The organism is Bilifractor sp. LCP19S3_H10 (assembly GCF_052119185.1).
In the GTDB taxonomy this organism is placed as follows: domain Bacteria; phylum Bacillota; class Clostridia; order Lachnospirales; family Lachnospiraceae; genus Bilifractor.
The window spans coordinates 1-52,628 of record NZ_JBQKFT010000019.1; the positions used below are offsets into that span (position 1 = coordinate 1).

Below are 52,628 nucleotides of genomic sequence, written 5' to 3' on the forward strand. Positions count from 1 at the left end.
GCGGTTCTTTGCAGCAGCCGCATTTTTTCCGCATTGTTGTGGACCGCTTCTTTCCCTTCCCTGTGGTGTTTCAGGCAAAGTCGTACGGTCAGGCCATTTGCTTCACTGATTATTCTATTTGGTCCGTCGAATATGTGATGAAGTTCGGTGTATTTCTGTGAATAATCTCCTTCCAGCTCACACAAATAGCATGTCCCCGGAGCCTGAATAAATATGCTCTTTGTGTGCCGCTGCCGTCGTTTTTTCTTTGGGCGCTTCGGATAGATCATGCCTCTGCCTCCACCACCGTAATCTCTTTGGCTTTGATTTTTAATTTTCCGGTTGTTGTCCTGCGGATTGCAAAAACGACACCGTCCTCCGTTGTGATCTGGATGCTCCGGAAGGAGTTGCGCTGGATGTTCTCCACCTGATCAATCAGGACCTCCCTCACCGTTTCATTTGCGCAGCATTCTTTTATTTTTGCTTCTGCGAATGCCTTCTGATCCTGCATTTCCTGCCATTCCCTCGCTCCTTCACACTCGCATTTATCCGTGGCAAGGTTATTCAGTTCCTGTTCGGTCGCGTCTTCCTCTGCCTTTACCATAATCACCTGTCCGCAAAACCTGCAGATTCCGAAATTTTCTTTTAGCTTTCCTTCCTGCTCGCCCATTCTATTGCCTCCCTTCTGATTTTTTCTTTTACGGCTTCCATCATCTCTTCCATGATTTTCAGGGCGCCTTCCCACCTCTTGTCACAAATTGCATTCGTCAGCCTGCTATCCAGCTCGAGGATGTCGGTTATTTCTTCGTTGTCTGACAGCTTTCCCCCTTCTTCTCGAGAGGCCTCCGGATACAGTAAGTTCCTGTATCCCGCGGGTTTTTGCGCCGGCGCAATTGCCGGATTGCTGGTGGTTTCCGCTTCCTCTTGGTATTTTCCCGTGTTTTCCGGTACTTTTTCCTCGATTTTCTCCAGATTTTCATCCTCTTCAGAGCCTTCCGGATACAGTAAGTTCCTGTATCCCGCGGGTTTTTGTGTCTGTTCATCTGGATCCGCTGCCGTTTCGGGCTCTTTTGTGGTCTTCGGAATAGCTTCATCCTCTGAAATATCCGCTTTTTCAGTCCTTTTTTCGTTGTCTGCCTGCTTTTCTTCCTCTTCCTCAGAGCCCTCCGTATACAGTAAGTTATTGTATCCCGCGGGCTTTTGCGCCGGCGCAACTGCCTCTTCTTCGGATTTTTCCGTATCCTCCGGATTTTCCTGGTATTTCCCCGCATTTTCCGGCACCTTTTCTTCCGTATTCTGCGGTTCTTCAGAGCCCTCCGGATACAGTGAGTTCCTGTATCCCGCGGGTTTTTGCGCCGGCGCAACGGTCTTCTCTTCTGGTCCTCCTGTTGTCTCTTCTTTCTGCACTTCTTTGATGTCTTCGAGGTGCTGTTGGATCCAGGCAGACAGCTGGTCCCAGGTCAACGTCTCCGGATCCTGGCCGAATTTCTTGATCTTTACGTCGTAATCGTAGAAAGCCATGAAGAACTTTCCTTTCCGGTATACCCGGCTCCCGGAAGGATTCAGCGCCTCTTTCAGTTTATCTGTGTCCAAATCTGTGTATATCCACTCTTCGCTGCATCCGGCCAGGAATTCCATCAGGAATCTGTCTCGGTCTGCAGTGCCTTCTTCTTCCGTTTTGTTGAAATCCTTCAGCTCCCGAATGGCTTCTCTCGGTGTCTCCGGTTTGATCATGGATAGATCGGAATCCGGCAAGGCAAGCATTTCGGAAAGTTTGCTGCTGCCAATGCCTGCAAACTCCGACCGGAGTTTTTCGGAATATCCATCGATGGAATATCTTCGGTTGATTGCCATAAACCGCGAAACCGTGGATGAGGACAAGCCATATTCATTTTTTGCAAACTCTGTAACGGAAGAATATCCGTCTCTTTCGTATAGTTTTTCGTCTTCGATCTTCCGGAGCGTGTATCCGATCCGCACAAATGATGCGGCCACTCCGTTCAAATCATTCTCTAATTTCTTTTTCAGGCTCAACCAGTCGTCGAGCGTCATCTGTGTGTACTCCATTTGTTCTCCTTATCCGACCGCTGCCCGCAGTTCCAGTCTTGCTCTTCGTTTCCTTACTTCCCTAATCCATTCCTGCAGAAGTTTATTTACCATAGTCCAGTCCGGTTTGCGGTCGTATGCGCCGTATGCCTGGATAATCCTCGTTCCATCTGTCTCTATTGTGTAATAGGGCACCTCCGGTTCCTCCTGTTTCCGCAGGAAGATGATGAAGCTTTCCCGGTTGTCCATTTTCTCGATGTAGCCTGCGCGGCCTACGCAGTGATGCTGAAGCCTTCCCTCGTTCCGGATGTCCGAAGCGCGCCGGGGAACCAGAAAAACATATCCTTCCGCTGCCGCCTGGAACTCCCGGCAATTCTCTTCGTAATCCTTGCTGATGTTCTGATATTTCCGATCGATCTCCTTGTCTTCCTCTGCGTCTTTTTCCTCTATATACTTTGCGTGGAAGGTTCTCCACTTCTTATTCCGGTAAACAATTTCGTCCGAGATATTCATTCCTCTTGCCCTGGCCATGTTCAAATAATCCCGGTATTCCCTTATTTCTTCTTCCTTCAGGGATCCCGTCTTTCTGAGCAGCGTCAAGACATGATTCAAGTTCAATCCTTCCGCTGCCCGGATGATCAGGTCTTTCTTGTTCCGGTTCCTGATCGAAGTTAAAATCTTCAGCGTTTCGTTGGTAACCTCCGGATGATTCAACATGATTTCTGCTTCGCTTATCCCTCCATTGATTGCGGCGATTCTTCTGCGCTGCTGGACAGACAATGCTGTGATTGTTTTCATGTTGTCGCCAAAGGTCTTTCCGTTTTCGTTCATCGCGATGTCGCAGGTCAGATGTTCTAATCCGTTCTTGATCATCCGCTCTGTCTCCGGATACTTCCGTGCCATACCTGCAAGGAATGCGTAATTCATGGGCGCATCCATCGCCTGCAGGGTCTTTGTGATATATTCCGGCAGTTTCAGTTCCCGCAGATTCTTTTTGTACAGGACCATTCTGATCGGGCATGTGTTTACCTGCGTTCCGCCTTTTCTGTCCCACCATAACTGCTCGCGTCCGATTTTCCCCCGAATCACTCCGTAATACCAATTTTCCCACCTTCCCATCGGGGCAGAGCTGAAGGCGCGGATTATTTCTGTGAGGTTGTAGGAGGTTCGCTCTTTTGTGACCTCGTATTCGATTCGGAAATTCCTCTCGATATACCAGACGTCCGCACACGATTGGAACATCTGGATGTATTTTCTTCCGTGCAGGTGTCTTTGTCTTTTCCCCAGTGTTGGAATTTGCTTCCTGCACCATTCCCTAAAGTCTTTGGGAAGTGGCGGCGCTTCTCGTGCTTCTTTTGTGATTCTCTCTACCCGGCGGACTTGTGCCTTTTTCCACTTTTTATAATCGATTGCCTCTTCGTAATTCTTGATATCGGTATCTACGTCTATGCATTCTGTTCCTGTGAACCGTGAAACTTCTTCTCTGTCGTGTTCTTTGAATCCGTATCTCTGAAGCCAGGCCCCAATATTCCGATATGCCTGTCGTGTCCATAGATTTATCCCCGGATAGTACGTCAGATATCCGGTGCGCCACATAAAATGCACGACGCTATGCACGTCTTGGTATCCAACCGTCAATCTGTGTTCCGGCAGGAGAATTACCAGAGCCTTACCGTCTGTGGTTTTGATGGCCTTTGCGGTGTTCTCATCCGGCATTTCATCGGGAAGCGCCGCAAGAAGTTCTTTCTTTTTCATCTTTTTTCTCCCATGTAGTACTTTCTTATGGCTTCTTTTGCCTCCCGCATATTGGGTACGTAGAATTCCACACGCGAAGGTTTCGGTTTTAAATTCACCATCTCAAGAATGTCTTTGTCTACTGGCTCTCGGTTTCTGAAGGACAGCTCCATCAGGGAAGCGATGCACCCCTTCAGGCTCTTTCCTTTCTTCCTTACTGCTTTTGCCACTCCTTCGTCTTCGAACGTCTCGGCCTCGATGTAGGAAAGCCAGTCCTGCATAATTCCTTTCGGTTTCAGGGCTTCTCCTTCGATAAACAGCTTTCCTTCCGCTGCCATTGTGGCATCTACGAAGATTTCACTGTCACCATTTGCAAAATCGAGAGCATATTCTTCTTCGATTCCGTTTTCTTCCGCTAATTTCTTTAACGAATCAATATCTCCTTCGTTTACCAGATTCTCCGCCAGAGTATTCAGTTCTTCCGCGGATCCCATCTCTCCGAAAATGTCATACATGTTTATCCCTCCATCCGCTCTTTCATCCATTCAGTGAACTTATGTGTCCCGGTCTCTGTGTTCAGGTCATGTTCCTTCGATGTCAGCCAGATCTGCATCCACTCCTGCTGCAGATGCATCGGTTTCCCCTTTTTGTCCCGGAATCCGTTCTTTGCCCATGCCGGCATCTGTGTGGTGATCATATTCATTGTCCAGGAATCCTCCGCGTAGATCGTGACCCGGCACGGCCCGGTGATCCGCTTCAGCGCACGGCTCACGGCTATAACCGTGGCACCGTGATAGGTTTCGGTCACTTCTTCCGGCTCTCCTCCGCGGGTTTCTTCTTTTCCGTCTTTTTCGCAGGACAGAAGATAGCAGATCTTCCGCTGCGACTTCTTCGGGCTTTTGGTCGATACCCCTATGTAAATTCTTATATCCACTTAAATCCTCCTCGTTCGCAATACCGTATAGCTCCGGTATTCGTAACCCATCCGGTTTATCCCTTCTTCGATGCTGTCCTTGTCGATGTAGAACCCTTTCGGGCACCACATCTTTGACGGCCAGGTCTTCCTCTTGCAGTCTCTTTTCTTTGGCGCTGGCGTGGGCAGATTCCTCGAGGTTGAATAACTGGCGTCTTTTAATCTCGGGTCCGATTTTTCATCTTTCGTCACATATTCGGCCAGCTCCCGGAACTCTCCCCGGTCGTGAAGCAACTCGTGCCATACCCTTCCGTGTGTCCAGCACTTCGCAAGGATGATGTCCGTGTCTGGGATCCGGTTCATGATCAGGTGCGTGTGCCAGGCTCCCCGGCTTCCCACCTCTATGTTCCGGATCCATTTCAGATCCTCTCCCCGTTTTTTATATTCTCTCCTGACTTTGGTTATGAACCGCTGCCAGTCTTTCTTTGCCTGCTCCATACTCTCCGGTCTTTCTTCTACCCGGTATGACAAGCAGACAAAATAATCGTTGATATCAAAATTCTGTCTCAGTTTATGCCGGCAGGTCTTTACCTTCAGCCGGTGGTTTATCTTTTCCATCTGTTCCGGAGTCGGTTTCTCTTTCGGGCTTCTCCCTCCGGGAGGTCCGTACCTCTGCGAATGGTACTGCTCCACCTCAATCGCATTCCGGAACTCATATTTCCGTTGTCTGTATGCCACTGCCCTGTACCTATCTTTAATAACCTAATCGAGTTTGAAAGGGCCTTTCGGGCCCCTGTTTTTATTGACTTTTTGAGTGATGTGGCATACAATTAAATTGCAGATAAATTGATACCACCCACACACAGGACGCCGCTTTCGCAGCGTCCTTTTTTTACCAGTCTGTCGGTCTCTTTCCCCATCTAACCGTTTCCGGTTTTACTGTTCCGCGGATCCCGTTCTTGTATGTCAGGTAGGTATCCCCGTTGAAAAAGATCTCATACGAATACTCTCCGACCGCTGCCGTTGCAGAGACTTCGCCGTCTTTTCCGATGCAGGTTTTTATTTCGACCTTTTCGTCGATCCTCCCACTCAGGTCCCTGACCTTAGCGGTGATTTTTTCCAATTCTTCTACCAGTTTCACATCCGGATTAATCACTTTCATCCTCCCGGTTTCCGTCCGCAACTGAGCAGGTGATCAAATAAAAAAATGACACCGCCCCGACCACGATAATAGCCTTTGACGGCCGCTCGAGCCCGATCATCGATATCGGCAGCAGGAACAAATAAGCGGCCAGAATCCTGCTCATGATCTTCAAATACAGCATTTTCATTTTCCCCCTCTATACAGATCAGTTCTGTCATGCCGCTGCCTCTGTAAATCTCTTTGATCATGCCAACCGCTCCCAGATAACTCTTGTTTCTTTGTCCTGGAATGGCGGAGCTACGCCACAGTCTATAGCGTCTCCCCATGCCAGAAGATCATCAAACACGTCCGACCGGATCCGCACGATTCTTCCGCAGTGCGTCACCGCGTCCCTGGGATACCTGACCCCGATCAGATCCCTGATCCGGCTGAGCAGACCGTTCACGGTCGATACCGATATGCCGTATCTTGCGGCAAGCTGTCTCTTGCTTTCGTATGTTTTCATATTCTTCCCCTTCCTGGCTTTTCCTCTTTTGTGTATAATCACATTAGGAGGACAGTGCCATGTTACTTAATAAGGAATGTGTTCAACTTCTTGAAATTATGTACGATCACCCTGAGAATGTTCTGGATGAATCTCATTACGAGGACTGCATGCATACGCTCTCTGAACTCGGCTTCGTATCTTCTCATCTTCACTATGAAGACGATGACTCCTACTGGGGAGTTTCTGCCGTTCGTTCCCCTTACAAAATTACGAACAGTGGCAAAGCATATGTTGAAAACGTCCGTAATATCCGTATAGAAAACGCAGAGGCAAAGAAACAAGCCCGCGAAGCAAAGATTATCTCAATCGTTGCACTTGTAATTAGTGCATCTGGCATAATAGCTTCAATCGTTCTGCACTTCCTTTAGAAGAAGCGGGCTCCGATCGCGAGACCTATTCCGAATGCGTCTATCGCTATGGCGATAATTGCGCAGATATAGGCTATGTTTATATCGTCCCAAATACTGTCTTTGTCGTCTTTGTCATCTCTCTTTTTCACTTCTTATTGCCCCCTACGCGGATTAAAAATCAGCGATACGATGATCGCCGCTACAGCTGAACTAATAATTGGATATACCCAATCTCTCCAATCCATGTATTTATTCCCTCCCTATCTTGTTTTGATGGTATAATTTGAATAATTTCAATTTTTGAAAAGGACATTTCGTATGAAGCTAAACTTGGATACAATACGCACACTCCTTCTCTATCTCGAGGAAAACCTGGCTGTTTCCGAAAATGGATTCGAGGAAATCGACTATACTCAAATTTCTGAAGATACTAAAATCTCTATTCCGGAAACAATAAACACACTTAAAGTTCTTGACGAAGCCGGATTTATTCAAACGATCGGTAATTATGGTGATGATTCTATTGATGAACTCTGCGTTTTTCGTATTACGTATGATGGATATCAGTTCATTGATAGTATTCGCCCTGTGCCTCGATGGAAAAAGGTATTAAAAATTCTTGCAATTATTGGATCCTCTTCCTTGAATCTAGTTTCCCCTATCGCCTCGCAGTTAATTGCCTCCGAACTTTCAGAAGTTTTTGAAAGCTTTTCCAAAAACAGCAGAAGCTAAATCGTTGTTATCGATAGAGGCAATGCATTCGTCAATTTCTTCCTTTGACGGAATATCGTAATTGTGCCGGTCAATGTATGCTTTAAAAACCATAATTGCCTTATGCATTGCTACTTTGTAAATAAATGCTCGTATCGCAAAAATAACTGTTAATGCTGCGAATAAAACTGCCGCTATTGTCGAAAGCATCTCTACTCTTTCACCTCCCAACATCCCTCAAACCGCTCCGCGCCGAACTCCTCGCGGAGCTTCGCCTTTACGGTTTCGTCCGGCACCTTCTCGCCAGTCTCGATCTTCCGTAGAGCCGGGATGCTGATGCCCAGGTAATGAGCCAGTGTGTTCTGGCTCATGTGCCGTTTACATCTCTCGTAAATTATGAGAGAGCCTGACATTGCCGCATTCACCGTGATCGCCTCCTTTCGTCTAACATGTTAGACATCATTCTCAAAAAAAATATCACTTACCGCAACTCCAAGCGCGTGCGCAATAAGGATAAGGGTTTTTGTTGTAGTCGTCTTTGATGTGCCATTTTCAAGCCCTGAAATTATTGCTCTTGAGACTCCGGAAGCCTTAGATAATTCTTCTTGAGTCATGCCTTTCCGTTCTCTCAGTTCCTTGATTTTGTAAGACAAAATTATTCCTCCTTTCGTCTAATTTGTTGTACATGCGAAGTCTAACATGTTATACGCAAATTGTCAATAGCTTTTGTTTAATTTATTTGACGTTTCTTTTATAATAGTGTACAGTATATTGTACATATGTAAATGTGAGGTGATGAAATGTCATTAGGAGATATTATTAAAAAATATAGGAGTGAAAACGATTTAAGTATGTCTGAATTTTCAAAAAAGTCAGGTATCAGCAAAGCATATATAGCTCTTCTCGAAAAGAACAAGCATCCCAAAACTGGTAAGCCCATCATTCCTTCTATAACAATTATTAAGCAGGCGTCAGATGCAATGGGAATGGATTTCAATAAGCTTTTCGAAATGATAGACGGCAGTGTTCAAATTAACACAGATAATGCGCCCGACGCTTTCCGCACTGATATCCCGATCGGTCATTACCGCATCCCTGTCCTGACTACTGTGGCTGCAGGAAAGCCGATCTTTGCTGAAGAGGATGTCCTGCAATGGATTGATTACGACAAGGAGCCCGGAGATCACGTCCGCGCCTGCCGGATCGAGGGCAACAGCATGATTCCGCGGATCCAAAACGGGGACACCGTGATATTCGATAGTGAACTTGGGTGGGAAGATGGGGATGTGGTGATCGCCACCGTAAACGGGGATCACGCCACCTGCAAGAGGATTAAGAGATATGCCGATGGAATCGCCCTCCTGTCGGACAATGCCAACATTGCACCTATGTATTTCTCTAAAAAGGAAGTCGAGGAGCTGCCGGTGAAGGTTATTGGAAGGGTTACGGAGGTGAGGGGAAAGCTGTAAAGGAAAATGTCAAATTTTAACAATTGACAAGGCCTATTTTTGTGATACAATGAGTTCAATTAGCGAATGGCTGCTGAGCGGCCGCTAGAGGTCTTGAGACGTAAAGTTTCAAGGCCTCTTTGCTTTATAGGGAGCTGTTATGGGTGACACGATTAATTATTCAACCATCGAATACCAAATTAAAAAATTAAAAAGTCAAAACCTGATTATATCGGATGATGTGTCTTTGTCGCACGCGTTATCCTTGTACGGATATTCGAATCTTATAAAGAGCTATAGGGATCCATATATTATAAGATCCGATCACGGGATTCGTTACCGTGATGGCATCGATTCTAAGCAAATAGTTTCTTTATATCTCCTCGATAAAAACCTCAGGAATGCAGTTATAGCCGCTATGCTCGATCTGGAAGAACATATTAAAGAAGCTACCGCGGATGTCATTGCAAACAAATACGGAACAGATCCTAACAATTATTTACAATTTAAGAATTATGCAAACAAAAGAAAGAGAAAACCAAGGTTCTCTTTAGCATCCATTCTAAACACTTTAAACAAAACTTTATGCAGCGACAAAGATCCGATCAAGTATTGCCGCGAAAATCATGGTAGCGTTCCTCCTTGGATTCTTTTTAAGGGAATTTATCTCAGCACGATAGTCAATCTAATTGACCAGTTGAAACCCGTTGATCAACTCGCGTTAGCTCACAAAATATATCCTGATAATTTATGGGAAATCGGAGACGCGATTCTTCGGCAGTTTATGCGCGATACATTGTTTTTATCTCTGGATTATAGAAACCTATCCGCTCATGGCGGACGCATTTACAATTATTCGTCCGACACGGAACTTAGAAACAAAGAAATAATAGCGCCTAACGCCTATATAGATACCGGTTTTAGCCAATTACTTTTCGCTTTGAGCAAATTATCATATCGTTCGCCAGAAAGAATATTGTCCACCGCTCTTAATCAGGAATTGAGCCGGCACTGTTCTTTGTATCCTCAAGATGTAACGTATTTGGGACAAATCTTAAACGTTAACATTGAGCCTTGCGATGACGTATATGTTACAACCTCAAGCAAAATCTATCATACAATCCCGCATTGTAGTGGAATGCAAAAGTTCACAAGGATCTCAAAAAAAGATGCACAGGATGCAGGATACAGACCTTGCAAAAGATGCTGCAAGCGTCAATAAAACGTGATATAATTAATCCGAATTTAAGGACTGGTCGATGTGTCGACCTACCTAAAGGGTTCGGAGCTTTGGTTCCGGGCCCTTTAGTGTTTTAGGGGGTAATAATAGTTAAAGAAATCCCTCGGGGCACTGGCATACCCCGAGGGAAGCATGAAAGACAAGGGATCATGCACCCGCAACTCAATTATAGCATTGATCCCGGAAGGGAGAAAGCATGTGGAGTCAGAAATTAAAATCGGGAAGCATCTGTTACTTCGAACGGTACAAGGACCCGCTGACAGGGAAGACGAAGACAGCTACAGTGACGTTGAAACCGACCGGACGGAAGTCGGATGCAAGAGTGGCCGAGGATGTCCTTCGGGAGAAATTACAAAAAATTATGGCGTCCGGAGACCCGGTTATCAACAGCATCACATTTAAGGATCTGTGTGAAAAGTATGTGGAGTATCAGCATAAGGAATTGAAGCTGCAGAGCGCAGAAGCCACGAGGAGACGTGTTTCTACTCTTATTCGATTAATTGGCCACGATACCATTGCAAGCCATCTGAGCGCGCCTGTAGTGGCTGACAGGCTGTATACCGGAGATGATATTACGTTTAATGAGAGGCTTACTCGTTATAAGGCTCTCATGCGCTGGGCTTATCGTGCCGGCTATGTGGATGATGTGGCCTATCTGGACCGGATCCAGAAGAAGCGCGTGCCATCTACCCGCGTTCGGGATGCGGAAAAATATCTGGAGCACAACGAGATAGACAGGCTGTTGTCAGGCATGAAAATCGAACGCTGGAAGCTCTTCACGGAATTTTTGATTCTTTCCGGCCTGCGGATCGGCGAAGCTATCGCCCTGAATGATTCGGACGTTAACCTGAATACCAGGGAAATATCTGTTACCAAAACCTTTTCCAGGGAAATTCGGCAGATCAGCACGACAAAAACCGAAATGTCGGAACGGACCGTGTTTATTCAGGACGAGCTTTTGGACGTATGCCGTCGAATCAAAAAATTCGAGAGGGAACGGCAGCTGATGTATGTATATCGGACAGATCTATTCGTATCCGACGATTATGGAAAATATGTCAATTATGATGCATATGCAAAATATTTTCGGGAAAACACGGAGCACCTTCTTGGACGGAGGCTCACTCCTCACAGCTTGCGGCATACGCATACCGCTCTTCTGGCAGAGGCAGGGGTCCCTCTCGAAACGATCAGCCGCAGACTTGGCCACGCAAACAGCGGCGTGACCCGCGATGTATACATGCATGTAACAAACCGGATGAGAAATAGTGATGCCGAAAAGCTGAAATCCGTGAAAATGCTAGATATTTGCTAGATGAAAAGAGAAAAGATCCCAGGGAACCCTTATAAATAAAGGGTTTCCGGGGATTACTATACTGCCGGTGGTGGGACTCGAACCCACACGCCATTGCTGACAACAGATTTTGAGTCTGTCTCGTCTACCGATTCCGACACACCGGCGTTTGTCAGAAAATAAAACAGAGTGCCTTTTTCGGACACTCTGTTAGTGTAGCATATCGGGTATTTAAAATCAATGCAAAGTTCACAGCTCGTCGCCAACACACAATGCCTGCCTGCGAGGCATGACGGTTTACTGCTCTCCGAACATTTTACGGTATTCCGGGGTGAAATCGAGAGTTGCAAAATAATCCTTTGGCGTTTCAGGACGACGAATCATCTCGTAGCTGCCATCAGCCTTCAGAAGGATTTCCGCAGACCAGAGCTTTCCGTTGTAGTTGTATCCCATGGAGAAACCATGTGCTCCTGTGTCGTGTATATACAGAATGTCGCCCTTCTTGATTTCCGGGAGCATGCGGTCGATTGCAAATTTGTCGTTATTCTCGCAGAGCGAACCCACGATATCGTATTTGTGATCGCATTCCGCGTTTTCCTTGCCCATTACTGTGATGTGATGGTACGCGCCGTACATGGCAGGACGCATCAGGTTGACCGCGCAGGCATCCACACCGATATATTCCTTGTAGATATGCTTTTCGTGAATCGCGCGGGTGACAAGGGCTCCGTAGGGGCCCATCATGAAACGGCCCATTTCGGTGAAGATCTTGACGTCGCCCATTCCTGCCGGTACGAGGATCTTGTCGTAGACTTTGTGCACACCTTCGCCGATGACGTGGATGTCGTTCGGCTCTTCCCATGGCTTGTAAGGGATGCCGACACCGCCGGACAGATTAATGAATCCGATGTGCGCGCCGGTTACGTTCTGAAGCTTTACGGCGAGATTGAACAGGACTTCGGCAAGCTTCGGATAATACTCGTTTGTGACTGTATTGCTTGCGAGAAAAGCATGGATGCCGAATTCCTCGACGCCCTTCTCCTTCAGAATACGGAATGCCTGAAAGAGCTGGTCTGTCGTCATACCATACTTGGAATCCCCGGGATTGTCCATGATTCCATTGGAAAGCTCGAACAGCCCGCCGGGATTGTAGCGGCAGCAGATCCGTTTCGGGACATATCCCAGTGCTTCCTCGATATCCGCAATGCTGGTGAAGTCGTCCAGGTTGATGATGGCATGGATGTCATTCGCCTTCTTGTATTCCGTAAGCGGAGTGTCGTTTGAGGAGAACATGATATGGTCTCCGTCAAACCCCATTGCCTCGGAAAGCATCAGTTCAGTCATAGAGGAACAGTCACAGCCACAGTCGTACTCTTTCAAAATTTTGATGAGTGCGGGTGTCGGGGTTGCTTTAACGGCAAAATATTCTCGGAAGCCGGGATTCCAGGCAAATGCTTCCTTCACCGCCTGTGCGTTTTTACGGATTCCTTTTTCGTCGTAAATATGAAAAGGAGTCGGTACATCGCGAATGATCTCTTCAAGTTTCTCCTTTGTGACAAAAGGCGTTTTCTTCATGGGTAGATCTCCTTATAATGACTCCGGCAAACAGATCGGAGGTGAACTTATACAGTATGTGGAGCCCCATTCACGGGACACCGGGTTTCCTGTACCATTAAAACATACTCTGATTAAAATGTAAAACACTTTGTGACTTTACAAGACTAAAATGTACTGTATAAGCTCTTCGAAAACGCATACAGGATCGTCACGCGCGAAGCGTGTGAAAGAGACTGTATGCGATTTCGAAGGCAACAGGTATGAGCACGAAGTGACGCAGGAGCGGCACGGAAGTGCGAATACCTGTAGGATTGCGGGAGTGCGAAGCACGGAGCAATCCGTAGCTTATACATTTTGTGGCACGATTTATCGTATAAGGGTTTATTGGATATGCTTATGATTATAAAGGTGATCCTGACAGTATTCGTAGTTTCCGTTGCATTTGGAACAGAACCGGAATTCGAGATTCGGGTCATCGAGTTCTGTTCGTCCGCACACGGCACAGCGGTGAATCGGCCGTCGGCCGCTGTTCGGATTGCCCTGGCCGGCGCCGAAGGTGCTGCGATCAATTTTATCTCCTCTGTTTGCGCTGTTTCCGTAAGGGGAGCTGTTCTGCCCGCTATTGTAGGGAGAACTGTTCCGGCCGGTGTTGTAGCCGTTCATGTAGCGGCGGAAATTTCTCCGCGTCTGCCGCTGGCTTTTGCTCATCCCCTGCGTGCCATGTGTGAGGAAGAAGAAAATAATCGTGCCGGCGAGTGAGCAGACAATCATGATGATCCTCGGAAGACGCATTGACGCGGGGGAACTGATGACGTCATAGATCAGATAAATGATGTCAACGATGGCCAGGTATTTGATCCGGATCGGTATGATGAACATAAACAGCATTTTCTGATCGGGAAAGGTCAGGGCGAATCCGAGGAAGATGGACAGACTGACATAGTACGTGGAGAACATCATTCCATAATCCACACCGGTGAAGGCGTACAGGACGAATGCGCCGATGACAGTCATGATCAGGCCGAAGAAAATGTATACGTCATAGAGAAAATCGCCCCAGGTCCGTTCCAGGAGTGTTCCGAGCTGATAGTAACAGATCAGCATGATGATGGTCCAGATATTCAGAGATGACGGGGGAATCAGCCACCAGGATACGAGACGCCACACCTGTCCCTTCAGAATAAGAGATGGTGAAAGCGTCAGATAGTTAAAGACCGTTCCATATTCCGGATTCATGAGGGCCATGAAGTAGAGGATATATCCTGCTACATAGGTCATAATGATGTAAATGGTCAGATGATGGATTGCATACTTTCCGATTTTCCGTTCCAGTTTGTGTAAAAAATCCATGGATCCTGTCCTTTCTTTCCCGTATTAAGACGGATGTCAGGTGAAACAGAATATCCTGTCATCCGGTGATACGATATTGCCGGCTCTCTTGTTAATTTCTACAATTATAAGGGGCAGCCGAAGGGTTGTCAACGTCGCACAATGCCGCAGCCCTGGCGTCGTACAATGCCTCAGCCCTGGCGTTGGCTGTCTGCAATATTTGACGCATCTTTCTCGTATTCTTCGTTGATAACAATTTAACAAAATGACATAATATGGAATTGTAATCCCGGTTGGATGAAGGCGGATATTAGGACTTTTCAGGCCGGGGTTAGGACAGAACATCGGAATCACAGAGGATTCCGGAACGGTCTCAGAGAATTATACAAGACAGATTCCATAAAGGAGGATACTATGGCTAGATTACGTTTAATGAGAGCACCGCTAAAGTATGTTCAGGGAAAGGATTCGCTGCTTCATTTCTGTGAGCAGCTGCAGGATCTCGGATCAAAATGGCTTTTTATCTGTTCACACAGCGGATATAAGAATTGCCATGATAAAATCGAGAAGAGTTTTGAGGGAACAGATAACGTCCGTCATTATGAAGTATTCAGCGGCATCTCCAGTATCGGCGAGATTGAAAAGATGCGGAAGATTGTCCGTGAGGAAGGCATCGATACGGTAGTAGGCGTAGGCGGAGGATCGGCGATTGATACCGCCAAGGCAACCGCATACTATGAGAAGATCCATGATGTCTCCTGCCCCACTGTCTGCGCGACAGATGCTCCCTGCACAGGACTTTCTGTTATTTACAACGATGATCATTCGTTTAACAGCTATCTCTTCTATCCGAAAAACCCGGATGCCGTAATAGTGGACAGCGCGGTTATCGCAAACGCGCCGACCCGTTTTCTGATTGCGGGCATTGGTGATGCGCTCGGAACATATTTCGAGGGAAGAGCCTGCGTTCGTACCGATGCGCCGAGCCTTGAAAATGGTGGAATTACCCGTTCTGCCATGGCGCTCTGTGAGCTTTGCTACAAGACACTGCGTGACTACAGCGCGGCAGCAATTCGCGCTTGTGAGAATCATGTGGTAACACCCGCCCTGGATGCGATCATTGAGGCAAATACCTATCTCTCGGGTGTAGGTGCGGACAATGCCGGGCTGGCAGCTGCGCACTCCTTCTACAACGGGTATACCGGTCTCGAGAACCATCCGGCACAGCACGGATTATGTGTTGCATTCGGTACGCTGGTTCAGCTGCAGCTTGAGGGCGCTCCCCGTGAAGAGTTCGTTGAAGTGCAGAACTTTTGCCGTGAGACGGGGCTTCCGGTTACGCTTGCAGAGCTCGGTGTAACTACTGATGAACAGGTCAGAAAGATTGCAGAGCTGGCTTGCGTTGAAGGGGAATCCATTCACAACATGGTTGCGGATGTTACGGCGGAGCAGCTGTATGACGCAATCCTGGCTGCAGATGCACTTGGAAAAGAACTGCAATAAGGAATAAAGCGGTTCGTTTCCGGTTCGTGTGTGAAGCGGTGAAGGAGGTGCGGGGGATTGAAAGGACAGCTCCCCTGTGCTAAAGTGATTTATATTGGAGGCGGATGGACTGTTTCGCGGCCATCCGCCTCATATTTTTACCATTCAGTCAGGAGAAAAAAGCATGGCGGGATCAACTTTTGGAACAATCTTTCGCGTCACTACCTGGGGAGAGTCGCACGGCAAGGGAGTCGGCGTTGTCGTGGACGGATGTCCGGCGGGGCTTCCTCTTAAAGAGGAGGATATACAGCCCTTTATGGACCGGAGGAAACCCGGCCAGAGCCGGTATACAACGAAGCGTGCGGAATCCGACAAAATTGAAATTTTATCCGGCACTTTTGAGGGGATGACCACAGGAACGCCGATTTCGATGATGGTACATAACACCGATCAACACTCGGGGGATTACAGCAGCATCATGGATAAATACCGCCCCGGACATGCGGATTACGGATTTGACAGCAAGTATGGCATACGGGACTACAGGGGCGGCGGGCGGTCCTCAGGCCGGGAAACCATCGGAAGGGTTGCCGCGGGAGCAATCGCTTCTCTTCTGCTCAAACAGCTGGGAATCACGATCACTACCTATGTCAGACAAATCGGGCCGATACCGATCCGGAGTTTTGATGAGAAGGAGATCATGAACAACAAGCTGTATATGCCGGATGCTTCCGCGGCCGCAATGGCTTCCGCATACCTGGAAAAATGTATGTCGGAGAAGAATTCGTCCGGTGCGATGATAGAATGCGTTGTGAAGGGAATGCCGGCGGGAGTCGGGGAACCGGTCTTTGACAAGCTGGATGCGGATCTGGCGAAGGCGATCATGTCGATCGGAACGATAAAGGGAGTGGAAATCGGCGACGGCTTTGGTGTTGTAGAGGCAACCGGTGCGGAGAACAATGATGACTTTACCATCGATGAGAACGGCAGAATCACGAAACAGACCAATCATGCCGGCGGAATCCTGGGAGGCATCAGCGACGGATCGGATATTGTGATCCGATGCGCGAGCAAACCCACTCCGTCTATCGCAAGGCCGCAGCAGACGGTCAGCCGGGACGGGAAAAAGGTTGAGATTGAGATACACGGCAGACATGATCCGATTGTGGCACCGAGAGCGGTTGTGGTTGTCGAAGCGATGACGGCCATTACGATTGCGGACAAGCTTCTTGTTGGAATGAGCAGCCGGATGGAAAATGTGCGCCGGATATGGATGCCTGAGCGCTGAGAAAATTTCCCTGGTTTTTAGCCGTGTTCTCGTTCTCGCGTTATTTCCACGGTACCATGTTCGTTCATATCTGTCGCCGCCACAAATGTTCTTGCCCACTGGTGAGCAGGCAGGTCATGTGCCAGGAACAGCGTGGCTGGAATTATTTGGCAGATATAGCAGAACCCCGGCTGGTTTCCAGCCGGGGTTCTGCTATACAATATATGATTGCCGTGTCCCCTCTTCTCTGGGACGGCATGTGACGGCTGCGAAAGCTGAAAAGCAACTCTGGCAGCTGTCTTCATACATATTCATACATATTGTAACGCCCCGTCTGCGGGGCATGATGGTTTACTGAGCGCTCTTTGCAAGCTCGGCGAGCTTGGTGAAGCCTTCCTTATCGGTAACCGCCATGTCAGCCAGTACCTTGCGGTTCAGATCTACGCCTGATTTCTTCAGTCCGTACATGAACTTGCTGTAGGAAAGTCCGTTCAGTCTTGCTGCGGCATTGATACGCGCGATCCACAGCTGACGGAACTGACGCTTTCTCTGCTTGCGTCCCGCATAGGAAGAGGTCAGTGCGCGCATAACGGACTGCTTTGCGACACGATACTGTTTGCTTCTGGCTCCTCTGTAGCCCTTAGCCAGCTTTAATACTCTGTTATGTTTTTTCTTAGCGTTTAAACCGCCTTTAATTCTTGCCATTTTCGATTATCCTCCTTAACCAAATGAACCAAAATGAATCAGATTCGATGAAATCTGTCGTATATCGGCAGAATGCACTGTCTGCCTCTCGTCTGCCCTCCGAAACTTTAGATCTCGGAAAATTTCTGCGATGGAAACCCCATTACATGTAAGGCAGGCATCTCTTCATCTGACGAACGTTTGTCGCATCCAGAACGGCTGCTTTTCTCAGATTTCTTTTTCTCTTTGTGGTCTTCTTGGTCAGGATGTGGCTCTTGTAAGCCTTATGTCTTACAATCTTTCCGGTTCCTGTAACTTCAAAACGTTTTGCCGCTGCACGGCGTGTTTTCATCTTTGGCATTTTTAAAATCCTCCTTGTGTGTTATTTCCTTTTCTGTCCCAGCACGATGCTCATGTTGCGGCCTTCGATCTTGGCCGGCTTCTCGAGAACAGCAATATCCTCCACCTGTTTTGCAAAGTTGTCCAGAACAGGTCTGCTTGCGTTCATGTGAGCCATCTCACGGCCTCTGAAACGGATGGTGACCTTTACCTTGTCGCCTTTTGTAAGGAACTTGCGGGCTGCACCAACCTTGGTGTTCAGATCGTTTGCGTCGATATTCGGGGACATACGAATCTCCTTGATATCTACGATATGCTGTTTTTTGCGGGCTTCCTTCTCGCGGCGTGCCTGCTCATAACGGTATTTGCCGTAATCTACAATCTTACATACCGGCGGCTTTGCCATTGGGGCTACCTTTACCAGATCCAGTCCTGCGTCCTGAGCTTTCTGAAAAGCCTCTCTAGAGGACATGATGCCTAACTGCTCCCCGTTTTCACCGATCAGACGAACCTCGCGGTCGCGGATCTGCTCGTTGATCATCGCTTCGTTATTAATTTCCTTACCCTCCTTCATGAGATCCTACCGTTCAACTCCGGAAAAGAAAAAAGTGAATAACCAGACGGCTATCCACTCTATACGCTGAGAAAAACATTGGACTGCTCACAATCCTGCTTTCTCGTACGATATAAACCTGAGACACGCCTCCGTGATCAGGTGAGAGTGGAAGCTCTTCTTTCTTTTCAACTTCACTAACATACCATGATCATGAGGCGCTGTCAATATTTATTTGCAGAATTCTTCAAAGCTATTTATTTTCATGACGGTTTCCTGTCCATGCAGCATGTATGAATGCCGGGCCTTTGAAACCGGCTGTCATCGGTAACACAGTCGATGGGTATCTGTTACTGTGCCTCGGAGGCAGACGCGACCGCGTTGCTGTCAGCGCTTTCTGCGGAGGTCTGTGACTTCAGGTAGCCGAGACTGTTCAGCTTGTCGTAAATCGCCTGCGCGATCTCCTGGTGACCGGCGTCATCAAAGGCAGGCTGATCAAGGATGTCTGAGGTGAGCGCAAGGTAATGATCGCCGAAAGCGTCCGTCATGGCCTGATCGTAGGAGGCAGTGTCAACTTCGTTGTACGGATACATGCCGACAACGACGTAGTCGTTTTTCTGTGTGTACGTATCAAGGATCTTCTGAATCTGCTCGGCAAGCTCGTTCGGATCATTGTTCCATCCGCCGTAATAACCCATGCAGATCACCGGAATGGCGTCAAGATCATCGCGGTCCTTCTTATACTGGCTGAGATCATCGCGCACGATGTATTCGGTCGCGTCCAGTTCCGCTCCATTCGCGTTGTTCTGATGCGCGGTGATGTAGGTATTGATGTCATTGTCGCTTACGCCGGCAAGTGCCATCTGTGAAAGGGTTCCGGAGTTGTCCCAGGTGTTGTTTTCTACCGTGTAATTGGTGTAACCGTTCTTCTCAAGCAGCTGTGACAGATAATCCGGATAGCTGGTATCTGTGGAGCCGTCTTCATCCAGAATATCTCCGCGGATACTGATCATGGTCTTTGCCGCAGGCGTCGGTGTCGGCGTCGCGGTTGCTTTCGCGACGACACTAGATCCCGTGCTGGATGACGATACGGAGGATTCTCTGACCGATTCAGCCGGAGCCACAGAAGAATCCGATTTCACGGCTTCTGCCGAGGCATCTGCCTGTGATGCGCGATACGTGGATGCCTCCTGCTGGACCCGTACGATCCGGAATCCGATGTAGCCGGCTACACCGATTGTGAGCAGAAGGCTGATTACAAATAATACGAAACGTCCCTTTTTACCCAATTTTTTCACACTCCCTTATTAAATTCTGAAACGGATATCGGTTCCGCTGCAATTCAAGGCGCAGAAGAACAAGCCTATGATAACACAATCATTCCGGATTTTTCAATATATACCCGTCAGGAAAGCGCATGTCTTTGACCCGGTGCCCTGCTGTTCCCGCACAGCGGAAAATAGTCCGGGATCATGGTTTTTACTGCGCGGGAGAAACGCAGATGATCAGCGCATATCCAGAGAGCGCCAGAAGGTCTCGACCTTTTCTCCGGCGGTCTTTAGTGTAACTCTCTGCACATCGCTCCATTCACGCGGAAAAAGTCTGCGGTACTCTTCCGTGAGAAAGCGGTCATCGAGAAGCGCGATGATCCCGCAGTCGCGTGTGGTCCGGATCACGCGCCCGGCAGCCTGGAGGACCTTGTTCATTCCGGGATACCGGTAAGCAATATCAAAGCCGTTTTCCTTCTGCGTGCCGTCATGCTTCCGGTCATAATATTGCCGGAGCAGCTCTTTTTCTGTTCCGATCTGAGGAAGTCCGGTTCCGACAATTATCACCCCGATCAGCTGCTCTCCTGCGAGGTCAATTCCTTCCGAGAAGATTCCGCCCAGAACGCAGAACCCGAGCAGCGTTCCGCTACGCTGTTCCGTGAATTTTCTCAGAAATTCCTCGCGCTCCTGTTCGGACATCTGCGGGGTCTGGCTGACACAGGAGGCAACGTTTCCATCTGCACCGGAATTGGTTTTGTCCGTTTCGTCACAACCGGTCGAAGCAGGTTCGCCGCCGATGTCCGCAAATGCTGTCATATAGATCTCGCGGACATCGTTCATCATTTGATAGGATGGGAAAAAGATCATATAATTGCCGGCCCTTTTTTCGGTGATGATCCGGATGTAGGAGGCGATGCGGACATACTCATCGTGACCTCTTCGCCGGTACCGGCTGCTGACATCGGACCCTGCGAGGATCAGGCGCTTTCGGCGGTCAAAAGGAGAAGGTATGTATATGGCATAGGTGTCATCTCTTGTGGTCAGAAGATTGCGGTAATAATTGACCGGGATCATCGTCGCAGAAAAAAAGACGGCTGAGCGGCCTCTGTCCAGGCAACGCTGCAGGTTTGAAGCCGGATTCACGCACAGGAGCTTCAGATGCAGATCCTTCGGGGCAGTGACCTCGTCATAGATCAGATAATTTTCATCTGCCAGATCCGCGATATTGAGAAAGGAGTATATCTGAAAATAAAATTCCAGAGTATCCTTTCTTGGGCCGTCTTCGCGAAGATCCTCCAGGAGGTCCTCGAGTCTTCCGCTCAGATTCATCAGCTGATTGAGAAAATCCCCCGGAAGGGAGAGAATCTCCAGATTTTCACAGGATTTTTGATATTTGAGAAGTGTTCTGATACAGGCGGACAGGCTGCGGACAGACTGCTTCAGCTTTAACGGGAGATCCTCGGAGACGCCCTTCCCGGCGGGCATTGAGGGAAGGGTATCCGCGAAATCCTTCAATTTCTTTCGCATTCCCCGGAAATCGCTCAGAAAAAGACCGGCGCTGAACATTTCTCTTCCGCGTTCTACCAGGTTGTGAGCTTCATCAATCAGAAACAGATATTCGCCTCTCCGGCTTCCGTCGCCAAAGAAGCGTTTCAGTCTGGCATTGGGATCAAAGACGTAGTTGTAGTCACAGATCACAGCATCTGCAAAAAGCGCCAGATCCAGCTGAAATTCGTGTGGACAGACCGACCATTTTTCTGCCTGCTTCTCTATGTCGGAGCGGCTGTATTCCGTTTCTCTGGTCAGCATCTCAAAAATCGCGTCATTGACGCGGTCAAAGTGTCCTCTGGCGCGGGGACAAATCTCGGGTCTGCAGTCCGGCTCGTCAAGGACACAGATTTTTTCCTTCGCCGTAAGCGTCAGGGATTTGATGCGGAGACCACCGGCCTTCAGCCGCGAAAATGCATCTTCTGCGACAGTCCGGGTGATGGTCTTGGCTGTCAGATAGAAGATTTTGTCGGCGAGATGCTCTCCCAGCGCATGGACCGCGGGAAAAACTGAGGAAATAGTTTTGCCGATCCCGGTTGGGGCCTGAACAAAGAGTTCCTTCTTGCGGAGAATGGTGCGGTAGATATCTACAGCAAGCTCACGCTGGCCAGGGCGGTATGTGTAAGGAAATTCGAGACCGTGGATGGAACCATTCCGTTCCCTTTCCCATGAGACCTGAAAATCTGCCCATCTGTAATATCGTGAGAGAAGATCCTGAAACCAGTCCGCAAGATCCTGGATGGTGTATGCAAAAAGAAACTGCCGGAGCTTTTCCGTTTCCAGCCGGACATAAGACATGCACACGTAGAGAACAGGCTGGGTGGAGATATCGCGGGACTCTGGAAATAATTCCGGATGATGAAGCGCATACAGAAAGGCATAGCATTTTGCCTGTGCCAGGTGTACCGGCACAGGCTGGTTCAGATGTGCGGGATCCTGCGAGATCCCCTTGATTTCTTCAACGATGGTGATCGCCTTGGCACCAGTTCTGGGCTTGCGCCTGTGTCGGGGAGCGGCCGTCTGGACAGTGCCACCCTGCGTTGTCTCCGTCCCGATCTCCCTGCTTTGCGCTGTGTCAGCCGAAATGCTGCCGTTTTGCGGTGCCCCGGATGCCTGAACTGTCGTATCGCTTTCCCTGCCGCAGAACTCAGCTCCTGAGAAATCTGCCCATCCGGAACCGTGATAAATACCGTCTGCGCGGCCCTCCACGATGAGTGTGAATTTTTCGTACTCCTTCTCATAGGACAGAGGGACCTCCGCCTGATAACCGGCTCGGCGCTGCTTCTGCAGTCTGCGGTGAATCCTGCTTCCCTCCTGCATGGCCTCACGGTCAGCAAATCCCTCCCGCGCACCCTGAAGGTCTCCGCTTCGCAGAAGAAATTCCACGAGATTACGCACGGAAATCCGAAGAACTTTTTTCTTCGGGACATTTTTCTCTTTCTGTTCGGTTGTGCTGTTTTCCCTGCTTTTCTGTTTCATCTGCCGCGGATTCCATTCACAAACTTCAGCAATTCTGTTCAAAGACGGGTTTCATTACTCATCGTTTAAGGGTACGCCCAGAAACTTGCGCTTGACCCGGGATATTTCGCAGTCAATTTTCGTTTCTCATGATTTACGCGAACAGTGAGCCGCAGCCGAATGCGAAGTATTCGTGTGCGGCGAGCGTCGCGATAGCGAGATAAAACTCGCGTAGCGTGTTTTATCTCGTTTAAGGTACGTCCGGTTAAGGTACGTACGGAAGGCTCCTGCTCAGGCCTTCTTCCCTGCGCTGCGCAGAGCAACGGCAGCTTCATCGATGCTGGTATTGTTCACAGCGGCAAAATCGCCTGCGTCTGATGCCTTTGCGTATTCCGGGTTCATCGGTATCTTTCCGAGAACCGGTACGCCGAGCTCCTTAGCAATTTCATCGATGTGGCTTTCGCCGAACGGGTAGATCTTTTCTCCGCAGTGCGGGCAGTTCATATAGCTGTAGTTCTCGACAATACCAAGAACCGGTATGTTCATCATTTTGGCCATGTTGTATGCCTTTGTGACGATCATGCGCACGAGATCCTGGGGAGAGGTCACGATGATGACGCCGTCAACGGGAAGTGACTGGAATACGGTGAGCGGCACATCGCCGGTCCCCGGAGGCATATCCACGAACAGGTAGTCGAGCTGGCCCCAGATCACGTCGGTATAGAATTGTTTTACAACTCCCGCGATGACCGGACCTCTCCAGATCACCGGATCCTCCTCATTGGGAAGAAGAAGGTTTGTGGACATGATTTCGATGCCGTTCGCGGCCATCTTCGGATAGATGCCGTTGCCGTCTGATTCGGCACTTCCCTTGATTCCATACATTTTCGGGATGGAGGGGCCTGTGATGTCTGCGTCGAGAATTCCTGTGCTGAATCCCTGCAGCGTCATCGCGTTTGCGAGGGATGCGGTAACCATAGATTTTCCGACACCGCCCTTTCCGCTGACAACGCCGATGATGTGGTCGATGTTGGAAAATGCGTTTTCCTCAATGCGGAAATCCGGCTTCTGCTCATCCCCGGAGGACTGGGCGGATTCTGTGGATTTTACGTTTTCTTCTGCCATACTAATCTCCTTTTTTTATATTGTTTCGGTTACTATCGGGACTCCGATGCAGCTATTATATACCATGATACGCGAACGACAAAGCACACAGGTTACGGATTGCTGTGCGATATGTGAACCGCAAAATCACGCGGGCTGCGGATTGCTTCGCACCACACATTCCCGCAGTGCTGCCGGTTTTCAAATTTCTGTAAAAGCTGTAGTATCTATCACAATTACGCATCCATTGCTTACAGCATGCTGTCGGTTTTCAGATCTCCGTAAAGCTGTAGCGCTGCCGTATGCCGGAGGTGACGATGTCAAAGATGATGGTACCGTCTTCCTGCACGGTTTTCTCATAGGTAAAGACCTTATCCTTAAATTTGTTGCGTATGAATTCCTCCGGGTCGTCGGTCCGCACTTCATCGATGAAAACATCCCTCATCTGGTTGTTCGGGCATTTATTGAAAATTTCCCAAACGGTCTCATACTCTTTCATAAATTATATCCTTTCGGCTGTTGTGGGCGGAAACCCACCTGCCCCTGGGCGGTGGGAGGAGCCTAGTAAATTCGTAGCCATTAACCCTGGTTCTTGATTTGCTTAACATCGCTGCTGTCGTTTAGAGGGGATACAGGTAATCCGCGAAAGCCCGGTCGGTCCTGGTCTGCGCGGCATCCGGCTGTGTCCGTATCGTTATGTTTTTGTATAATGATCAGCTAATAATCAGGTCATACATCCTTCAGAATCTGCCATGCGTCAATCAGCCGGGGTAACGACCACGCTGCATTTGCCGGGCTGGTTGAAGGCATTTTCAAAGCTTCTCTTCCCGTCTTCGGGTAGATGTATTTCATATACAGGTTATAGGAGGTGGTCCCGTTGCAGAAGATTTTGCGGATTGGTGCAGCCTTCAGGATGCGGTCGAGATCATTCGGGACAACATCACGAATACTGCTGTCGCTGGATCCGGTAATCGTGCAGGATTGAATCGTGTCCCACATAGCGATGTGATTTTTCCGGAGAAACTTCTTTTTTTCTTCTATGGTTGTCAAAGGATCTGAGCCGAAGATAGCGGCAACGACCATCCAGTAGCGGTTTCTGGGATGGCCGTAGAAAAAACCGGCTTCGCGGGATTTCACGGACGGAAAACTACCGAGGACCAGCACAGTGGATTTTTCGTCAAAAAATGGCGGGATCGGATGCACCTGCATCTGCGGCTGCTGCCGTCTGGTCTGCGGCTTCTGTTTTCCGGTCTGGGGCTGCTGGCGCCTGGTCTGGGGCTGCTGTCGTCCGGTCTGCATTTCCTTCCGAGGATTTACAGAATGGCCGGATTTTTCTGCACTCATGAGACTTCGCCTGTCTTGCCGTCTGCCTGTTCGGCCGGTACACCGGCTGTCGATTTGTTATCTTCTCTGTCTCTCGCGAGCATCTTCTGAAAGTCCTCCTCGGTCTCGCCTTCGATGCCCTCCTCATCAAAGGCGGTCACGACGTAGAAGCCGCGCGGGGTATCGCGGATGTCAACGACTCTTCCGCTTCTGGAATGAATCCGCTCATAGGGAGCATAGTTTCTGCTCATCGCGATCGCCGGGATGATTGTGTAGTAATACGAGGATGGAAGCTGACTCTCGGTGATGGTTACTTCATCTCCAACCCGGACGAGATTTTCCCGCTCCATTTTAAATTCTGAATAACGCATGTGTATGACCTTCCCTGAATAAGTCCTGTTTCAAAGAAATCCAGTTTCCTGCACGGACAGACTCCCGGAATTACGGGGGAACAAGATAAAACACGCTGCGCGAGTTTTATCTCGCTATCGCGACGCTCGCCGCACACGAATACTTCGCATTCGGCTGCGGCTCACTGTTCGCGTAAATACAGAACGTCTCCCGGAACTGCGCAGATGTTCCGGGAGACGTTTTTCAGAGAATCCGGAAACAGTCCCGGATATCAGTGATGGAAGAGGCGGATTCCGGTGAATGCCATCACCATATTGTACTTGTCGCAGCACTCGATGACAGCGTCGTCGCGGATGGAACCGCCTGGCTCGGCGATGTACTGAACACCGGATTTCTTCGCTCTCTCGATGTTGTCGGAGAACGGGAAGAAGGCGTCCGAACCGAGGGTTACGCCCTCCATTTTGTCAAGCCATGCTCTCTTCTCTTCTGCGGTGAATACCGGCGGCTTCTCTGTGAATACCTTCTGCCACTCACCGTCCCGGAGTACGTCCATGTATTCGTCGCCGATATAGACGTCGATGGCATTGTCCCGGTCTGCCCGGCGGATGCCATCTTTGAACGGGAGGCTGAGAACCTGCGGGCTCTGCCGTTTCCACCAGTTGTCCGCCTTCTGACCGGCCAGACGGACGCAATGTACACGGGACTGCTGTCCGGCACCGACGCCGATGGCCTGTCCGTCCTTTACGAAGCAGACGGAATTGGACTGTGTGTATTTCAGCGTAATCAGTGAAATTTTCAGATCGCGGAGTGCAGATTCCGGAAGATCCTTGTTCTTTGTCACGATGTTCGAGAGAAGTTCATCGTTGATATCCAGCTCCTGACGGCCCTGCTCAAAGGTAACGCCGAAGATCTGGCGTTTCTCCAGGGGCGCCGGCACGTATTCAGGATCGATCTGAATGACAACATAATTCCCCTTCTTCTTCTGATGAAGAATCTCAAGCGCTTCATCCGTGTAGCCCGGAGCGATGACGCCGTCGGAAACCTCACGCTTGATGACAGAGGCGGTGCTTGCGTCGCAAACATCCGACAGGGAAATGAAATCACCGAAGGATGACATGCGGTCTGCTCCTCTTGCGCGGACATAGGCACAGGCAAGCGGAGAAAGCTCCGGCATATCATCGACAAAATAGATCTTCTTCAGCGTGTCGGAAAGCGGGAGGCCTACCGCGGCGCCGGCAGGAGATACATGCTTGAAGGAGGCTGCTGCCGGAAGACCGGTGTTCTTCTTCAGATCACGAACGAGCTGGTAGCCGTTGAAGGCATCCATGAAGTTAATGTATCCGGGTCTGCCGGAAATTACCTTGATCGGGAGCTCACTGCCGTCTTCCATATAGATGCGGGAAGGCTTCTGATTCGGGTTGCATCCGTATTTTAACTGTAATTCTTTCATCTGCTTCACCTCGTATTAATATTTGAAGATCGTAAATATGTTTCGGAAAACATCAATTCCTGCGGAAACATGTATGCGGCCTTCTGTACCGGCCGCATATGCGGTGCTCCTGTATGTTTTCTAAAGAACGTACACGGTTACTGATTTTTGTTTACAATCCGGGTCTCGAAGCTTCCGCTCTGAATATCAATGTAGCGCACAAAGAGAGATACCTTATTGTCCTCGTTCAGGCTGCTCCAGATCATGCTGGTCCAGGCATCGATATCGTCCGGGACATCGACAGGCTTCGGCTCGCCCTCAAAGCTTGGAAGCGGATTACCGTCCGTTATATAGGTGGATATAAAGTGGCCTTCTCCTGCCGGCGCATTCGGATAATCGAAGGTAAATCTCAGACATTGATCCGGATTTCCGCTGTCGCTTTTCAGAATAGACATCGTGTAGCCAAAGACACCGTTCTCCACGGTCAGAAGTCCTGAGATCCGCGGGGTGTAGTTCGGTCCGTCAGGCTCAAATTCACGGGAACGAAGGCTCTGCTCGAAGGTAAGTCCCTTTGTCATACCGTCGAAAATGGTGTCGGTCTGGTCACCGTTGGTAACAATGGTGTGTGCTTTGTCGAGCACGCGGACCGGCGCATAGATGATCAGACTCGGGTCCTCCATTTTGGAAGGATCAAATGCCTGAGTACGGATGCCGTCCCCCTCTTTGACAAATACTCGGTTACGGCTATTTGCGCTTCTGCCCATGATAAAATAAGCCGTGGCTGCATATCTTCCGTTGGCTGAACGTCCGATTACAATTCCACGGCCGGGGTAGGCGTTGCTTTTCAATTCGTCTGACAGATTGATCTTCTGCATCAATAGCTTCCTCCTGTGATTCCTGGACACGACATGAATCCGCGGGATTCCGGAGGATAGCCGGGGAGCGTCTGGATAACATGATGTGCCGCCTGCGTCATTTCTGACCACTATATATAGTTTTCAAGAGTCACTTTTTATATTACGTAGCAGAAAGAGAATTGTCAAGCCTTTCCGTATAAGTGCCTGACGCCTTTCCGTATAAGCGCCTGACAGCCCTTCCGTATGAATGCCTGACAGCCTTTTCCGCATTTGTGACACTGACACCTGCGGCACGTCTTCACGATATCAGAGCTCAATCAGTTCTCTCGGGGAATGCGAGAGATCATCAATGCCGTCCTTTTTGATGACAACCAGATCTTCAATCCGCACGCCGCCGAATCCCGGAACATAGATGCCGGGCTCCACGGAAATCACCATGTTCTCCTGGATGACGGAGCTGTCAAGCGGAGAAAAGCGGGGCTCCTCGTGGATGTAGAGGCCGACACCGTGACCCAGTCCGTGTCCGAAATTGTCTCCGTAACCGGCATTCCGGATCACGCTTCTGGCAAGCTCGTCACACTGCTGTCCGGTAAGTCCTGCGTGGATTCCGTTGAGGGCGGCGTTCTGCGCCTCAAGAACCGTTGTATAGATTTCCTTCTGCTTTTCATTTGCCTTTCCGACAACAACGGTACGTGTCATGTCTGAGCAGTAACCTTCGTAGGTGCAGCCGAAGTCCATGGTTACAAAATCTCCGCTTTCGATCTTCTTCGAAGAAGGAACTGCATGCGGCATGGAGGAGTTGATTCCGGATGCCGTGATGGTATTGAAGGAGAAGCCCTGTGCGCCGTGACGCTTCATCTGATACTCCAGCTCTGCCGCGGTTTCCAGTTCGGTGACGCCGGGCTTCAGGAACTTCAGAATTTCGGTAAAGGCAGCGTCTCCGATGGATTCTGCGCGGGCAATCAGACGGAGCTCCTCGGGAGTTTTGATCTGCCGGATCAGATCGATGCTTTCATCGAGCGGAAGCCACTGCTGAATTTCCGGGAGAGCGTTCGTGAGACGGCTGAATTCATAGCAGCGCATGAATTTATCTTCGTACCCGACAATTTCAGCACCATCAACCGCCAGCAGCTCACGCAGAATCTGGGTTCTCTTGTGTGTGCGGTTCTCCTCGATGATGGTGAAGCTGCTCTCCTTTCCTGCCGCTTCGGTATATCTGGAATCGGTGATCACCACCTGCTGTTTCGGAGATATGTAGACCATACCCTCGCCCCCGCGGAATCCGGATATATACATCATATTGTGAGGATCCGTGATGAAAAGAGCCTGCGCTCCGGTTTTCTTGAAAATGTCCTGTATCATTTCTCTGCTCATGTCAGAGCCTCCTTTGGATGAAATACTGTTATAGTTTTCCGTAGATTTCCTGCGGAACATATGCTTCGATGCGGATCCCCTCTGGAAGATATTTTTCTTCCAGAAGTGTTCCGGACTGGCGAATCAGCGCAATTTTTCCGGCATCGCCATAAGAAAAAGTTCTCTCTATGTGAATCTGGTCCTCCCTGATGATTTTTTCCAGAATCTGTCTGAGGGAATCCAGTCCGTCCCCGAACTTAGCGGAGACCGGTATGACATAATCGGCGTGGTGATCATGCATGTGGACGCCGGGAGAGACCATGTCCTGCTTGTTGAAGAGGGTGATGATCTTTTTCCGGTCCGCGTCCAACTCATGCAGGGTCTGGTAGACGACCTGCATCTGCTGTTCCAGATGTGGACTGGAAGCATCTGCCACATGGATGATGTAGTCGGCAAGAGCGGCCTCCTCCAATGTGCTGTGGAAGGCGTCAATAAGGGTATGCGGGAGCTTTCGGATAAATCCTACCGTATCGGTCAGGAGAATCTGTCCGCCCTCGGGCAGGCTCAGAAGTCTTGTTGTGGGGTCGAGGGTTGCGAACAGCGCGTCTTCCTCCAGAACACCCGCATTCGTGAGGGTATTGAGCAGGGTGGATTTTCCTGCGTTGGTATAGCCTACGATCGCCGCGGTTTTAATATTTGTCTTTTTTCTTCCCTGACGGAGCACCTCCCGATGCTCTTCGACCTTCTTCAGCTCCGCTCTCAGGGCGCTGATTCGTTCCGCAATCAGCCGTCTGTCAATTTCCAGCTTCTTCTCGCCGGGTCCACGGGTTCCGATACCGCCGCCAAGGCGGGAAAGGTAGGAACGCATTCCTACCAGATGCTGCTGACGGTAGCGGAGCTGTGCCAGCTCGACCTGAATTTTTCCTTCGCTTGTCCGGGCTCTTTGGGCAAAAATGTCCAGAATGAGCATTGTGCGGTCGTATACTCTGCAGTTTAATTCTTCTGCCAGGTTGTTCATCTGTGCTGGGGAAAGCTCGTCGTCTGTAATAATGGCGTCTGCCTGAAGCATTTCCAGCATGCCGGCGATTTCCTCGATTTTTCCCTTCCCGATGTAGGTCCCGGGATCCGGGTTCTCCCGGTTCTGGAGAACCATAGTCACCGTTTCGACGCCCGCCGTCTCTGCAAGTGCCTTAAGTTCGTTCAGGGAATCACGGGTCTCTGCCTCATTGCCGGTGTTGACGGCGACCAGGATGACCCGTTCCCTTGTCTCTGCATTGTCAAACATATCTGCTGTCCATCCATCTGTTCATTCAGGCTGCCGTTTAATACCCGGTGCTTCCGTCGTAGTAGCCGGCAGAATCGTAATTGCCATAGGCGCTGGTATCTGTGCCGTAGACAGTACCATAGTAGACGCCGGTATTATCGTCGTAACCATCGTTGTCCGCATCGACAGTTCCCTGGTATGAACCGGAATCATCGCCGCTGCTCTGACCTTCACCTGCGGAATTGTATGACGCATTGGACTGATCCGTATCGGCGGTATCTGTCGTTTCGGATTGTGTGCTGCCGGATGCTTCGCTCTGTGTATCGCTGACGTCGGACGGGGAGGAAGAACTGCCGGAGGAACTTGTAACGTTCTCAGATGCCGTTGCCTCTGTCTCCGTTACGCGGCTCTGCAGGAACAGATTCTCCTGTACAGCTTTCTGGTTCGTCGGATAGGATTTGAGAAAACTTTCCATCTTCGAGGCCGCGGTTTTGAAATCAAGCTTCTTCTCATAGGCGATGATTTCGTTATAGAGCAGCTCTTCCTTGTACTCCGCCTCATCGGTGTCGAGCCCTGCCTGAATCTTCTGAAGTGCATCGTCATAATTGCCTTTCATGATGGCAATCAGAGCCAGGCCGTTGTATCCCAGAGAAACGGAGGTGTCATTGTCAATACAGCTTTGATACAAATCTTCTGCGCTGTCGTAGTCTCCGGTGTCGGAGTAGACTCTTCCGAGCAGCATGACGGCACCGGGGATATTTTTTTCTATGGCTTTCTTGAGATATTTTTCTGCCTTGCCGTAATCCTTGAGTTCATAGCAGATCCGTCCGAGCTGATAGTAATCATCAGATTCCGACGGCTTCTGATTTAAGGCATCCTTTAAAAATGCGGCTCCGTCTGCCTGCCGGTTATTCTGCACATAAATGTCATAGATTTCCAGATAAATCTCATAAGAGTTATCCAGCTCCAATGCCTTCTGAAAATCCTGGCCGGCCTGGCCGAATTTGTTCTCGAGGGCGTAAAGCTTTCCCCGCAGCAGAAAGGCCTGTCCGGCGTGTTCCTCTGACTTGATCAATTCATTGTAAATCGTCATGGCATTGTCGTACTGCTGCTCTTCTACATAAGCCTGCGCCTGGTAAAAGAGAACATCTTCGCGGAAGGACTTATTCTGACGCGGATATTTTATTGCCGCCAGTGATTTGGAGAAGGCATCCACGGCATTTTCATAGTCTCCGAGATTGAGATAAGCGATGCCCAGCCCGCGGTATCCTTCTGCCTCTCTCCCCTCGGAATCAACAGCCGACTGAAAATTCGTAATAGCAGTGTTGTAATCTTCGGATTTCAGAGCTGACATTCCGCTGGCATAGGCACTGTCAGAGGCGTTCCCGCAGCCCGGAAACAGCAGCGTGGCGCCAAGCAGCAGCACAGGCAATGAAATCCGGGCTTTTCTGAAAGATTTTTCTGATTTTTTATCCTTTATCATGATGTGGTTACCTCTGATTATATGGTCCCCTCCGGGTTGTGCAGGCGCACTCAGATAAGCTTTCCGTAAACACCCCTGCTGCAAAGGTCGGAGAAAGCCTTGCGGACGCTGTCCTTGTCTTCCTGATATGTAACGCCAAACCAGGTGTCGTCTGTGTCCAGAACCTTTACGACAGCCTTGCCCTTGTGAAGCAGCTGATCAATATAGGTTGGAAGAAGGAATTCCTTCTTCAGATCACCATCGGGAATCTGCGCAAGGAATTCACGGAACGCGCTGTCCAGAAGATCGATGAAATCTGCCTGCAGTCCCCACATATTCATGGAAACCATAGAATTGACATCGATGGGAACGTCTCCGTCAGGAGAATGAACCGCAGCGCCACCGGGTGTACGAACGATGTTCTGGGTTTCATTGACACCGATCAGATTCCGGTCGGAGTCAAGGACGCATACTCCGCGGGTAACACCTCCGTTATCGCTGAGGGTGTTGCCAAGACGGAAACCGGCCATGCAGATCTGATGAATGCCGTTCTGTGTCGGATGATCCGCAACGAGATAGTCGTGCAGAAGAGTAAAGGCCTTTTTGCCGTAGTAGTCGTCAGCGTTAATAACCGCAAACGGTGTGTCAATGAGCCCGCGACAGGCGAGAATCGCCTGGCCGGTGCCCCATGGTTTCGTTCTTCCCTCAGGCTTTGTAAATCCTGACGGAAGAGCATCCAGCTCCTGAAAAGCGTATTCGCAGGGAATCTTCTTCTCCATGCGGCTGCCGATGATCTCACGAAAATCCTTCTCCAGATCCTTCCGGATGATGAACACGACTTTATCAAAGCCTGCCTCTATTGCATCATGAATGGAGTAATCCATGATGATTTCTCCGTTCGGGCCGAGGGGCTCCAGCTGCTTGATTCCCTTTCCAAAGCGGCTGCCGATTCCGGCTGCCATAACTGCCAGTGTAGTCTTTTTCATACTTGTTCCTCCTATGATTTGTTCTGGTGTTGCATTTATCTGAAAATCTATGCCGTGCGATACATCGCGCCAGACACAGTATAAGCTGCGGATTGCTCCGTGTCTCGCACTCCCGTAATCCAGCAATCCAAGTATGAGGATTGGGATTGCGCGCCTTCGCGCTTTATCGTCATATCTGGTGCCTTCGAAATCGCATACAGTCTCTTACGCACGCTCTGCGTGTGACGATCCTGCCTGCGTTTTCGAAGAACTGATACAGTACAGTAGTATGACGGTTGTTTATTGCTCCTGTAATTTCGCGAGCTTTGCCGCCTGGTCGGCGGCGATGAGGCTGTCGATCAGATCGTCAAGATTTCCATCCATGATGCTGTCAATCTGATGCAGGGTGAGATGAATTCTGTGGTCTGTCACGCGACCCTGAGGAAAATTATAGGTCCGGATTTTCTCGGATCGATCGCCGGTTCCGATCTGACTTCTGCGCATCTCGGCCTCTTCATCATGCCGTTTCTGCTGTTCAAGGAAGTATAACTTGGCACGGAGAAGAGCCCATGCCTTGGCCTTGTTCTGAAGCTGACTTTTCTCAGTTTGTGAATAAATGACGATTCCGGTAGGCAGATGCGTGAGACGCACGGCGGAGTCTGTCGTGTTGACACACTGTCCGCCATTTCCGGACGCGCGCATGACATCGATACGGACATCCTTGTCCGGAATCTCTATGTTGATGTCATCGGTCACCTCAGGCATGACCGCAACCGTGCAGGTCGATGTATGAATTCTTCCGCCGGATTCGGTTGCAGGCACCCGCTGCACCCGGTGCACACCACTCTCGTATTTCAGACGGGAATAGGCGCCCTTTCCGATGATTTTGAAGGTGCATTCCTTGCATCCGCCAAGACCGGTTTCTTCCAGATTGACCAGATCGGTCTTCCATCCCCTGCTGTCTGCGTACTTCATATACATGCGGTAAATTTCCGAAGCAAATAGAGCAGCTTCCTCACCGCCCGCTCCGGCGCGGATCTCAAAGATAACATTTTTCTCGTCGTTCGGATCCTTCGGCAGGAGCAGAAGCTTCAGCTGCTGTTCGAGATCTGATCTCTGACTGCGAGAGCTCTGCAGTTCTTCCTTGAGCATCTCGCGCATTTCCGGATCGTTTTCAGATTCCAGGAGCTCAAGGCTTTCGGAGATTGCGGCCTCATTTTTCTTGTAAGCCGCATAGGTATCCGCAACCGGCTGCAGTTCTGCCTGCTCTCGCATCAGACTTTGCAGACGTGCCGGATCGCCGGCAGTATCCGGGTCGCTGAGACGGTTCAAAACCTCTTCAAGCCGGAGCTGCACATCTTCCAGCTTTTCAAACATAGCTTCCACCTTTCTGTCAGCGGAGGTAACGGCCGCCGGCAACACGGTCGTTTCCCCCGAGATCTTTCGTGATGCAGATATCATGATATCCGAGACGTTCAAGAATTCTCCGTATATCCGTTCCCTGATCGTATCCGATTTCAAGAAATAGATATCCTTTCTGTCCCTTTCGGAAATGCCTCCTGGCCTCCTCTGCGATTTTTTCCTCGAAATAGAGCCCGTCTTCATGTCCGTCAAGGGCCTGATATGGCTCGTGGTCCCGCACTTCGGGATTCAGTCCGTCGATGACCCCGGTGGGGATATAAGGCGGATTTGAGAGAATCACGTCATATTCCTCTCCGGCAGGAAGCGCTTCAAAAAGATCTCCGCAATAAAAAACGGCGCGGTCTTCCTGTACGCCCAGAGCTCTTCTGTTTTTTCGAGCGATATCGAGCGCTTCAGGCGAGAGATCGGTGCCGGTTCCCGTCACATCGGGACAGCTTTTCAGTAGGGACAGCAGGATGCATCCGCTGCCGGTGCACATGTCCAGAATGTGCCAGCCGGTCTCCAGAATCCCGGCTGCCTCTTCTACAAGAGTCTCGGTATCCTGCCTCGGGATCAGAACAGCCGGGCTGACGGAAAAACAATTGCCATAGAACCAGGCCTGACCGGTCAGGTACTGGAGCGGGATGCGGCGGCTGCGCTCCGTCAGAAGCCGGGAGTATTCCGCTGCAGCGTCTGCGGGCATGGACTCATCGCCGTGCAGCAGATACCAGCTGCGCGTAATGCCGGTCGCATGCTCCATCAGAAGCCATACATCTGTTTTTGCGTCGGCAATTCCGGAAGCGGACAGCAGACGAATCCCGTAATGATACCAGTCATGAAAAGACTGCAAACGGAAGGACTGTAAACTATCGGACATTATAGATCCACCTCCAGGGAGAGCGTAAACCGCATCCAGTCTCTTGCGTGTGCTTCACGGCAGGTAATTTGTCTGCGTTTTCAAAGAGCTGGTGTTTAATGGTCATTTATACAGCAGAATTATACGATAACATGACGATGGACGCAAGAGAACTGCCTGAGACGAACCCTACAGTCCGATACGGACGATCTCCCGCTCGATTATATATGAGATCTGCTTGAACGCTAACCTATACTTTGTATTTCATCCGGATGACAGGCAGTCTTGTGCTCGATACGGTGAGGTGACAGAGAGTGTCAATTCACAAAGAACGGATGTCTTTCATACAAAAGTATGTGAAAAAACGAGCCGGAACGAATGTTCCGACTCGTTTCTGTTTTCTGATAAGCGCCGCAAATTCTACGTTACTTAAGACCGTATTTCTTGTTGAATGCATCAATACGACCACGAGCCTTTGCTGCCTTCTGCTGTCCTGTGTAGAACGGATGGCATTTGGAGCAGATCTCGACGTGGATCTCCTTTTTTGTAGAACCTACCTTGAAGGTGTTCCCGCAGTTGCAGGTAACGGTAGCTTCATAATACTCTGGATGAATGCCCTGTTTCATGTTTTCACCTCTTCCAATTCATATCTGGTAAATTTATTGGTATGCTGTGTCTCAACTTTCGTATCAGATTAACAGCCTTATCATAATACCACGGGAATATCTGTTTTGCAACTGATTTTTGACATGTATTCTGCATTTTTGACCCGTTTTTGACATCTATTCTGCAACTGGTTTTTGCCATGTATTCTGATACCAACGTATTCTGATATGGTTCACGATCATCGAAGCAGCTGTTGAAAAAACGGTTGAAAAACTGTTTAGATCCCACTGTCCATCACACGGTCTGTGACGGATGCAGTCCGCTGCTATCAGACGAGATCAGACAATTCGCTGTTTTTTCAGCATCTGAACAAGTTCCCGGTTGTTTCTCGTATGGGTAAACATGTTCAGTACATTTTCGCCTGCTTCTTCGGCACGAAGACCGTTCAGCGCACGGCGCATGTTGTTTACCGCCTCGAGTTCATCCGAATCCAGAAGCAGGTCCTCTCTTCTGGTTCCGGACCTTGCGAGATCGATGGCCGGGAAGACACGCCGCTCCTGCAGCTTCCGGTCAAGGATCAGCTCCATGTTGCCGGTGCCCTTGAACTCCTCATATACAACGTCATCCATTTTGCTTCCGGTGTCTACAAGCGCGGTCGCGAGAATGGTGAGGCTGCCGCCTTCACGCATGTTCCGGGCGGCACCGAAGAACCGCTTCGGCATATGAAGGGCTGCAGGATCAAGACCTCCGGAGAGGGTTCTTCCGCTGGGCGGAACGACCTGATTGTACGCTCTTGCAAGACGGGTGATGCTGTCGATAAAGATGATGACATCCTGTTTGTTCTCAACTAACCGTTTGGCCCGTTCAATTACCATTTCCGAGACTCTCTTGTGATGCTCCGGGAGTTCGTCGAAGGTGGAGTAGATGACTTCGACGTTCTTTCCGCGGACAGTTTCCCTGATGTCGGTAACTTCCTCCGGACGTTCATCGATCAGGAGAATGATGACATGCATCTCCGGATTATTCCGGAGAATCGATTTTGCCGCTTCCTTCAACAGTGTCGTTTTTCCGGCCTTTGGCGGAGAGACGATCATTCCTCGCTGTCCTTTGCCGATGGGACTGACCAGGTCTACAATCCGCATCGCAACCGGCCCGCCCGGCCGCTCCAGATGAATGCGTTCATTTGGAAAAATAGGCGTCATATCTTCAAAATTCATCCGGCGCGCATTGACATAGGGGTCAAGACCGTTCACGCTTTTGACAAACAGAAGGGCGGAAAATTTCTCGTTCTGTGATTTTATTCTTGTGTTGCCGGAAAGAACATCTCCGGTTTTTAAATGAAATTTCCGGATCTGGGAAGGAGACACGTAAACGTCATCATCTCCCGGAAGGAAATTTTCAGAGCGGATGAAACCATATCCGTCAGACATGACTTCAAGTATGCCATGGGCTTCCGACCCGCTGTCGAGCTGCCCGAGTTCCTGGCGCATCTGTTCATTTTCGTCAAAGCCATCATTCTGATGTTCGTCACTATTTTGATGTTCATATCCATTTTGGCGTTCACCGTTGTTTTGACGCTCGTATCCGTTCTGGCGTTCGCCGTTGTTTTGACGCTCGTATCCGTTCTGGCGTTCGCCGTTGTTTTGGCGCTCGTATCCGTTCTGGCGTTCACCGTTGTTTTGGCGCTCGTATCCGCTCTGGCGCTCGCCGTTGTTCTGACGTTCATATCCGTTCTGGCGCTCGTGAGATTCGTTATGTCGGAAATCTCTCCGGGTGCCGGAATCATTATCGTTTCCCCGGGAGGAGCTTCTCCGGCTGCCGCCCTCGTTTCTGGAATAACTGTTTTTGGCTGCCTCTGTTCTCTGGAACTCTGCTTTTGAGGAGTCTGCTCTCGAGGAACCGGTTTTCGAAGAACCTGTTCGAGAAGGGCCTGATCTTGTGTGATCAGCTTCCGGGGCTTCTGCCCCTGAAGATTCTGCTGCGGAGACTTCTGATTTCGCAGATTCTTTCGCGTCTTCCTCAAGCATCCGGTTAATCAGTTGTTCCTTGCGCATTGCCGTTGTTCCTTTAAGCTTTCTGGATTTTGCGATTTCCCGAAGCTCTTTCAATTGTAATGATTCGTACTGTTCTCTGGTCATATCGTCCTCTCTTTTAAAACACTCCGGGGATGTAACCCGGAATTGCTGGTGTGCTGTGTGTACAGGGTCCGGCTGTTTCCCTGACAGATCCGGTCTGGTGTGCCGCTCAGAAATATGCCTCGTAATCCGTTTTTGAAAAAAGAAAATCAGGTCATATGGATTTAGATTATCTCAAATGGGAAATAAGATGAAAGGATATGAATACTGCGGTCAACAGGACTCGAACCTGCATGGTTTCCCAACGGGACCTAAACCCGCCGCGTCTGCCAATTCCGCCATGACCGCATGGTGTACAGCTTTTCATATCCGTCTGATGTAGAAACTGAATGATATAGAAAAAGAGATGACAGAACGTCATCTCTTCTGGTCATCACAAAATGAAGCATCGGGGACTCGAACCCCGGACAACTTGATTAAAAGTCAAGTGCTCTACCACCTGAGCTAATGCTCCGAATGATCTGGGCCAGCCGGATTCGAACCGGCGGATGCAGCAGTCAAAGTGCTGTGCCTTACCGCTTGGCGATAGCCCATTATGTCGCCATCACGGCAGGGTGGATAGAGGGATTCGAACCCACGATCTCCAGAGCCACAATCTGGCGCGTTAACCAACTACGCTATATCCACCATAGTAATTAAATTGAAACCGGAACCCGCAGTGCTGAATGATCCAACACTATATCTGGCTCCGAGCGTGCCTGAAGGGATTCGAACCCCCGACCCACGGCTTAGAAGGCCGTTGCTCTATCCAGCTGAGCTACAGACACGTATGTATTCTGATTGAGAATACAAGAGCAGGTGATGGGAATCGAACCCACGTATCCAGCTTGGAAGGCTGGTGTTCTACCATTGAACTACACCTGCGCAGTCGGGGTGACAAGATTCGAACTTGCGGCCTCCTGGTCCCAAACCAGGCGCTCTAGCCAAACTGAGCCACACCCCGAGAGACACAGGACGTGCAGATCCCACAGATCCGAACTATCCGAACTCGCTCAACGCAAAAACTAGTATATTATAAGATTTTGCGGTTGTCAACAAAAATATTAATTAAATGTGTCGGAATTTTAAGACGAATTCAGGCAAATTCCGAGAAAATTTCCTGCGGTAAGTTAATCATCCAGCTCTTTTATGGCAAAGTGAATATCATGGTGTCTGTCTATCTCAATTACACCGAAGGTAGGTTTTCTGCCGATCTGTCTGGGATAATTAAGGGATCCGGGATTCATTAGCGTCAGTCCGCGGCTTGTCTCAAGATAGGGCTTATGCGTATGTCCAAAGAGACAGACATCAACATTCCTGCTTTCGGCTTCCTCGCGGATCGCCGAGGGGCTTAGGGAGACTCCGTACCGGTGCCCGTGACATACCCAGAATCTGTAATCATCGATTGTCACATTGAGATCTGCCGGCAGGCTGCTGTCCCAGTCATTATTACCGGAGACCATATATGTCGGGCAGTCCGCGTATTCCTGAATCGTGTGTTCCTGTCCTTCAATATCACCACAGTGGAAGACAGCGTCATAGGGCCCCGTTGAGTTTAATATTGCCTGCAGACGATCAATATTCCCATGTGTATCACTGATAACAAGTACTTTCATTCTGTGCCCTCCACATTTCTGATCTATGATTTGCTGCATTTCCGGCCGAGTGGTCCGGTTCAGATTGGATGGTCAGTCCAGCTCATTTCTGAGAAGACGCTCCATTTCACGAAGAGCTTTTCCTCTATGGCTGATTTTATTCTTTTCTTCCGGGGGAAGCTCCGCTGTACTGCAGCTCATGTCGGGAAGCATGAAAATGGGATCATAGCCGAAGCCGTTGGTCCCACGTTCTTCATAGCCGATTTTTCCTTCGATGACTCCCCGGGTCGACAGAGTCCTGCCGTCCGGGAGTACCGCTGCCATCGCACATACAAATCGGGCGGTTCTCTCCGGAACGGGAACGTCTTTCAGGTTTTCGATGATTTTTGCGTTCTTGATTCGGTAAGAAGTGTCATGACCCATCCAGCGGGCGGAATAAACGCCGGGAAGCTTATCCATGGCATCCACCTCGAGACCGGAATCATCTGCCATCACAATAGCGCTGCGATATCTGTCCGGGAGGACCGCCGCAATGGCTCTGGCCTTGATGAGAGCATTTTCAGTGAAGGTTTTCCCGTTTTCCTCGATGTCGCAGGAGATTCCGGCATCGGCCATGGACAGAATGGTGACCGGCAAACTGCTCATGATCTCCCGGATTTCTGCCAGTTTGTCCTTATTGCCTGTTGCAAAAATGATCGTATGCATTCGTATTTCCTTTCGCTTCTCTTCTGTATCTGGAGATTCCCGCCTGCTGAGAACCGGATCAGCCTTCTGATTCCGGGTGAGGCTTGCGGCGCGGAGGCTTCGGCCCCGGGTACTGGTAAAAATATGTCTTCATCATTCCGTTGTAAATCTTCCGATTCTTTGGTGCGGTTCTGCCGATGTATCGCTCTGCGTCCGGATAGCCGCTGATGACGTACAGAGACCAGGTGTCCAGTTTCGCAAAGCGTTCCCCGAGGGTTCTGTAAAGCGCCGGAAGCGCACTTTTCTCTTCCAGACGTTCGCCGTAAGGCGGATTCGTCACAATAAAACCGTATTTCCCCGGATGAGAAAGCTCGGAAACCGGACGCTGCTGAAAATGGATCATGTGATCGACACCGGCCAGCTTTGCATTCTCACGAGCAAATCCGACTACCTCGCGGTCAATATCATAGCCTTGAATATCGGTCTGCACATCTGTGCGGACCCTGTCCTCCGCCTCTTCTCTCACATCTGACCAGCTTCTTTCCGGAATCAGATGTTTCCATTCCTCAGACAAAAAGGATCTGTGAATACCGGGAGCCATATCCGCGGCCATCATGGCGGCCTCTATGCAGAAGGTTCCGCTTCCGCAGAACGGATCCACGAGAATTCTGTCAGCCTTCCATGGTGTCAGCATCAGAAGGGCGGATGCGAGAGTTTCTGTGATCGGCGCCTTTGCGGTGAACTGGCGGTATCCTCTTTTGTGAAGAGAGGTACCGGTCGTGTCCAGCCCGACTGTGACCACATCTTTCAGAAGGGAAACCCGAATCGGGTACGGCTCTCCGTCTTCCGGGAACCATTCGACCTTGTATTTCTCCTTCAGACGCTCCACGATCGCTTTCTTCATAATGGATTGTATGTCAGACGGGCTGAAGAGTTTGCTCTTAATGGAGTTTGCCTTGGCAACCCAAAATTTTCCATGCTGCGGGATGTAGCGTTCCCACGGCAGTGATTTTGTGGCTTCGAAGAGCTCATCATAAGTTACAGCTCTGAACTGCCCAACCTTAAGAAGAATCCGTTCGGTTGTGCGCAGGAACATGTTGGCATAGGCAACAGCTTCCGCGTCTCCTTCAAAGGTAACCTTTCCGTCTTCTACTTCTGTTATCTCATAACCGAGATCGATGACCTCCCGTTTCATCACTGCTTCCAGCCCGAAATGACAGGGCGCGATCAGCTCATATTTCTCCATGTAATTCTCCTGTGTTATACTGCCGGACGTGTTCTCCCCATACGAATGGATTTCACGGCGATTTCCGGGTGCGGATCCATAAACTGTGTTATCTGACGATTTTTGCGTCTGGTAAGAGAAACGCCCCGGTAGGGGAGCTACCGAGGCATTTCGAGGGGAGTATAAATAATTAATAAGGGGTTATTAATTGTAAAAAAAATTTTTTGAAGGGTAAATTCTTTTTACGTATAGAATTATATAACAGGCTTAATAAAAATGCAACAGAAATTTTCCAAATAGACGTATTATTCGTGCAATGCGGCAAATAGCTGTTGTTCATTTCTGGAGGTCGGTTACAATTCTGCCAAATTCCATATAGTGGGATGCCTTTACGAGAATCGTGTCTCCGTCCCTGAAAAGCCCTGGAACTTCTTCGAGAAATTTGTCGATGGTCTTGAAGTGCCTGATATCGGTCCCTCCGGCCGAAGTCTTACGTGCGCCCCTGCAGATTGCCTTGGAAAGCGGTCCAACGCAATATATTGCATCGAGCTTTAGTCTGCCGGCATGTGCACCGACTTCCTCATGCAGCTGCTCGGATTCATTGCCCAGTTCTCCCATATCTCCCAGAACCGCTATTCTCCTGCCGGAGCCCTCCTGCAGAATATCAAGCGAAGCTTTCATGGAGGCGGGGTTTGCGTTATAACAGTCATCTACGAGAGTAAAACGTCCGGTGTGGATGATATGAAACCTTCCGCTTAAAGACTCACAGCTTTCGATTCCGCTGCGAATCTGATCAAGGGTTAGGCCATAAGTGAGACCTGCCGCGGCGCCTGCAAGCGCGTTATAGATCATATGGGTGCCGGGAAGAGGGATCAGTACCAGGAAGCTTCCGGCAGGAGTTATAATCCGGCATTTGGTGCCGTCAAGCCCCTGTGGGTCAATCTCATCGGCATAAAAATCGTTCGGATGTGAATAACCTTCCTTCGAAAGACCAAAACGGACCGGTCTGACACCGGATTTTTCTTCAATGGTTGAAAGCTTGTCATCATCGCCGTTGAGGATGATGTGGCCGTCAGAGTTGAAGAAATCAAAGACCTCTGACTTCGCCTTCAGGATACCGTCGCGGCTCTTCAAAAACTCCAGGTGCGCCGTTCCGATATTTGTCATGATTACGGTATCGGGATGGACGATGGATGCAAGTCGGTGCATCTCACCGAAATGATTGATGCCCATTTCGATGACGCCGATTTCGTCCTCTTCTCTCATCCGGAAAACGGTCATGGGGACGCCCAGCTCATTATTGAAGTTTCCCTCTGTTTTCAGTACGCGGTATTTCTGGCTGAGTACAGCTGCTGTCATCTCCTTGGTACTTGTCTTCCCGACGCTTCCGACGATGCCGACAATCGGCTTATTGAGCTGTCTGAGATAAAATTCCGCGATGTCCTTTACAGCCTGCAGCGTGGAAGAAACTGTGACAGATGTGATCTCCAGGTTTTCAGGAATTTCATATTCCTTACGGAGCGTTTCCGGATCCTTCTCGGTGAGGACCGCTGCGGCGCCTGCTTCGATAACCTGGCGGATAAACCGGTGACCGTCTGTCCGTTCGCCGCGGATCGCAACAAAAAGGCAACCCTTTGTAACCTTTCTGCTGTCTGTGACAATATCGGTCACGGTAAATTCTCTTTTATCCTCGGGTCCGTCGTATTTTCCGTCTGTTACCAGTGCAATATTGGACAGAGTAAGATTTTTCATGAGTGCGCCTCCGAACAGCTTCCGGATTGAGGAAGTCTGCCGCACAGGGACAATCCGGATTTAATATTAGTGTACGCCCCGCCTGCGGGGTTGGAGTGGTTATTGCTCATATCTTTTCAGAGATACGTCGATCAGTTTCTGACAGAGATGATCAAAATCGATTCCGACAGCCGCTGCCTCCTGTGGTACGAGACTGGTTGGCGTCATGCCGGGAAGTGTGTTAACTTCCAGACAGAACACCTTCTGATCTGATTTTCGCACGAGGAAGTCCATGCGGCCGTAGCCGATCAGGCCTATGGCGTCTGCTGCCTTTAATGCTTCGTCCTGTATCTTTTTTGTGAGATCATCTGAGATGGGCGCGGGACAGAGCTCCTCGGTCGCTCCTGCGGTATATTTATTCCGGAAGTCATAGTAACCGGTTTTCGGAGTAATCATAACTACCGGATAGGCTTTGCCGTCGATGACACAGCAGGTGAATTCACCGCCCTCAATGAACTCTTCGATGACAGCAGAGCTTTCAAGGCTGAAAGCAAGATCAATCCCATTGCGTACATCCTCTTCCGTGCGGCAGATTGTGATCCCCACTGAAGAACCTCCGCAGCAGGGCTTGACAATGACAGGGAGTTCCATGCCGAACTCCGATGCGCTTCTGCGGGAATCTCCGCGATATATCGTGATGCCTGACGGTGTATTTACACCGGAGGCCTGAAATACCTGCTTGGTTCTGGATTTGTCCATTGCGATTGCGCTGCTGATATAATCAGTGCCTGTGTATCTGATACCGAGCAGGTCAAATGCTGCCTGCACTCTTCCGTCTTCGCCGTTTGATCCGTGAAGCGCAAGGAAAACAATATCAGCTTCTTCACAAAGGGCAATTACATTGGGGCCGAAAAAGCTCCGGCGGCTCTTTCTGGCTTCTTCCAGCTGCGGATTGAAGCCTTTGATGTATTCTGCGGCTGCGTCCGTGTCATATTCACCATCGAAGGCTGTAGCCGGGTCTGCCTCCTTCCAGCCGAAAAAAACATCCAGAAGGATGGACTTGTGGCCAAGCCTTCGTAAAGCCTTGCAGATTCCAGTTCCCGATACGATGGAAACTTCTCTTTCGGTACTTGTTCCTGCTGCGAGCACTACAATTTTCATATTTGACTTCCTTTTTCCTTAATGATGTAAGACTTGTATTATGCCTTCTATAGTAAGATCAGTAAGATCTGTTTTTCTGCCCCGCTGCAACCTGAAAAGGTCATCCGCCGAACGCGGATGTTATTCACATATCGAGCACGGATGTCATGCGGAACTTTTTGCGTGGACAGGACACATGCGCTGGTCAGACCAACAGGTTCATTGTAGCAGTATCCGGGAAATTTGCAATCCCGAAATCAGAGACCGATTGACATCCCGAAATCAGAGACCGATTGAGGCTTTCCATGCAAAAAGTGGTCTGTGCGGTCATTGCGGGATATCCTGGGCGTTTCGGTTACTGATTCGAAAGCGCGACGTTTGCAGATGCATCGGCACTGGTGGGCTGCGGGCCTACCGGCTGGTCCTCCGAATAGTATACGACAACGGGATATCCGACATCCATCACATCGAAGATCTTTGCCGCGGCATCCTTTGGTGTGTTGATGCAGCCGTTAGATCCGTTGGTCAGATAGGTATTCTTGTTCTCAAACTGGGCTTCCGTTCTCCAGTAGGCATCGTGAATTCCGCAGGAGTCGACAAAGGGGAGCCAGTAGCTGATCTTTACGTTGTGAGCCTCCGGGAAGGTGGTGTTGCTCTCTTTTCCATCGATGGCATATACACTTCCAGACGGAGTATCCTGGCCCAGCGAATGGTTTCCAGTGATCACCGGTGTGTCTACGATCAGCGTGCCGTCCTTATAGCACCACATCTCCTGTTTGGTGATGCAGATTTCCACATAGGTGCCTCCGATATCATTGGCACCGCGGTCGAGGGCGCTGTACAGATAGATGGGATCACGCTGCCCACTGTCACCGTTCAGGATGGCGTTATATAAATCGTTGGTGGTTTCTTCCTGATAAATACACCAGCCGTAGTCCCCGCCGCCCTCGAGCTGAATCTCCTTGCCGCTCGTTGTGCGGAATTTGCGGGAGAGGCCGTAGGTATCGGTCTCATAGGCCATGTTTTTTACCCATTCGGCAAGCTTGTCCTTGCTGAGGGTATATCCCTCCTTGTCATCCTCGACCAGAAAATCACGGATGTTGGAACTGTTAATGGTAAATTCCTTATCTGCCAGGTTATAGGTGATATTGATATTCAGCAGCTTATTGATGTCGGCTGCCTTCTCCTGGATATCCGAAGAGCTCTCATTTTCGGTTGGCTTCTCATAGAGGTCAAGATCCTCAAAATTAATTTCCGTTTTGTGATTTTCAATTGCGTTGATGATGGCTGCCTTTGTCTTTTCGTAATTCAGAGTGTTGCCCTGAACGCTTTCGGAAACGGTAAAGTCACTGCCATTATCGACAATTTTCGCATTTTCCGGCGCCTGAATATCGGGAGCGGAGAAGGCGTTCATCTTATTCATTACATCTTCGATAGAACTGGAATCATAGGTGTACCCAAGAGGAATGTGGTATTTTTTTCCGAGAGTGATGTGGAAAATCCAGAATCTGGAATCCTGATCATCCAGGAGTTTATCGACGGTGCCATCGTCCTGATACGTCAGGTAGATCTGATCTCCGGTGATCTTGTCTGTGACATTGTTCCGCTCTTTACAGGTAAGCGTGTACTTGCGCATCTGATTCTGGATGGCATACCGCGCCTGGTCAGCGGTCATCTCGCCGACATTGATGCCGTTTATGGTTGAATTGTTGTAAAAGTGTGTCTTGAAATGGTAGATGCCAAAGGCATAAATACCAATCAGAATAAGAATCAGAAGTACCAGAAGAAACAGCATACTTACCAGATTCTTGGAAAGTTTCTTCATATATCTAAAATCCTTTCTGCAGTTTTTCTTTTATAAAATTCTTTATTCGCTGACCTTTCGGTAATTCTTCTCTAAAGAATCCCTTGTGGAATGATCTCCCTGCTGCTTTTTATAAGTCCCGTGTTGGGTTTTCTGAAATTATTACATTCCGTCAGGTCCGCCTGTTCGCATCCAGCGCCCTGTTGACCCGCACGGAAGCACGAGGCCGGTGGAGGTGACCGGAAGTCCGATTTCCGAAGATTCAATCTTTCCCCCGCGGTCTGCCAGTGCGACAGAAAGCATATAGGTGAGTACGGAGGGCGCCAGGCCGGTTGTATAGGAATTGATCAGACAGAAAATTGCATCGTCGCTCAGGAGCTTTGCGCAGAGCTCAAGAAATGGATAGATATTTTCCTCCATCTTCCAGATCTCTCCTTTCGGGCCTCTTCCGTACGAGGGGGGATCCATAATGATCCCGTCATAATGATGGCCTCTCCGGATCTCCCGTTCGATGAACTTCGTACAATCATCCACGAGCCAGCGGATCGGGCGGCCTGACAGACCGGATGATTCCGCGTTTTCCCTTGCCCATGTCACCATTCCTTTGGAAGCGTCAACGTGTGTGACCTGCGCACCGGCTGCCGCTGCCGAAAGTGTTGCGCCTCCGGTATAGGCAAAGAGATTCAGGATACGGACCGGTCTTGTCATCCCGGTCTCAGGATCCAGGTCACCGGAATTTTCGCGCCGTTTTATTTCATCTCTTATCTTTGCCGAGCACCAATCCCAGTTAACTGCCTGCTCCGGAAACAGTCCTGTATGCTTAAAACTGAACGGCTTGAGATTAAAGGTGAGACTGCGATAGTGGATCTGCCATTGTTTCGGAAGATCGAAGAACTCCCATTCGCCACCGCCCCGGGTGCTTCTATGATAATGTCCGTTGCACTTTCTCCAGCCGCGCGCCTTTTTTTCTGTATTCCAGATGACCTGGGGATCCGGACGGATCAGAAGATAATCACCCCATCGTTCCAGTTTTTCACCGGATGAGGTATCCAGTACTTCATAATCGTTCCAGTTATCTGCTAACCACATTTTTATAACCTCACATATTAGAAATGTATCAGAATGGGCTTATTATACGTTATTTCATTTATTAATTCAATGTATAACCCTACGTATAAGATCAACGGTAAGGGCGAAACGGTAAAAGCACCGGAAAGATCAAGTAAGGGCGAAACGGTAAAATCACCGGTCAAAAAACAACATTGATTTTGACATCGGGTTGTGTTATAGTAGACGTTGTAGTTGATGCAGGTGTAGTTCATCGGTAGAACACCAGCTTCCCAAGCTGGGGAGGCGGGTTCGATTCCCGTCACTTGCTTTTGAAAGCCCCTGAGACCTTTGTTCATTTCATGGTTTCAGGGGCTTCGTCTGTTATTGTGTTATGGAAGCGGGGCGAACTTCCGGGCTCAGATGTTTCGTCATCGAAGATCACCGCGTCCGAAAGCGTATCAAGTATCTGAAGGAGTATTTCGCGTCCGAAGGCGCATCGGATACGGGTCGTGTGCACAATGAAAAAGCGGATTTCTGAAAGCCCCGATTCATAAACGAATCGTCTGCATAGACGCAGACAGCAGAGTCTGATACTCTTTCACCAGATGATAAAATGTACCTTTGCGTACCCCTGCTTCTTTCATGAATTCGACGGCAGTGATCCTTTTCGCTGTCCACTTCGGGTATAGTTCATACCAGTTTTCAGGGAAGCTGATCTTTTTTCTCCCTCCCTTAGCGTTGGAACCGGATCGAATCTCGAATGCAGGATCATTCATCAGATCTTCAAAGACATTGATCAGCGTCTTCAATGCGATTGTGTTTGTCATGCTGTCGATCTGACAGGTGACGGGATATCGGGCAATGGCGAGCGTGACGTGATGACGCAGCATCCATTTCAGTTCTTTCAGAATCTCTGCTTTGTTCCTTCCGAAATTGCTGACGGTTGAGGTGATCACCAGTCCCTTTTCTGCGGAAAGATTCTGCTTCATCATCCGGTAAGCCAGATTATCTCTTTCGGAGTCCCGGTAAAGATCATAGGAGTCATAGATTCCGCCGCAGATCCGTCGAATCAGATCTCCGTCTGTTGTTTCATCGCCGTAATTATATACACAAACCGCCATATATATTGCTCCCTCAATTCCGGTGCTCTTCTGCTGTCTCGACTCGTCTCTTGTTCAAGATTACCACAAATCTAAAAAATCTGAAATATGATCCTGTTTTCTTTTTTCATATATCGTCATCGATGTTTCGGTGAATAGCCGGTCTGATCGTTGATATGGTGAACTACTTGGCAAGAAGCTGCCAGGCAGCTCACCATGCCAGGTTTCATTTACGCGAACAGTGAGCCGCAGCCGAATGCGAAGTATTCGTGTGCGGCGAGCGTCGCGATAGCGAGATAAAACTCGCACAGCGTGTTTTATCTCGTTGTGAACAATTTATGAAATTGGTTATGCACCTTGACAGTTCGTCGAATATCAGATATTATTTAGGCACCTAATTAAAAGAAACCAAAACAATGTGTCCTCCAAGTGGGGCACCACATAGTGTATAAGCTACGGATTGCTCCGTGCTTCGCACTCTCGCGATCCTGAAAGAGGGAATATAATATGAATAATCAGATTAATGCAGATACAAATACAATATTAAGAAACCAAGATGTGGCAGATACCATCCCGGATGCTAATGTTTGCAGCGGATGCGGAAAACACTGTTCTCTAAAGAATCCGTCCTGTGGGAAGGGAGCGGCACTCGCCCGGGAGCGCGGAATAACAGTGAGTGGGGACGAGACCGGATTTTCCGGTCGCCCGAGCCAATCTGTGCATTCCGCCCGTACCGGTCATCCCGGTCAGTCCCGCCATTTCGATTCTTCTGGCCGTACCGGTCATCCCGGCCATTTCAGCCATCTTGATCGCTCCGGTCATTTTGACCACGAAGGGTCAGATGGCAGAGATGGTCACAAGAATTATCACAGACATTCCCGTCACGAGAATTATGATTTCGAGAACTGTGAGGATCTTGATCTTCTCTTTCGAAGCTGCGCGCATATGCTTCACCACAAGGAACAGCGAAGCGGTTCGCGGGAGCAGATTCTGACATATCTCATGGAGAATGGCAGTGCTTTTCAGAAAGATATTCAGGAAGAGCTTCGGGTTCAGCCTGGATCGGTTTCAGAGCTTCTGTCGAAACTTGAGAAGAATGATTTGATTGTCAGAAAAAAAAGCAGGTTGGATAAACGTGCTGTCATTATCAGTCTTACCCAAAAAGGAGCAGCGGAGACGAAGGTACGGCTGCAGAAAGAAGAGAATTCTCCGTTTGATGTGCTGACTGACGAGGAACAGGAGACACTTCGAACTATTCTCAGAAAGTTATTGTCCCCTGAAGGCTGAAAATGTATCGTAAAGGCAGCCTCGGCATGGTTCTCTTTTCTGATATTATCGGGTATAATAAAAAAGAAAAACAATCAGGTTATAAATTTCAGACGACAAGCCTCTCTTCAGTATGTTCGAACGGTTGAAAGCGGAAACGATGATAAGATCCGTGTGCTATGAACCCGCACGGCCGTGTGAAAACAGTCAGGTCGGGCAATCTGAGCAGGTATCGGAGGATTCAATGGATTTAGATGAAGCAATTGATCTGCTGATAAAGAATAAATACCTGTTTTGGGTATCGGAAAACCATACTGACAGTGAATTCAGTATCATCAGATATAAGGTTCTGCGTGGAGAACATCGCGGTATGATTCAGATTCATTACCGCTCGGGAAAGGTATTTATGATAGATGCTGACGCGGAAATGATGGAAAAAAATTCGGACCTTTCCGGGATCAGTCGTAATCTGTCCGGATGCGGCAGGACCATTAAAGATGAACTCCTTCGTGAGCTTTTTATTCAGGGAAACGTGATGGAGTTTCTTGCCAGAGTTCTGAGCGGTTCATCTGAGGATGAAAGCGTCGGCGAAAAAATGGTTATCCGTTCGATCCCGAAATATGATCGCGAAGTTGTGGACCGCTTTATCAGGTACCTTGAGGAAAACCCTGATGATAGTTCCAATATCCGGGAACTGGCACAGCAATTCGCGATGAGTGCCGGCAAATTGCAGAATCTCTTCCACTATTACACCGGTATCACAGTTAAGGATTACCGTGACAGGGTTCGAATTGAAAAAGCCATTCATCTGCTGAGAGAGACCGATCTTCCGCTCTTTGCCATTGCAAAAGAAGTCGGTTTTCGCAATTCCAGCAGCTTCAGTGTTTTTTTTAAGAATAATACAGGAAAAACCCCCGGGGAAATACGCACAGCGGCTGCATATCAGTGATATGCAGCCGCTGTTCATGCCTGTGCATGTTGAAAAACAAATTCAAATAGTTATTCCGGCTGCCAGAAGGTTGCCGTGACAGATGTCCAGTCATCGTTACAGGTGTACATGATGATACCTCCTGCATTGATATTGCTTGCGCTTCTGCCGTCGGCGGTAACGAGATCATAGCCTGTATTTGTCGCCTGATCTGTTTCTGTGCAGATATAGGTGGTGATTGTCCCATCGGTGTTCTTGATATAAGCTTCCGTTCCCGGCGCCACGGATTTGATGGCGTCAAACCCCTGAAAATTGTGATCGCCAATCCATACTTCATCAGAATTGGAGAAGACCATGTATGCTGCACTGTCTTCTGCGTCACAGATGGCCTGGGCTGCCTCGTCTCCGGTATTGTCATCGACATAATTCAACGCGACATTGACGCCTGCCGATGGGATGAACAGACGTCCGACATTCCCTGTTGTGCCATTGAAAGAATACTCGATTTCATCCGCGTTGTAATAATTTCCGTCAATCCATCCGGTCTGCATTACGCCGTCTTCATTAAAATAATAATTTTCACCGTCAATGGAAGCATTTCCGGTTGTAAGAGTACCGTCCGAGCCAAGGTAATAGGTACTGCCGTTTTCGGAATACCATCCGGTCACCTCATTTCCTGCTGCGTCAAAACGGTAGGTGTGACCATCGATGACTTCCCAGGAATTCGAGACGGGTATATTCTCAATAAAATATTTTCCATCGGACCATCCGTTCAGGTAAACGGGTTCTTCTGCTTCTGAAGAATAACTGGTTTGTGATCCGGTTGCGGCAGAGGTAATGGTTTTGGCAGTCTTCATGTCAGAACTGGTGCGGTCAGCGGAAGATGCAGTTGCCATTGTTTCTGGAGAAGATGTCTCCTGTATGGCCTGAGCAGCGGATGCTCTTGCCGGGGCTTGTGCCTGAAATGCTGCAGCTGCGCTGCCTGCGATGATGGTTCCTGAAATGATTCCGATTAATAATTTTGATGCTGCCATCTGAATCTGCCTTTCTTGTGTTTCGGGTTACCCTGCTGCTTTTAATGTGTGTGGCGAAGGCCGATCAATATGAGAACGGGTGGGCAGGACCACAGCTCGTATCTCGATTTGCGCAGTGGTATCGCAGTGCTTGTTCTGCCTTGTTCAGCGGTAGCTCCGATTATATTTTGCTTTGCTCCTGTCCAGTATAGATTGTATCGCTGTTGTTACAAGAGGCCTGGAGTTTTTATGTTTGAATTCGAAAGAACCTGATTTAAATTCAAAAGATAAATAGACGGATTCGAAATAAAAATGAACAGATTCAAAAAAGCAGAAAGTGGTATTCCGGTCCCTGCGTCCCTGTGATACTATGAGACAGGAGGCTCTCTGGAAGACGCCTTCATAGGACAGATAAATGATTTTTATTAGGGAAAGAAGGATGGGAATGAGAAAAATAGACGAATCCGTTTTTCAGGCGGACGGCAGCCGTATTGTCGGCGAAGTTGAGATCGGGAAAGACTCGGGAGTATGGTATAATGCAGTGATTCGCGGCGTCCCTTCCCAGATTAAGATTGGTGAGAGAACAAATGTGCAGGACAATGTAGTTATTCACGGTGATCCGGAGTGCCCGGTTGAAATCGGAGATAATGTTACGATCGGACATTCTGCGATCGTGCACGGGTGCACGGTCCGTGACAATACACTGATCGGAATGGGAGCAATTATTCTGAACAGAGCAGTGATCGGAAGTAACTGTATCATTGGCGCCGGGGCTCTTGTAACGCAGGGATGTGTGATACCGGATAATTCGCTTGCATTCGGAAGTCCGGCGAGAGTAATCCGCATGCTGACGGATGAGGAAATCGAGGGAAATCGTATCAGCGCACAGCATTATGTGGATTTTGCAAAAAAAATGATGTGACCGGTCTTTGTGATGTAAAAGAAATGTATCGATATGTACATAGCTCCATGCCGGCAAATCGGTTGAAGACTTTTCACACAGCATTATCGAGTAGGAGAAAGTCTCCAGTGGAGACTTTCGTCCTCTCACACCACCGTGCGTACCGTTCGGTACACGGCGGTTCATAAGTTTTCAGCTACTTTCAAATACTGGGA

General features: G+C 49.3%; 53 protein-coding genes and 9 tRNA genes. 11 read left to right on the forward strand and 51 right to left on the reverse strand.

Translation table 11 applies throughout. From position 1 onward, the window contains the following. Positions 1–265 precede the first annotated feature (265 nt). The 9 genes from ACTQZS_RS12445 to ACTQZS_RS12485 all read right to left on the reverse strand — a co-directional run bounded on the left by ACTQZS_RS12445 (position 266) and on the right by ACTQZS_RS12485 (position 6,321). Complete coding sequence (locus ACTQZS_RS12445; RefSeq protein ID WP_441476097.1) at positions 266–649, reverse strand: hypothetical protein; 384 nt, start codon at positions 647–649, stop codon at positions 266–268. Further along, a complete protein-coding gene (locus ACTQZS_RS12450; protein ID WP_441476098.1) occupies positions 625–2,046 on the reverse strand; it encodes a hypothetical protein in 1,422 nt (473 codons plus the stop codon). The genes ACTQZS_RS12445 and ACTQZS_RS12450 overlap by 25 nt, the downstream gene beginning before the upstream one ends. Positions 2,047–2,055: 9 nt before the next feature. Then, positions 2,056–3,780, reverse strand: coding sequence for a PcfJ domain-containing protein (locus ACTQZS_RS12455; RefSeq protein WP_441476099.1), 1,725 nt, complete (start codon positions 3,778–3,780; stop codon positions 2,056–2,058). Next, positions 3,777–4,274: a hypothetical protein gene (locus ACTQZS_RS12460; RefSeq protein ID WP_441476100.1), complete on the reverse strand. Its 498-nt coding sequence runs from the start codon at positions 4,272–4,274 to the stop codon at positions 3,777–3,779. The genes ACTQZS_RS12455 and ACTQZS_RS12460 overlap by 4 nt, the downstream gene beginning before the upstream one ends. A gap of 2 nt (positions 4,275–4,276) precedes the next feature. Then, positions 4,277–4,693: a hypothetical protein gene (locus tag ACTQZS_RS12465; RefSeq protein ID WP_441476101.1), complete on the reverse strand. Its 417-nt coding sequence runs from the start codon at positions 4,691–4,693 to the stop codon at positions 4,277–4,279. Beyond that, positions 4,694–5,410, reverse strand: a complete 717-nt coding sequence (locus ACTQZS_RS12470; protein WP_441476102.1) for a rolling circle replication-associated protein — start codon at positions 5,408–5,410, stop codon at positions 4,694–4,696. Between the two features lie 154 nt (positions 5,411–5,564). Beyond that, the gene (locus ACTQZS_RS12475; RefSeq protein WP_441476103.1) at positions 5,565–5,828 is read right to left on the reverse strand and encodes a hypothetical protein; all 264 of its coding nucleotides are present in this window, start codon (positions 5,826–5,828) and stop codon (positions 5,565–5,567) included. A gap of 2 nt (positions 5,829–5,830) precedes the next feature. Continuing rightward, positions 5,831–6,064: a hypothetical protein gene (locus ACTQZS_RS12480; protein WP_441476104.1), complete on the reverse strand. Its 234-nt coding sequence runs from the start codon at positions 6,062–6,064 to the stop codon at positions 5,831–5,833. Further along, positions 6,061–6,321, reverse strand: a complete 261-nt coding sequence (locus ACTQZS_RS12485) for a hypothetical protein (RefSeq protein WP_441476105.1) — start codon at positions 6,319–6,321, stop codon at positions 6,061–6,063. Before ACTQZS_RS12485 ends, ACTQZS_RS12480 begins: the two co-directional genes overlap by 4 nt. Positions 6,322–6,380: 59 nt before the next feature. Between ACTQZS_RS12485 and ACTQZS_RS12490 the strand changes: the two genes are divergently transcribed. After that, entirely contained in the window at positions 6,381–6,731 is a 351-nt protein-coding gene (locus ACTQZS_RS12490; protein WP_441476106.1) for a hypothetical protein, read from the forward strand. On the opposite strand, the gene ACTQZS_RS12495 is transcribed toward ACTQZS_RS12490, so the two are convergent. After that, positions 6,728–6,862 (reverse strand): hypothetical protein, encoded by a 135-nt coding sequence (locus tag ACTQZS_RS12495; RefSeq protein ID WP_441476107.1) that lies wholly within the window; start codon positions 6,860–6,862, stop codon positions 6,728–6,730. The two genes, ACTQZS_RS12490 and ACTQZS_RS12495, sit on opposite strands and share 4 nt — an antisense overlap. 169 nt (positions 6,863–7,031) lie before the next feature. Here ACTQZS_RS12495 and ACTQZS_RS12500 point away from each other — a divergent pair, with 169 nt between their 5' ends. Beyond that, entirely contained in the window at positions 7,032–7,445 is a 414-nt protein-coding gene (locus ACTQZS_RS12500) for a DUF2513 domain-containing protein (RefSeq protein ID WP_441476108.1), read from the forward strand. Here the strand turns inward: ACTQZS_RS12500 and ACTQZS_RS12505 are convergent. The 3 genes from ACTQZS_RS12505 to ACTQZS_RS12515 are packed head-to-tail and all read right to left on the reverse strand — an operon-like array spanning position 7,404 to position 8,077. Continuing rightward, on the reverse strand, positions 7,404–7,658 hold the full coding sequence (locus tag ACTQZS_RS12505; RefSeq protein ID WP_441476109.1) for a hypothetical protein: 255 nt from the start codon (positions 7,656–7,658) through the stop codon (positions 7,404–7,406). The genes ACTQZS_RS12500 and ACTQZS_RS12505 overlap by 42 nt on opposite strands. Continuing rightward, a complete protein-coding gene (locus ACTQZS_RS12510; protein ID WP_441476110.1) occupies positions 7,637–7,849 on the reverse strand; it encodes a helix-turn-helix domain-containing protein in 213 nt (70 codons plus the stop codon). The genes ACTQZS_RS12505 and ACTQZS_RS12510 overlap by 22 nt, the downstream gene beginning before the upstream one ends. 27 nt (positions 7,850–7,876) lie before the next feature. Continuing rightward, entirely contained in the window at positions 7,877–8,077 is a 201-nt protein-coding gene (locus ACTQZS_RS12515) for a helix-turn-helix transcriptional regulator (RefSeq protein WP_441476111.1), read from the reverse strand. Between the two features lie 147 nt (positions 8,078–8,224). Here ACTQZS_RS12515 and ACTQZS_RS12520 point away from each other — a divergent pair, with 147 nt between their 5' ends. The 3 genes from ACTQZS_RS12520 (at position 8,225) to ACTQZS_RS12530 (ending at position 11,427) form a co-directional block, all read left to right on the forward strand. After that, positions 8,225–8,893, forward strand: coding sequence for a S24 family peptidase (locus ACTQZS_RS12520; RefSeq protein WP_441476112.1), 669 nt, complete (start codon positions 8,225–8,227; stop codon positions 8,891–8,893). Between the two features lie 139 nt (positions 8,894–9,032). Next, a complete protein-coding gene (locus tag ACTQZS_RS12525) occupies positions 9,033–10,094 on the forward strand; it encodes an Abi family protein (protein WP_441476113.1) in 1,062 nt (353 codons plus the stop codon). A 214-nt stretch (positions 10,095–10,308) separates the two neighbouring features. Continuing rightward, on the forward strand, positions 10,309–11,427 hold the full coding sequence (locus ACTQZS_RS12530) for a tyrosine-type recombinase/integrase (protein WP_441476114.1): 1,119 nt from the start codon (positions 10,309–10,311) through the stop codon (positions 11,425–11,427). Positions 11,428–11,489: 62 nt separating this feature from the next. Here the strand turns inward: ACTQZS_RS12530 and ACTQZS_RS12535 are convergent. From ACTQZS_RS12535 to ACTQZS_RS12545, 3 genes are all read right to left on the reverse strand, one after another. Next, positions 11,490–11,573 (reverse strand) — tRNA-Leu (locus ACTQZS_RS12535). A gap of 130 nt (positions 11,574–11,703) precedes the next feature. Next, positions 11,704–12,981, reverse strand: coding sequence for a diaminopimelate decarboxylase (locus ACTQZS_RS12540; protein ID WP_441476115.1), 1,278 nt, complete (start codon positions 12,979–12,981; stop codon positions 11,704–11,706). Positions 12,982–13,344: 363 nt separating this feature from the next. Further along, on the reverse strand, positions 13,345–14,313 hold the full coding sequence (locus ACTQZS_RS12545) for a hypothetical protein (RefSeq protein ID WP_441476116.1): 969 nt from the start codon (positions 14,311–14,313) through the stop codon (positions 13,345–13,347). Between the two features lie 393 nt (positions 14,314–14,706). Between ACTQZS_RS12545 and ACTQZS_RS12550 the strand changes: the two genes are divergently transcribed. Both ACTQZS_RS12550 and aroC read left to right on the forward strand, forming a co-directional pair. Further along, the gene (locus ACTQZS_RS12550) at positions 14,707–15,795 is read left to right on the forward strand and encodes a glycerol dehydrogenase (RefSeq protein ID WP_441476117.1); all 1,089 of its coding nucleotides are present in this window, start codon (positions 14,707–14,709) and stop codon (positions 15,793–15,795) included. Between the two features lie 163 nt (positions 15,796–15,958). Further along, positions 15,959–17,062, forward strand: a complete 1,104-nt coding sequence (gene aroC / locus ACTQZS_RS12555) for a chorismate synthase (RefSeq protein WP_441476118.1) — start codon at positions 15,959–15,961, stop codon at positions 17,060–17,062. A gap of 330 nt (positions 17,063–17,392) precedes the next feature. On the opposite strand, the gene rplT is transcribed toward aroC, so the two are convergent. The 33 genes from rplT to ACTQZS_RS12720 form a co-directional block, all read right to left on the reverse strand. Next, positions 17,393–17,746 (reverse strand): 50S ribosomal protein L20, encoded by a 354-nt coding sequence (gene rplT, locus ACTQZS_RS12560; RefSeq protein ID WP_441098980.1) that lies wholly within the window; start codon positions 17,744–17,746, stop codon positions 17,393–17,395. A gap of 142 nt (positions 17,747–17,888) precedes the next feature. After that, positions 17,889–18,086, reverse strand: a complete 198-nt coding sequence (gene rpmI / locus ACTQZS_RS12565; RefSeq protein WP_441098981.1) for a 50S ribosomal protein L35 — start codon at positions 18,084–18,086, stop codon at positions 17,889–17,891. A gap of 21 nt (positions 18,087–18,107) precedes the next feature. Then, positions 18,108–18,605 (reverse strand): translation initiation factor IF-3, encoded by a 498-nt coding sequence (infC, locus tag ACTQZS_RS12570; protein ID WP_441099142.1) that lies wholly within the window; start codon positions 18,603–18,605, stop codon positions 18,108–18,110. Positions 18,606–18,967: 362 nt separating this feature from the next. Beyond that, positions 18,968–19,906, reverse strand: coding sequence for a hypothetical protein (locus ACTQZS_RS12575; protein ID WP_441476119.1), 939 nt, complete (start codon positions 19,904–19,906; stop codon positions 18,968–18,970). Positions 19,907–20,122: 216 nt separating this feature from the next. Further along, positions 20,123–22,912: an ATP-dependent DNA helicase gene (locus ACTQZS_RS12580; RefSeq protein WP_441476120.1), complete on the reverse strand. Its 2,790-nt coding sequence runs from the start codon at positions 22,910–22,912 to the stop codon at positions 20,123–20,125. 270 nt (positions 22,913–23,182) lie between these two features. Further along, the gene (locus ACTQZS_RS12585) at positions 23,183–24,016 is read right to left on the reverse strand and encodes a P-loop NTPase (protein WP_441476121.1); all 834 of its coding nucleotides are present in this window, start codon (positions 24,014–24,016) and stop codon (positions 23,183–23,185) included. Positions 24,017–24,266: 250 nt separating this feature from the next. After that, on the reverse strand, positions 24,267–24,494 hold the full coding sequence (locus ACTQZS_RS12590; protein ID WP_441098985.1) for a hypothetical protein: 228 nt from the start codon (positions 24,492–24,494) through the stop codon (positions 24,267–24,269). 230 nt (positions 24,495–24,724) lie between these two features. Then, a complete protein-coding gene (locus tag ACTQZS_RS12595) occupies positions 24,725–25,204 on the reverse strand; it encodes a DNA-deoxyinosine glycosylase (protein ID WP_441476144.1) in 480 nt (159 codons plus the stop codon). A 131-nt stretch (positions 25,205–25,335) separates the two neighbouring features. After that, a complete protein-coding gene (locus tag ACTQZS_RS12600) occupies positions 25,336–25,689 on the reverse strand; it encodes a hypothetical protein (protein ID WP_441476122.1) in 354 nt (117 codons plus the stop codon). A 251-nt stretch (positions 25,690–25,940) separates the two neighbouring features. Then, positions 25,941–27,119: a phosphoribosylaminoimidazolecarboxamide formyltransferase gene (locus tag ACTQZS_RS12605; RefSeq protein WP_441476123.1), complete on the reverse strand. Its 1,179-nt coding sequence runs from the start codon at positions 27,117–27,119 to the stop codon at positions 25,941–25,943. A gap of 137 nt (positions 27,120–27,256) precedes the next feature. Next, positions 27,257–27,973, reverse strand: coding sequence for an IMP cyclohydrolase (locus tag ACTQZS_RS12610; RefSeq protein WP_441476124.1), 717 nt, complete (start codon positions 27,971–27,973; stop codon positions 27,257–27,259). 288 nt (positions 27,974–28,261) lie between these two features. Further along, positions 28,262–29,329: a M24 family metallopeptidase gene (locus tag ACTQZS_RS12615; protein WP_441476125.1), complete on the reverse strand. Its 1,068-nt coding sequence runs from the start codon at positions 29,327–29,329 to the stop codon at positions 28,262–28,264. Positions 29,330–29,357: 28 nt separating this feature from the next. Then, positions 29,358–30,593, reverse strand: a complete 1,236-nt coding sequence (gene hflX, locus ACTQZS_RS12620) for a GTPase HflX (protein WP_441476126.1) — start codon at positions 30,591–30,593, stop codon at positions 29,358–29,360. Positions 30,594–30,630: 37 nt separating this feature from the next. Next, positions 30,631–32,055 (reverse strand): tetratricopeptide repeat protein, encoded by a 1,425-nt coding sequence (locus ACTQZS_RS12625; RefSeq protein WP_441476127.1) that lies wholly within the window; start codon positions 32,053–32,055, stop codon positions 30,631–30,633. Positions 32,056–32,105: 50 nt separating this feature from the next. Continuing rightward, positions 32,106–33,020: a nucleotidyltransferase gene (locus ACTQZS_RS12630; protein ID WP_441476128.1), complete on the reverse strand. Its 915-nt coding sequence runs from the start codon at positions 33,018–33,020 to the stop codon at positions 32,106–32,108. Positions 33,021–33,299: 279 nt separating this feature from the next. Further along, complete coding sequence (gene prfA, locus ACTQZS_RS12635; protein ID WP_441476129.1) at positions 33,300–34,376, reverse strand: peptide chain release factor 1; 1,077 nt, start codon at positions 34,374–34,376, stop codon at positions 33,300–33,302. Positions 34,377–34,392: 16 nt separating this feature from the next. Then, complete coding sequence (gene prmC / locus ACTQZS_RS12640; RefSeq protein ID WP_441476130.1) at positions 34,393–35,277, reverse strand: peptide chain release factor N(5)-glutamine methyltransferase; 885 nt, start codon at positions 35,275–35,277, stop codon at positions 34,393–34,395. A 404-nt stretch (positions 35,278–35,681) separates the two neighbouring features. After that, a complete protein-coding gene (gene rpmE, locus ACTQZS_RS12645) occupies positions 35,682–35,882 on the reverse strand; it encodes a 50S ribosomal protein L31 (protein ID WP_441098995.1) in 201 nt (66 codons plus the stop codon). Between the two features lie 318 nt (positions 35,883–36,200). Beyond that, a complete protein-coding gene (gene rho / locus ACTQZS_RS12650; RefSeq protein ID WP_441476131.1) occupies positions 36,201–38,000 on the reverse strand; it encodes a transcription termination factor Rho in 1,800 nt (599 codons plus the stop codon). 205 nt (positions 38,001–38,205) lie between these two features. Continuing rightward, positions 38,206–38,285: transfer RNA gene (locus tag ACTQZS_RS12655), tRNA-Leu, on the reverse strand. A 93-nt stretch (positions 38,286–38,378) separates the two neighbouring features. Then, a tRNA-Lys gene (locus ACTQZS_RS12660) sits at positions 38,379–38,451 on the reverse strand. Positions 38,452–38,458: 7 nt separating this feature from the next. After that, positions 38,459–38,530 (reverse strand) — tRNA-Gln (locus tag ACTQZS_RS12665). Positions 38,531–38,550: 20 nt separating this feature from the next. Then, positions 38,551–38,624 (reverse strand) — tRNA-His (locus tag ACTQZS_RS12670). 66 nt (positions 38,625–38,690) lie between these two features. Next, a tRNA-Arg gene (locus ACTQZS_RS12675) sits at positions 38,691–38,764 on the reverse strand. A 26-nt stretch (positions 38,765–38,790) separates the two neighbouring features. Then, positions 38,791–38,861, reverse strand: a tRNA-Gly gene (locus tag ACTQZS_RS12680). Positions 38,862–38,865: 4 nt separating this feature from the next. Next, positions 38,866–38,940 (reverse strand) — tRNA-Pro (locus ACTQZS_RS12685). Positions 38,941–39,106: 166 nt separating this feature from the next. Next, a complete protein-coding gene (locus ACTQZS_RS12690; RefSeq protein ID WP_441476132.1) occupies positions 39,107–39,592 on the reverse strand; it encodes a metallophosphoesterase family protein in 486 nt (161 codons plus the stop codon). Positions 39,593–39,664: 72 nt separating this feature from the next. After that, positions 39,665–40,276: an RdgB/HAM1 family non-canonical purine NTP pyrophosphatase gene (rdgB, locus tag ACTQZS_RS12695; RefSeq protein ID WP_441476133.1), complete on the reverse strand. Its 612-nt coding sequence runs from the start codon at positions 40,274–40,276 to the stop codon at positions 39,665–39,667. Between the two features lie 58 nt (positions 40,277–40,334). Beyond that, positions 40,335–41,501, reverse strand: coding sequence for a THUMP domain-containing class I SAM-dependent RNA methyltransferase (locus ACTQZS_RS12700; RefSeq protein ID WP_441476134.1), 1,167 nt, complete (start codon positions 41,499–41,501; stop codon positions 40,335–40,337). 315 nt (positions 41,502–41,816) lie between these two features. Continuing rightward, positions 41,817–43,232, reverse strand: coding sequence for a UDP-N-acetylmuramoyl-tripeptide--D-alanyl-D-alanine ligase (locus tag ACTQZS_RS12705; protein WP_441476135.1), 1,416 nt, complete (start codon positions 43,230–43,232; stop codon positions 41,817–41,819). A 99-nt stretch (positions 43,233–43,331) separates the two neighbouring features. Continuing rightward, a complete protein-coding gene (locus ACTQZS_RS12710; protein ID WP_441476136.1) occupies positions 43,332–44,372 on the reverse strand; it encodes a D-alanine--D-alanine ligase family protein in 1,041 nt (346 codons plus the stop codon). A 334-nt stretch (positions 44,373–44,706) separates the two neighbouring features. After that, positions 44,707–46,176 (reverse strand): L,D-transpeptidase family protein, encoded by a 1,470-nt coding sequence (locus ACTQZS_RS12715; RefSeq protein ID WP_441476137.1) that lies wholly within the window; start codon positions 46,174–46,176, stop codon positions 44,707–44,709. Positions 46,177–46,317: 141 nt separating this feature from the next. Then, the gene (locus tag ACTQZS_RS12720; RefSeq protein ID WP_441476138.1) at positions 46,318–47,244 is read right to left on the reverse strand and encodes a class I SAM-dependent methyltransferase; all 927 of its coding nucleotides are present in this window, start codon (positions 47,242–47,244) and stop codon (positions 46,318–46,320) included. A gap of 218 nt (positions 47,245–47,462) precedes the next feature. On the opposite strand from ACTQZS_RS12720, the gene ACTQZS_RS12725 reads away from it, so the two are divergent. Next, positions 47,463–47,533, forward strand: a tRNA-Gly gene (locus tag ACTQZS_RS12725). 220 nt (positions 47,534–47,753) lie between these two features. On the opposite strand, the gene ACTQZS_RS12730 is transcribed toward ACTQZS_RS12725, so the two are convergent. Beyond that, the gene (locus ACTQZS_RS12730; protein ID WP_441476139.1) at positions 47,754–48,326 is read right to left on the reverse strand and encodes a hypothetical protein; all 573 of its coding nucleotides are present in this window, start codon (positions 48,324–48,326) and stop codon (positions 47,754–47,756) included. Positions 48,327–48,812: 486 nt separating this feature from the next. Here ACTQZS_RS12730 and ACTQZS_RS12735 point away from each other — a divergent pair, with 486 nt between their 5' ends. Then, the gene (locus tag ACTQZS_RS12735) at positions 48,813–49,592 is read left to right on the forward strand and encodes a MarR family winged helix-turn-helix transcriptional regulator (RefSeq protein WP_441476140.1); all 780 of its coding nucleotides are present in this window, start codon (positions 48,813–48,815) and stop codon (positions 49,590–49,592) included. A 223-nt stretch (positions 49,593–49,815) separates the two neighbouring features. Next, positions 49,816–50,520, forward strand: coding sequence for a helix-turn-helix domain-containing protein (locus ACTQZS_RS12740; RefSeq protein WP_441476141.1), 705 nt, complete (start codon positions 49,816–49,818; stop codon positions 50,518–50,520). Positions 50,521–50,570: 50 nt separating this feature from the next. Here ACTQZS_RS12740 and ACTQZS_RS12745 read toward each other — a convergent pair whose 3' ends face one another. Next, positions 50,571–51,533, reverse strand: coding sequence for an N-acetylmuramoyl-L-alanine amidase family protein (locus tag ACTQZS_RS12745; RefSeq protein WP_441476142.1), 963 nt, complete (start codon positions 51,531–51,533; stop codon positions 50,571–50,573). A 424-nt stretch (positions 51,534–51,957) separates the two neighbouring features. Between ACTQZS_RS12745 and ACTQZS_RS12750 the strand changes: the two genes are divergently transcribed. Next, complete coding sequence (locus tag ACTQZS_RS12750) at positions 51,958–52,434, forward strand: gamma carbonic anhydrase family protein (protein WP_441476143.1); 477 nt, start codon at positions 51,958–51,960, stop codon at positions 52,432–52,434. Positions 52,435–52,628 lie beyond the last annotated feature (194 nt).

Bases quoted from the DNA above. Each gene is read 5' to 3' on its own strand.
- ACTQZS_RS12445 (WP_441476097.1), bottom strand. From the start codon at position 649: ATGGGCGAGCAGGAAGGAAAGCTAAAAGAAAATTTCGGAATCTGCAGG.
- ACTQZS_RS12450 (WP_441476098.1), bottom strand. From the start codon at position 2,046: ATGGAGTACACACAGATGACGCTCGACGACTGGTTGAGCCTGAAAAAG.
- ACTQZS_RS12455 (WP_441476099.1), bottom strand. From the start codon at position 3,780: ATGAAAAAGAAAGAACTTCTTGCGGCGCTTCCCGATGAAATGCCGGAT.
- ACTQZS_RS12460 (WP_441476100.1), bottom strand. From the start codon at position 4,274: ATGTATGACATTTTCGGAGAGATGGGATCCGCGGAAGAACTGAATACT.
- ACTQZS_RS12480 (WP_441476104.1), bottom strand. From the start codon at position 6,064: ATGATCAAAGAGATTTACAGAGGCAGCGGCATGACAGAACTGATCTGT.
- ACTQZS_RS12485 (WP_441476105.1), bottom strand. From the start codon at position 6,321: ATGAAAACATACGAAAGCAAGAGACAGCTTGCCGCAAGATACGGCATA.
- ACTQZS_RS12490 (WP_441476106.1), top strand. From the start codon at position 6,381: ATGTTACTTAATAAGGAATGTGTTCAACTTCTTGAAATTATGTACGAT.
- ACTQZS_RS12500 (WP_441476108.1), top strand. From the start codon at position 7,032: ATGAAGCTAAACTTGGATACAATACGCACACTCCTTCTCTATCTCGAG.
- ACTQZS_RS12505 (WP_441476109.1), bottom strand. From the start codon at position 7,658: ATGTTGGGAGGTGAAAGAGTAGAGATGCTTTCGACAATAGCGGCAGTT.
- ACTQZS_RS12520 (WP_441476112.1), top strand. From the start codon at position 8,225: ATGTCATTAGGAGATATTATTAAAAAATATAGGAGTGAAAACGATTTA.
- ACTQZS_RS12525 (WP_441476113.1), top strand. From the start codon at position 9,033: ATGGGTGACACGATTAATTATTCAACCATCGAATACCAAATTAAAAAA.
- ACTQZS_RS12530 (WP_441476114.1), top strand. From the start codon at position 10,309: ATGTGGAGTCAGAAATTAAAATCGGGAAGCATCTGTTACTTCGAACGG.
- ACTQZS_RS12540 (WP_441476115.1), bottom strand. From the start codon at position 12,981: ATGAAGAAAACGCCTTTTGTCACAAAGGAGAAACTTGAAGAGATCATT.
- ACTQZS_RS12545 (WP_441476116.1), bottom strand. From the start codon at position 14,313: ATGGATTTTTTACACAAACTGGAACGGAAAATCGGAAAGTATGCAATC.
- ACTQZS_RS12550 (WP_441476117.1), top strand. From the start codon at position 14,707: ATGGCTAGATTACGTTTAATGAGAGCACCGCTAAAGTATGTTCAGGGA.
- aroC (WP_441476118.1), top strand. From the start codon at position 15,959: ATGGCGGGATCAACTTTTGGAACAATCTTTCGCGTCACTACCTGGGGA.
- rplT (WP_441098980.1), bottom strand. From the start codon at position 17,746: ATGGCAAGAATTAAAGGCGGTTTAAACGCTAAGAAAAAACATAACAGA.
- rpmI (WP_441098981.1), bottom strand. From the start codon at position 18,086: ATGCCAAAGATGAAAACACGCCGTGCAGCGGCAAAACGTTTTGAAGTT.
- infC (WP_441099142.1), bottom strand. From the start codon at position 18,605: ATGATCAACGAGCAGATCCGCGACCGCGAGGTTCGTCTGATCGGTGAA.
- ACTQZS_RS12580 (WP_441476120.1), bottom strand. From the start codon at position 22,912: ATGAAACAGAAAAGCAGGGAAAACAGCACAACCGAACAGAAAGAGAAA.
- ACTQZS_RS12585 (WP_441476121.1), bottom strand. From the start codon at position 24,016: ATGGCAGAAGAAAACGTAAAATCCACAGAATCCGCCCAGTCCTCCGGG.
- ACTQZS_RS12590 (WP_441098985.1), bottom strand. From the start codon at position 24,494: ATGAAAGAGTATGAGACCGTTTGGGAAATTTTCAATAAATGCCCGAAC.
- ACTQZS_RS12595 (WP_441476144.1), bottom strand. From the start codon at position 25,204: ATGCAGGTGCATCCGATCCCGCCATTTTTTGACGAAAAATCCACTGTG.
- ACTQZS_RS12600 (WP_441476122.1), bottom strand. From the start codon at position 25,689: ATGCGTTATTCAGAATTTAAAATGGAGCGGGAAAATCTCGTCCGGGTT.
- ACTQZS_RS12605 (WP_441476123.1), bottom strand. From the start codon at position 27,119: ATGAAAGAATTACAGTTAAAATACGGATGCAACCCGAATCAGAAGCCT.
- ACTQZS_RS12610 (WP_441476124.1), bottom strand. From the start codon at position 27,973: ATGCAGAAGATCAATCTGTCAGACGAATTGAAAAGCAACGCCTACCCC.
- ACTQZS_RS12615 (WP_441476125.1), bottom strand. From the start codon at position 29,329: ATGAGCAGAGAAATGATACAGGACATTTTCAAGAAAACCGGAGCGCAG.
- hflX (WP_441476126.1), bottom strand. From the start codon at position 30,593: ATGTTTGACAATGCAGAGACAAGGGAACGGGTCATCCTGGTCGCCGTC.
- ACTQZS_RS12625 (WP_441476127.1), bottom strand. From the start codon at position 32,055: ATGATAAAGGATAAAAAATCAGAAAAATCTTTCAGAAAAGCCCGGATT.
- ACTQZS_RS12630 (WP_441476128.1), bottom strand. From the start codon at position 33,020: ATGAAAAAGACTACACTGGCAGTTATGGCAGCCGGAATCGGCAGCCGC.
- prfA (WP_441476129.1), bottom strand. From the start codon at position 34,376: ATGTTTGAAAAGCTGGAAGATGTGCAGCTCCGGCTTGAAGAGGTTTTG.
- prmC (WP_441476130.1), bottom strand. From the start codon at position 35,277: ATGTCCGATAGTTTACAGTCCTTCCGTTTGCAGTCTTTTCATGACTGG.
- rpmE (WP_441098995.1), bottom strand. From the start codon at position 35,882: ATGAAACAGGGCATTCATCCAGAGTATTATGAAGCTACCGTTACCTGC.
- rho (WP_441476131.1), bottom strand. From the start codon at position 38,000: ATGACCAGAGAACAGTACGAATCATTACAATTGAAAGAGCTTCGGGAA.
- ACTQZS_RS12690 (WP_441476132.1), bottom strand. From the start codon at position 39,592: ATGAAAGTACTTGTTATCAGTGATACACATGGGAATATTGATCGTCTG.
- rdgB (WP_441476133.1), bottom strand. From the start codon at position 40,276: ATGCATACGATCATTTTTGCAACAGGCAATAAGGACAAACTGGCAGAA.
- ACTQZS_RS12700 (WP_441476134.1), bottom strand. From the start codon at position 41,501: ATGGAGAAATATGAGCTGATCGCGCCCTGTCATTTCGGGCTGGAAGCA.
- ACTQZS_RS12705 (WP_441476135.1), bottom strand. From the start codon at position 43,232: ATGAAAAATCTTACTCTGTCCAATATTGCACTGGTAACAGACGGAAAA.
- ACTQZS_RS12710 (WP_441476136.1), bottom strand. From the start codon at position 44,372: ATGAAAATTGTAGTGCTCGCAGCAGGAACAAGTACCGAAAGAGAAGTT.
- ACTQZS_RS12715 (WP_441476137.1), bottom strand. From the start codon at position 46,176: ATGAAGAAACTTTCCAAGAATCTGGTAAGTATGCTGTTTCTTCTGGTA.
- ACTQZS_RS12720 (WP_441476138.1), bottom strand. From the start codon at position 47,244: ATGTGGTTAGCAGATAACTGGAACGATTATGAAGTACTGGATACCTCA.
- ACTQZS_RS12730 (WP_441476139.1), bottom strand. From the start codon at position 48,326: ATGGCGGTTTGTGTATATAATTACGGCGATGAAACAACAGACGGAGAT.
- ACTQZS_RS12735 (WP_441476140.1), top strand. From the start codon at position 48,813: ATGAATAATCAGATTAATGCAGATACAAATACAATATTAAGAAACCAA.
- ACTQZS_RS12740 (WP_441476141.1), top strand. From the start codon at position 49,816: ATGGATTTAGATGAAGCAATTGATCTGCTGATAAAGAATAAATACCTG.
- ACTQZS_RS12745 (WP_441476142.1), bottom strand. From the start codon at position 51,533: ATGGCAGCATCAAAATTATTAATCGGAATCATTTCAGGAACCATCATC.
- ACTQZS_RS12750 (WP_441476143.1), top strand. From the start codon at position 51,958: ATGAGAAAAATAGACGAATCCGTTTTTCAGGCGGACGGCAGCCGTATT.